The sequence below is a fragment of the Mycobacterium sp. shizuoka-1 genome (assembly GCF_002723835.1).
Taxonomy (GTDB): Bacteria; Actinomycetota; Actinomycetes; order Mycobacteriales; family Mycobacteriaceae; genus Mycobacterium.
The window spans coordinates 1-54,815 of sequence record NZ_BEWG01000062.1 but is presented as its reverse complement, the minus strand read 5'-3'; the positions used below and the strand labels follow the sequence as shown (position 1 = coordinate 54,815).

The following is a 54,815-nucleotide window of genomic DNA, read 5'->3' as shown; positions in this document are numbered from 1 at the left end:
GCTCGTCGATGACGCTGTTCGCCCGCGCCACCGACGACAACGCCGATTTCCTGGCGGTGCTCGACAGGTTCTACGACGGGAAGCAGGACCCGCGAACCGTCGAGCTGTTATAGCGGCCGCAACACCAGCCAGCCCTGAGGGGGGACCACCACGTCGGTGACGACCTCCTCCGGGGGAGCCCCCGTGCCGCCCACCAGCTGGACCCGCCGGCCGGCCAGCGTGGCCGCCGGCAGCGGCATCGGCGCATCGTCGATGTTGAGCGCGACGATCAACGCGTCGTCACCGCTTCGAGTCTCGTAGGCGTAGCCGCGGTTGTCGAGGTGCAGTGCAGTGGTTTTCGCGCGGTGCAGCCACGGATTGCGCCGACGCAGCCCGATCAGATACTGGTGCAGGTTCCAGGTGTCCCGGCCGGCGGCGTCCAGTTGTGGTGGTGGGGCGCCGAATTCGGGCCGGACGGCGTCGTCGCCGCCGGCCCGCTCTTCCTTGACCCCGCGATATCCCAGTTCGTCGCCGGCGTAGATGCTGGGCACGCCGCCGGTGGTGAACAGCAACACGAGCGCGTGTACCGCATGTTCGGGCCGCTCCAGCTGACTGGCGATGCGGGTGACGTCGTGATTGCCGATGAACGTCAGCGGGGCGAAGCTGGCCAGAAAGTCGTTGTGGCGCTGCAGCGCCCAGTCCAGTTCGTGGAAGTTGCCGTCGTTGAGGCTGCTCCAGATCGCCTTCCACAGCTCGTACTGGGTGACCGAGTCGACCCCGGAACCGTCGACGAACGCGGCGTAGTCGCCGTGGATGACCTCGGCCACGAACCAGGCGTCGGGGTGCGCCCGGCGCACCTCGGGCAGCACCTGGGCCCAGAACGACTCCGGCACCGCGTAGGCGGCGTCCAGCCGCCAGCCGTCGGCGCCGCGGCCCAGCCAGTGGTTCATCACGCCGGCGGTGTAGTCGACGACGGCCGGGCTGCGATGGTTGAGCGTGATCAGCTCGCCGTGGCCTTCGAAGGTGTGGAACCGGCCCGGGCGGCCGCGAAACCAGCCGATGGATTCCGCGTCGCCCTCGTCGACCGCGCGGCGGTACCGTTCGAAATCGGTTCCGACATGGTTGAACACGCCGTCGAGCAGCACCCGCAGGCCCCGTCGGTGGGCTTGTTCGACGAGGTGGTCGAAGTCGGCGTCGTCGCCGAGGCGCGGATCGATGCGGTAATGGTCGGTGGTGTCATAGCCGTGGGTGCGGGAGGCGAAGATCGGACCGAGCGCGATTCCCGACGTGCCGAGCTCCACCGCATGGTCCAGCCAGTCGACGATCCGGCGCAGCCGGTGCTCGTCGGTCCCTGGTGGCTGACCGGCCGGGAACGCGCCGACGAACCCCAGCGGGTAGACGTGCCACCAGATCGCGTGGCGCACCCAGTCGGTCATGGCGCGAACTTCGCGGCGTAGAGGGCCATCATCGCGTCACGGTACTCCGGCGCCGGGCCGTCGACCGTCAGCTGTGGGGCCACCGCGGCGATCGGCAGCGCCGCGACCGGCGGCAGCGGTGCCCCCCACTGCGTCAGCCACTGTGTCAACTGGGCACCGGAGGCGGCAAACACGATGCGGCCCAGGCCAACCCACGCGTGCGCGGCAGCGCACATCGGGCAGTGCTCGCCGGAGGTGTAGACAGTCGTGCGGGCGCGGGTGGCGGGGGAGAGGTTGCGCACCGCCCACTGGGCGATCGCCAGTTCGGGATGTGCGGTGGCGTCACCGCCGGCGACGTGGTTGTGGTCTTCGAAGAGTACCGTGCCGTCGGCGTCGACGAGGATCGACCCGAACGGCTCGTCACCGGCCGCCAGGGCGGTCCGGGCGAGTTCGACGCAGCGGCCGAGCCGCCGGATGTCCTCGTCGTCGAGTGCCACGCTGTCCCACTTTACGCAGCCGGTGGGGCGTGACGTCGCGTGCGCAACAGCCACGACGGGTTCAGCGGCGCGCCGCGACGGCCGCGAGCCAATGGGTAGCACGCCAGCCCGACGATCAGCGCGACCAGGTGTCCGACCGGGGTGAACCTGGGCGTGATCAGCACCGCGCCGGCGAAATAGCCGACGGCGACGACCAGGTAGACCCAGCGCCACGGCCGGGCGATGTGATAGGTCAACAGGCCGATGATCCCTACGACGAAGTAGCTGACCCCGATGTCGCGGGCGTTGAGATAGCGCGGGGAGACCACCGCCTCCTGGATCTGCCAGTACAGGAAGCCCTCGCTGAGGTAGGTCGCGACAACGTGGGCGATCAGCCCCGCGACGACGAAGCGCAGGTGACCCAGCCAGCGTTCGGCCGGCGCCAGGAACAGGCAGAACACCACCAGGTACGGCCACCAAGCGGCGCCGTCGAGCCACAACAGGCTGGTGATCAGCACCCGGACGGGGTCGGACGCGAGGTGGTGCAGATTGGTCGAATCCTTGCGCAGCAGCGTCATCAGGTGCCATCGCGGCAACAGGTGCTGGGCCAGGGTCGTCAGGAACAGCACCGCGAGCCAGGTGAACGTGACCGGGGCGGACCGGACGAAGTCGGCGATCGGTCGCGCCGAGCCGCGGTGGTGCCCGGTCACCGGCGCGAACTGCTCTGACCCGTCGTGCACGAGTCGAGATTACGGCCTCAGTGGCAGCAGTCCGGATCCGTTACCTCGAAGACCTCCAACCGGCACGCACACGACGCCAGGATCGGCACATCCGCGCGGGCCTTGGCCAATTCGAGCTGGCGGCCGATGATGACCGCCTCCTCGGTGCGCCCCAGCCGCTGCAGGCATTCGTGATAGCCGTGCAGACTCCAGACGTTGCCCGGGTGCTGGCAGGGCCGGCTCAGCGTCGGGTCCAGGCCGAGGTCGGCGGCATACACCGCGGCGGCGTCGGCGACCCGGTCCTGCTCCAGCAGCAGCGCACCGTAGGCGTGCCGGGTGGGCTGCATCCAGCCCCACGGCTCGTCATAGGGCAACTCGTCGTCCAATGCGATCGCACGCCGCAACGACTCGAACGCTTCCTCGAAATGACCCTCGCGATAAGCGATCTCACCGTCGAGCATTGCCGCGGCGACGGCCAGGATGTCACGGCTGGTGTTGTTGAACAGATAACGTGACTCCGGCACGCGGGCGTAAGCCTGGGTGAATGCCTCCCGTTCGGCGGCCGCCTGAGCCAGCTGCCCCTTGGCCGCATGCGCCACGCCACGCCCGTAATGGATCGTTGCCGTTGTGCTGCAATACAACTCGGGATCGTCGGGAAGGGGCTCGGCGATCAGGTCATCCCACCGGCCGAACCGGATCAGCACGTGCACGCGCAGCGGGACGAAGGCCTCCAGCCAGTCGGCCATCGGCGGCGAGGCGATCGACAGCAGCTCCGGGGTGAGCTGTCCGGCCAGTTCGTCGGCGGCTTGCAGCGCGATCTGCGACTGGCCGGCGAACATCGCCGAGTAGACGACGAAGTGCAGATCGTGCGCCCGGTACAGCGAGTAGAAATTCAGCGGTCCGGCATGTTCGACGAAACGTCGGTCGGCGGCCACCGCGGCCTGGTTGGCCAGCACCGAATCCCGGTAGTGCCCACACAGCACGTCGATGTGTGACGGCATGTGCTGCAGGTGGCCGGCATCCGGTACCAGGCCGCGCAGCAGATCGGCGGCCGGCAGCGCGTCCTCGGGATGGGCCGACATCTCCATGGCGTGGATGTAGAGGTGCAGCACGCCGGGATGGGCCCGGCCGGCGTCGGTACGCAACGCCGCGTCCATCAACGCCTTGGCCTCCACGACCCGCGAACCCGGCGCCGGCTCGCCGGTTGCGGTGTCCCACAACGCCCACGCCGTCAGGTTCACCAGCGCGTCGGCGGCCAGGGCCAGCACGTCGACGTCGTCGGGATAGATCCGCGCCAGCTCGGTCATGGCGTCGGCGTAGGCGTCGTGCCCGGCCGCCAGCGCCTCGGCGTCATCGGGGTCGTCGGTGGGGAAGCGGGTCGCCAGCGCGGCGATCAACCCCTGCTCGACGACACTGGCCCGGCTCTTGGCGGCCAGTTCCAGCTCCATTCGGGCCCGTGCCAGCGAGGCGGCCAGGTCGACGGGGTCGAAGGCGTCCCAGGCCTTGTTGTAGTTGGGCCCGATCGCGTACGCGATACCCCAGCGGGCGATGCCGAGGTCGGCATCGCACGCCAGCGCGCGCTCGAAGCAGGCGATCGCCTCCTCGTGGTTGAAGGCGTAGGCCCACACCAGCCCACGGTCGAACCAGACCTGCGCCTGTGGCGAGGTGGTGTCGACTGTCCGGTGGTAGGTCCCGAGGTCGTAGTACGGCTCGGTGTCGCCGATCAGAACCGCCATGGCGCTCACCTTAGGTCAGTGTGCCGGGTCCGGATACCGTTGCAACCGACCAGAACGAAAGGGTGCACACCGTGATTCGTTGCGTGCGTTTGTTCACCGGGGCCGACGACCAGTCCCACGTCCAGATCGGCCGCCTGGAGCTGACGCCGGGGCGCAACGGCGACCTGGTGTCGGCTGCGATTTCGTCGAGCCGGGTGACGGCCGAGGAGACCGCCGCCGGTGGCACGCTGGCCTGGCATACCGCGCCGGTGCGTCAGCTCGTCGTCACGCTGTCGGGCACCCTGGCGTTCCTCACCCGCGACGGCGAAGAGTTCACCCTGGCCCCCGGCGATGTGCTGCTGGCCGAGGACACCGTCGGCTCCGGCCACCAGTGGCATCTGGTGGACACCGACCCGTGGCGGCGGCTGTACATCGTGCTCGCCGACGACGCCGACGTTCCGTTCGTCGCCGACTAGTCCGGCCGCTACAGCTGAATCGGTTTGTGCACCCCGAGACCGAGCGCCGCGAGCACCGCCGCAAGCCAGTGGGGCAACTCCGCGGTGGGCGGCGCGTTCGGGGTGTCGATGATCTCGTACGAACCGAACTTTTCCGACTCGACCGGAGAGTCGAACTGCACGCCGGTCAGGGTGAACGTGGTGTCGTCGACGACCACGGTGAGCGTGCCCGTCACCCGATAGACGGGTTGCCGAGCGGTGATGGTCGTCGTATATCCGGGCGGCGTGGTCACCTCGATGTCTTCCTCGAACGTCTTCGTGGCGGTCCACGTGTGTCCGTACGCGGTCGAGATCTCCAGGTTGATCGTCTTTGTCAGATTGCTGAACGACCCCTTGGCGGTGATGTTGAGACTGTCCGTCTGACTGAGGACATCGATCAGCTTGAGGGTGCGCTTGATGGGGTTCAAGCCGCGGTTGATGATCGGGCTGGCAACGTTTTTCGGCGCGCTCAGGCCGATCGTCTGGGTTTCGGGCGTGAAGTCGCACCGCCCTTTGCCGCCGTCCTTGCACAGCGCCTCGATGATTCTGGCCTGCGTTGCGGCCTGGTCGGGGCCGATGATGGTGTTGCCGCCCGGTGCCTGCACCAAGACGACCGACTTGCCGTCAGCCGAGCAGCGGTCACCTCCACCCACTGCGCCGCAGGTCGACGATGCGCCGTTGAAGGCGCCGACAGTCAGGTCGGCGGTGAAAATGGTTCCGTTGGGTCCGGTGCTGAACACCGGCTCGACCGTGGTCGTGCGCAGGAAGTTGTAGATCACTTCGATCCGAGCGGTCCCACCCACGGGGATCACCGTGCCCGCTTTGGGGACGCCGTTCTCCGGGAGTTCGCTGGTGCCGTAGCCCACCAACGTCACCGGCTTACCGGTGAGGTTGTAGATGGTGTAGCCCTGCGTGGTGGTGCCCAGCAATCCGGCCACCACGCCGCGCAGTCGGTCACCAGCACGCGTCGGCGTAGCGTCCACTGCGTTGAACAGGGCCGCCAGATTGGTGGGGGCCGCGTTCACGAACCTGAGGTTCTTGCCGTCTGCCAAGCACCGCTGACCGCCGCCGGCACTCGCGCACGTGGACGCGGCCCCGTTGAACGGCCCCACGGTGAGATTGGCGGTGAAGATCGTGTTGCCCTCGTCCGTGGTGAACAGGGCCTGGACTCTGGTGGTCTTGAAGAAGTTGTAGACGACCTCAAATCGGATCGTCTGATTCGGCGCGATCACGGTGTCAGGCGCCGGTCCACCGTTCTCTGGACGTTCGGCGGTTCCGTACCCCACGAACGTGACGGACTGATCGCTCTCGTTGCGGAAGACGAACCCCTGGGTGGTGCTCCCCAGTGTGGGACCCCACGGCGTGTGGCGGGAGACTGCCAAGGCCACAGCGTCCAGCGGTCGCGGCAGCGTCGGCAGCCCCGGATTGCCGGCCAGTGCCAACAGTCGCGAGACCACGCTCGCGAGAGTGTCGACGGACCGTACCGACGACGCCGCCGACACCGCTTGGGAATTGCGTGTCGCGATCGGGGGTTCTGGCACCGGTGAACCCGCAACGTTGACTTCGACCGCCGAAGCTCGGGTGTCCGCCGAGGCCGGAACGAGGTCGGTCGCCGGTGTGAGACGTGGTGCTCGGCTGACCGCCGCCGCCGAGGGGACCGGACGGTTCACGCGCACGGGAGTGCTGGGGCGCTTCGTCGATGGCGCGGGGGCCGTTGCCGCGCTGTCGGTTACGCGCCGCTCAGCGCTTGTGGCGGCCGGCCCGGCGACGCCCGCAGTTCGGGCAGGACCAGCCTTCGCAGCGGAGTGTGACGGCGAAGCAGACCCGGACGTGCTCGCCTCATCCGGCTGGGCTGCCGCTTCCCACGGGCAGGCCGCGATCGCAAGGCCGAGCCCCGTCGCGAACACGGCCGATACGAGACGAGCTCTGACCGAGGGTGAGTCCACGATGCTGCCTTCCCGACGTAACACGACTTATCGGGGATAGCGTAAAGAGACCTGGCAACTTCCTGTGCGTCGATAGCGCAACCGTCAATAAGTGTTTACCGCGACGACACGGAGCAGTTGATTCGCGCTGGAAGACGAATGCCAGCAGTCTCAGCAAGCAACTCCGAGTTAGCCGCGAACAACCCGGCCCTAGTGGCCTGCGACGATGTCGGACTCGTCGACGGTGACTGGCTCCTTGGCGCCGGGCAACAGCGAGTAGCCGAGGCAGACCACCGCGAAGAACAGATAGCCAAGCGCCACTTGAGGATTGGCCGCCCAGGCGATCTCCGGCGCGTGGATCAATCCGATGAAGGACAGCACCGCGGCCACCACCGAGGCCAGCGCGGCGTAGCGGAACTTCTTCTCCAGGATGAACGTCACCATGGTGCCCAGCAGCAGCCCGACCAGGATGGCGCCCTCGCCCAGGGTCTGCAGCCCGTCGTAGACCACGCCGGCCCCGCCGAGCGCGTCCATGCCGACCTTGGCCGCCGAGGTGCCCGCCGCGTTGAGCGCGTTGTCGATCAGGCCGCTGGCCCACTGCGCCAGGTTGGGCAACAGGGCGGCGACGACGGCCACCGCATGCAACCGCGGCACGGCCTGGAAGGCCTGGGCGCCGATCAGCAGGCCGATGTAGAGCAGGATCGGCACGATCGCGGGCACCGGCAGCAACGCGGCCAGCACCCCGAACAGCCCGAGGAAACACAGCAAGCCGATGACCACGCCGCTGGCCAGCGAGTACCCGGCCCGGCCACCGGCGTCCTTCCAGCCCGGATGCCCGATGTAGACCGCGGGCGGGAAGGGCGAACCGAACGCCGAGCCGATCACCGCGCCGGCGCCGTCGGCCAGCAGCACGCTGCGCAGGTTGTAGTTGTCACCGGCCGCGGCGGCGCTTTCGACGTTGCTCATCGCTTCGGTGAAGTTGTAGACGCCCAACGGGATCGCGGTGCCGAGCAGGGGAGCCAGGTGCGCCAGCCCCGACATCAGCAAGTCGATGCGAAGGTCGGGGATGCCGATCGCGATGTCGGAGACGGCCTGGCTGACATCGGGAGCCGACATGAAGCCACCGATCCAGCCGATCGCGGTGCCCACCAGCAGCGCCACCAGACCCACCGGGATGTTGCCCGGCAGCTTCACGTCGGTGAAGAAGCCGATCAGGATGATCGCCAGCACCGGCAGGCCGATCCAGGCGGCCTCCCACATCTGCGCGGCGGGCCGCATCGAGATGAACGTGATCGAGATGCCGGCCAGCGTGCCCAGCATCGCCGCGCGCGGGGTGAGCTTGCGGATGTAGGGGCCAACGAAGCCACCGATGATGACGATGATGCCGATCATGAACGCCCATGCCAGACCGGACTTCCAGGCCTCGATGGGGTCCTTGGTGGCCAGATAAACCGGCAGCATGACGACGAAGACCACGATGAACATGTGCGGCACGCTCGGGCCGTACGGCAGCGCGGTGACGTCGGTGCGGTTCTCTTTGCGGGCCAGCCGGCGGGCCAGGAACGTGTAGTACAGGTTGCCCAGCACCAGGGCCACGCCGAGCGCGGGCAGCACGGTGCCCAGCACGTCGTCGGCGGGCAGCTTGACCACGCCGATCATCAGCGTGGTCAGGGTCAAGACGTTGACCAGGATGTTGAAGCCGAGCCCGAAGAACGCGTTGAGGTCACCGCGGGTCCACCACGGGATCTTGAGCTCGCTCGGTGTCGCCGGTGCGGGCTCGGTCACGTCAGTGCTCATCGGCAGGCCTCCTGGGGCGTCGGGACAGCATGGCGCGACCCGAGCCGACCACGGTGTGGCTGTCCGTCGCTAACTGGTCATTCTCGACGCTCGCGTTCCAACGCGGGGTCGGTTGTGTGTCAATCGTGTTAGCGCGGGGCGGGACCCCGGTTCGACACCGTGGCGGGCCCATGCTCTAGTGCTGGGGTGCTGGAATTCACCGTCGAGGATCTGTCCACCGAGGACATCGCCCGGCTGCGGGCGATCTACGAGCCGCTGGCCATCTCGGTGCGTGAACTGGTCGACGCGACGATCCGCACCGAGGTGGACGCCGAGACGGTCGCCGCGGTGAAAGCCGATATCGACGCCGCGACGGCGCGGCTGCGCAGCCGCCAGATCGAGGGCTCCTTCGGGGTTCGGCGGACCACCTCGGGCCAGAGCATCAGTTGGGGCAACGCCGTGATCGGCCTGCGCAACGCGAGCGCTCCACCGGTTCAGATCCATCGGGAGCCCGACGGCCGGCGGTGGGCCGACTTCCACCTCGGCGCGGCCTACGAAGGTCCGCCCGGCCACGTCCACGGCGGGGTGTCGGCGCTGGTGCTCGATCACGTGCTCGGCGAGGCCGCCAGCCCGGACGGCAAGCCGCGGTTCACCGGCAGCATCACCGTGCGCTACCTGCGGGCCACGCCGCTGGGCCCGCTGCACGCCGAGGCTCAGATCACCCGGGTCGACGGAGTGAAGACCTTTGTCGCCGGCCACATCTCCGATGCCGAGGGCATCACGGTGGAGGCCGAAGGCGTCTTCATCACCCCACGCTGGTTGCGCGACGAGGTCACTGTTTCCCCATCGCCAGCGTGAGCCGATCCGCCGGGGTGATCAGGTGGTCGTGGTTGTCCTCGCCGATGTCGATCTGCACCCAGTCGATCCGGCCGGTGAAGGCATTGTCGGTGGGCCCGTAGTCCGGCGAGGCCGGTGACCCGGTATCGCGCCCGACGTCGCAGGCCTCGTCGGCCGAGAAACCCATCGGAATGGTCATCTCCACCCGCCCGCTGCCGACCGGCCTACCGTCGTGGTAGAGCGTGACGGTGCCACCCTTGGCCAATCCTCCACCGTCATAGCCGAATTCCATCCGCACTTGATGCTTGCCGGCCGGCAGGGGTTCGTCGGCGCTGGCGAAGAAGTACTGGATGCCGAAGAAGTTGTAGCAGTACTTCAGCCGGCCGTCGTGCACGTAGAGTGCCCAGCCGCCCACCTGACCGCCCTGGGTGCAGATCACCCCGGCGGCCCCGCCGTCGGGGACCACGAGATCGGCGGTCACCGAATGGGACTTGTTCTTGATGTTGAGCACGCAGCTCTCGCTGACCCGCATACCGTCGAAGAGCAGCTGACTGGAGCCGCGGATCAGTTGGGGACGCCCGGCGATGTCGGGGTTGATCCGTTCGAAGGAGCGATCGTCCAGTGGCACCACGTTGTATTTCACCGCCTCGATCAACCACAGGCGTTGCAGCTCGGCGAGTTTCTCCGGGTTCTGCGCCGCGAGGTTGTGGGCCTGGGTCCAGTCGTCGGGTCCGTAGAGCTCCCAGATGTCGGCGTCGAAGGCCGGCGGGGTGTCGACCTTCCACGGCGTGCGGTGTTTGGTGCAGGCCGTCCAGCCCTTGTGGTAGATGCCCCGGTTGCCCATGATCTCGAAGTACTGCACCACGTGCGACTCGGGCGCCGCGCCGTCCCGCAGCGTGCCGATCATGCTGACGCCCTCCAGTGGCGCCTGCTGGATTCCGTTGACGCTCAACGGTGCCGGAATGCCGGCGGCCTCCAGGATGGTGGGGGCGACGTCGATGACGTGGTGGAACTGATTGCGGGTGCCGCCCGTCTCGACCAGCCCGGCCGGCCAGTGCACGATGGTGCCGTTGCGGGTGCCACCCCAGTGCGAGGCCACCTGCTTGGTCCACTGGTAGGGCGTGCAAAGCGCGTGCGCCCAGCCCACGGCGTAGTGGTTGTAGGCCTCCGGGGTGCCGAAGTCGTCGATCTTGGACAGCAGGAACTCTTCGGTCTCGATGCCGGCCATCCCGTTGAGCACGGCCATCTCGTTGAAGCACCCGACCGGGGTGCCCTCGGCCGAGGCACCGTTGTCGCCGATGATGTAGTACACCAGGGTGTCCTCGAGCACGCCGAGGTCGTCGAGGGCGTCGACCACCCGGCCGATCTCGTGGTCGGTCTGCTCCAGGAAACCCGCGTAGATCTCCATCTGGCGGGCCAGCACCGGCTTGAGTTCGTCGGACATCGCGTCCCAGGCCGGGATCTCGTCGTGGCGGGCGGTCAGTTCGGCGGTTTCGGGGATCACACCGAGCGCCTTCTGCTGGGCGAAGATCTTCTCGCGCAGCGCATCCCAGCCCTCGTCGAACCGTCCGCGGTACTTGGCCGACCACTGCGCGGGGACATGGTGCGGGGCATGGGTGGCGCCGGGAGCGAAATACATGAAGAACGGCTTGTCGGGCATCAGCGCCTTCTGCTGGCGCACCCAGGTGATCGCGTGGTCGGCGAGGTCCTCGGTGAGGGTGTAGCCCTCTTCGGGGGTGCGCGGCGGCTCGACCGGGGTGGTGCCCTCGTACAGGCCGGGGTAGTACTGGTTGGCCTCGCCGCCGACGAATCCGTAGAAGTACTCGAAGCCCGAGCCTGTCGGCCACTGATGGAACGGGCCGACCGGCGAAACCTCCCAGACCGGCACTTCGTGACACTTGCCGAATTGGGCCGTCGAATAGCCGTTGAGTTTCAGCGTTTCGGCCAGCGGGGCCTTGTCTTTGGGGCGGATGCTGCTGTTTCCGGGCGCGGAGGTGGCCATCTCGGTGATCGCGCCCATCCCGACCGAGTGGTGGTTGCGACCGGTCAGCAAGGCCTGGCGGGTGGGGGAGCACAGCGCGGTGGTGTGAAACCGGTTGAGCTTGAGTCCATTTCCGGCCAGCCGTTCGGCGACCGGGGTGTGGCACGGGCCGCCGAACACCGAGGAGGCGGCGAAACCGACGTCGTCGATGAGGACGATCAGCACATTGGGCGCCCCCGCGGGCGGCCGCAGCGTCGTGATGGGCGGGTAACTGGTGTCGGGATCCTTGGCGTCGTAGGTGGTCAGCCCCACGTGTCGCACGTCCGGGATCGGCAGGACGTCGCGCCGCACCGGCGCCGGCTCGGGTCCGGATTGTGCCATCGGTTCTCCTTGCCACGAGGAGACCACTTCCCGATCTCCGTAAGGCGCGCCAGCCTACGCCGCGTCCGGTCCGGCCAGGTGGGATCGACACGGTGATCGGGGCGGGCCGGGAGGTAGGTTCGGCGCCATGGAGAAGGTGATTGTCACGCTGCGTACCGCCGCCGCCGACGACGAGTGGGCCGACCAGCTGTGCGGGCCGGTCGCCCAGGAGCTGCTGGCCCTGGGCCTGCCCGGGTTGGCGGTCAACGTTCGCGACCGCGACGTGCGGGATTCGCTGATGACGCTGACCACCCTGGATCCGCCGGTGCAGGCCCTGGTCAGTGTGTGGACGCAGCAGTACTACGGCGACCAGATGCTGATGGCGCTGGAGTTGCTCGGCCATTACGCCGAGGAGATCGCCGCCTACCTGGTGACCGAGTCCGCGCCGCTGCCGCCGCTGTCGACACCGCCCGGGGAGCGGTCGCCGGGATTGGCGAACATGGCGCTGCTGCGGCGGCCGGCCGACATGGACGAGCCGACCTGGCTGGCCCGCTGGCACGGCAACCACACCCCGGTGGCGATCGCCACCCAGTCGACGTTCACCTATGTCCAGAACTACGTGGTGCGTGCGCTCACCGAGGACGCCCCGGTGCTCAACGCGATCGTCGAGGAGCATTTCCCGATCGAGGCGGTGAGCAGTCTGCACGCGTTCTTCGGCGCGGCCGACGACGCCGATCTGCAGAGCCGCATGGAGCAGATGGTTGCCAGCACATCGGCATTCGGGGCCAACGTCAACATCGACGCGGTGCCCACCAGCCGCTATGTCTTCCGTGATCCGTTCCGCGCCGAGCAGCCGTGACCACGCTGGCCGAGGCCGTCGCGCTGGCCCAGGCCGATCGCGGCCTGGCGGTCGTCGCGACGCTGCGCGCCGACGACACCATCCAGGCCTCGCTGATCAACGCCGGGATCGTGGCGCACCCGGCGACCGCCGAACCGGTGCTGGCGTTCGTCACCTACGGGCGGGTCAAGCTGGCGAATCTGCGTACGCGGCCGGCGGTGACGCTGACCTTCCGCGACGGCTGGCGGTGGGCGACGGTCGAGGGCCGCGCGGAGCTGGCCGGCCCCGATGACCGCCCGGCGTGGCTGAGTTCGGCCGATCAGTTGCGGCTGCTGCTGCGCGAGGTGTTCACCGCATGCGGTGGCACCCATGACAACTGGGCCGAATACGACGCGACGATGGTCGAGCAGGGGCGGGTCGTGGTTCTGGTGACGCCGACCCGGGTGTACAGCAACGGCTGAGTCGACGTTCGTCCCCAGTCTCGGATTCATCCACAGATCTGCTCGGGGAATCACTCCCTGTCGGAGTGTCGCACTAGTGTTCGAATCATGCTCCCGGTTGAGGTGGGTGAGTCGCTCGAGGCGATCGACGCGGCGCTGACCACGCTGGCCAAGGTGGACTTGGCCGGGCTGTCGGCCATGGAGTTGCTCGATCTGGCTGCCCGCTGCGAGAAAGCGACTCGCCGCCACGACGTTGTGCGCTACGACATGAGCCACGAGCTGCACCGCCGCGAGGTCGGCGAGCTGGGCGGCAAGCCGGCCAAGGTTCTGGCCGATTGGTTGCGGATCACCCCGGCCGAGGCGCGCCGCCGCGCGGCGGTCGCCGAGCCGCTGACCCCGCGCACATCGCTGACCGGTGAACCGATGGCACCGCGGGAGCCCGGAACCGCCGAGGCTTGGCGCGCCGGGGGTTTGGATGTCGAGCACGTCCGGATCATCCAGAAGTTCCTCGGTGAGTTGCCCTTCGACGTCCCACAAGGAGTACGTGCGGACGCCGAGGTGTTTCTCGCCGAACACGCCCTGCGGATGCGACCGGATCAGCTCAGCCGGGTAGCGCATCGATTGGCGTTGGAGATCAATCCCGATGGCGAGTTCTCCGACGAGGACCGGGCCCGTAAACGCACCGTTGTCGTGGGGCGCCAGCAATCCGACGGGATGAGCGAGATCCGGATCCGCGCCACCCCGGAGTTGCGGTCCTACGTCGAGGCGATCTTCGCCAAATACGCCGCGCCCGGCATGTGCAACCCCGCCGACCAAACCGCCGTCACCGACGGCCAACCCGCCGCGGAACAGGTGCAGGCCGACACCCGGACCATCGGACAACGCCAACACGACGCCCTGGCCGCCATGCTGCGCAGCAAGCTCGGCGACCCGCAACTGGGCCGGCACAACGGCCTACCCGTCACCGTGATCGTGTCCACCACCCTGCAAGAACTTCAGGCCAAGACCGGCCACGGCATCACCGGCGGCGGCACCATGATGCCCATCACCGACGTCATCCGCATGGCCCGGCACAGCTACCACTACCTCACCATCTTCGACGGCATCACCGGTCAAACCCTATGGCTGGGGCGAACCAAACGCATCGCCTCCGCCGATCAGCGAATTGTGTTGCACGCCAAAGACCGCGGCTGTACAAAGCCTCGCTGCACCGTCCCTGGCTACGCGGCCCAGGTCCATCACGCAGCCAGAGACTGGAAGCACGGCGGAAATACCAACATCGACGACCTGGGCTTCGCCTGCCCAGCCGACAACCAACTCGTCGAAACCGGCGGCTGGACCACCCGCAAACTCCCTAACGGCGAAACCGAATGGATACCGCCGCCACACCTGCCACTCATCGGCGGGGTGAATGATTTCCACCATCCCGAGCGCTTCCTCTCCAAGCGTGACGAAGGCGGCTGAGTCTCATCTGCCGGGCTGGGCCGCGCCGCCCGGCATGGGAGCCCTTTAGGCTCTGCCGCGTGACGCTCCTCATCGCCGACGAGAATCGGGTCCGCACGATCACCTTCAACCGCCCCGAGGCGCTCAACGCCTTCAACGAGGCGCTCTACGACGCCACCGCCGAGGCGTTGCTGGCCGCCGCCGACGACCCGGAGGTGGCCGTGGTCCTGATCACCGGCGCGGGCCGCGCGTTCAGCGCGGGCCAGGATCTCGGCGACATGCAGGCGCGGATCACCGATCCCGACTTCGTCTCGGGCACACACGGATTCCCCGGGCTCATCGACGCACTGACCCGATTTCCCAAGCCGCTGATCTGTGCGGTCAACGGCGTGGGACTCGGCATCGGCACGACGATCCTCGGCTACGCCGACCTGGTGTTCATGTCGTCGACGGCACGGCTGAAGTGCCCCTTCACCAGCCTGGGAGTGGCGCCGGAGGCGGCGTCGTCCTACCTGCTGCCGCAGTTGATCGGTCGCCAGAACGCCGCCTGGCTGCTGATGTCCTCGGAGTGGGTCGATGCCGCCGAGGCGCTGCGGATGGGGCTGGTCTGGCGGGTGAGCGAACCGGACGAGCTGCTGGCCGACGCCCGCAAGCACGCCGATGTGCTTGCCGCCCGGCCGATTCCGAGCCTGATCGCGGTCAAGCAGACGATGGTGGAGCCGACCCGCGCCGAGATCGCGGCGGCCGCAGCCCGTGAATACGCCTTCTTCGAGGAGCTGATGGGCGCGGCGGCCAACGCCGAGGCGCTGGCCGACTTCCACCGCGGCCGCTCGTAAGAGGTCAGTGCATTCGCGCCGGGGTGCGCCGGGCGCCGGCGTGCAGCTGGCAGAACACGTTGCCGGTGCACTGCCGGCACGGCGGATCGCCGGCCGTGGCGGCGAAATGCTGCTCGATGATCGCGCGCACGGTGCGCCGGCAGCGGCCGCAGTCGCCGCCCGCGCCGCAGGCCGCGGCGACCTGCTTGGAGGTGCACGCCCCACCCGCGACGGCCGCGCTGACCGTGGCACTGGTCGCCCCCGCGCACAGGCAGACGTACATCAGCGCTTCCCTCTCATCGCGGAACGGCGTCGCACACCGGACATGTTAGTGGAGACTAACCTTAGTTAGGCGTACCTACAACACTCCCGCCCGGGAAATCTCACGGGGCCGCCGCCGGCGGTGCACTAGGGTTGGTGGCACATCCGGGCCGCTCGCCAAGCCCAAAGACCGCCGATCTGGGGGAGACGTCATGCAAGGTGACCCGGAAGTTCTTCGCCTGCTCAACGAGCAGCTCACCAGCGAGCTCACCGCGATCAACCAGTACTTCCTGCACTCGAAGATGCAGGACAATTGGGGCTTCACCGAGCTGGCCAAGCACACCAGGGACGAGTCCTTCGACGAGATGCGGCACGCCGAGGCGATCACCGACCGCATCCTGATCCTCGACGGCTTGCCGAACTATCAGCGACTGGGCTCGCTTCGCGTCGGGCAGACCCTGCGCGAACAGTTCGAGAGCGATCTGGCCATCGAATACGAAGTGGTCGCCCGCCTCAAGCCGGCCATCATCCTGTGCCGCGAGAAGCAGGACTCCACCACCGCCAACCTTTTCGAGTCGATCGTGGCCGACGAGGAGTTGCACATCGACTACCTCGAAACCCAGCTCGAGCTGATGGACAAGTTGGGCGTGGAGCTGTACTCCGCGCAGTGCGTGTCGCGCCCACCGAGCTGACCGAACCCGCCCGGCGGGAAAACTAGAACGTGTTCCAGATTCACCTTCCACGGCGTACCATCGCGCCATGAGCCGAATCGGAAACTTCGCCGAAGACGACATCGCCGGCTGGATCGTCAAATCCCCCGACATCGGAACGGCGATGGCCGGCTTCAGTAGCGCGGTCTACAGCGACAAGAACCGCCTGCCGATGCGGGTGCGCGAACTCGCGCGCGCGGTGATTGCCCACGACAACGAATGCGTCTTGTGTCAGAACACCCGCGATGCCGACGGTCCGGCCGCCGGCGTGGACGAGGAACTCTACGAGCACGCACTGGAATGGCAGACCTGGCCGGGGTACAGCGAGCAGGAGCGCGTCGCCGCCGAGTTCGCCCACCGGTTCGGCACCGATCACGTCAACCTGAAGTACGACGAGGACTTCTGGGAGCGCGCCCACCAACACTTCTCCGACGAGCTGCTGGCCGACCTGACGCTGTCGTGCGCGATGTGGATCGGCATGGGCCGCATGCTGAGCACGCTGGATATCGGCCAGAGCTGCAAGCTCACCTTGCCCAGCCGCGCCTAGCGGCCATCGGGCGCAATCTGGCCGTGCGCTCGGCACAATGGCAGCCATGACCGCACCGCTGTTCGACGCCGACGACGTGGACACCGTGATCGGAACCGTCGTCAACCCCGCCGGGCTGACGCACGCCAAGACGGTGCCGCTCGGCCGCCTGGACGCATTCGCCGATCCAGGACTGGGCGCCAGCCCGGTCTGGCACGGGTTCGCCATCGACCGTGCCGGTATCGCCTTCACCCCGGGCATCAGCGTGGTCGGCGACGAGCGGGTGCGCATCGACCTGGACGCGGTACGGGCCATCGGCGACGGCTTGGCGTGGGCACCGGGCGGCTTCTTCGACCAGGACGGCAACCCGATCCCGTCCTGTGCGCGCGGGACCCTGGCCCGGATCGAATCCCGGCTGACGCAGGCCGGGCTGCACGCGCTGGTCGGCCACGAGATCGAGTTCCTGCTCGTCGATCCCGACGGCAATCGGCTGCCCGGCAATCTGTGGGCACAGTACGGCCTGGCCGGGGTGCTGGAACACGAGGGGTTCGTCCGTGACGTCACCGCCGCGGCGGGCGCCGCCGGGGTCGGCATCGAACAGTTCCACCCCGAGTACGGCGTCAACCAATTCGAGATCTCGCTGGCCCCGCGATCGCCGGTGGCCGCCGCCGACCAGCTGATCCTGGCCCGCATCATCATCAGCAGGGTGGCGCGCACATACGGCATGCGGGTGAGCCTGTCGCCGGTGCCGTTCGCCGGGAGCGTGGGTTCGGGCGCGCACCAACACTTTTCGCTGCTTCGGGGCGACTCGCCGCTGTTCTCCGGGGGCACCGGGGCCCAGGGGATGACCGAGGAAGGCCAGAGTGCCGTCGGCGGGATCATCTCGGGCCTGCCGCAGGCGCAGCTGATCTTCTGCGGCTCGATCGTGTCCGGGCTGCGGATGCAGCCCGGCAACTGGGCCGGCGCGTACGCCTGCTGGGGCACCGAGAACCGCGAGGCGGCCGTGCGTTTCGTGCGCGGCGGCCACGGCAACCCGTACGGGGCCAACGTCGAGGTCAAGGTCGTCGACCCGTCGGCCAACCCGTACTTCGCCACCGCCGCGATCCTGGGCCTGGCTCTCGACGGCATCGAGCACGACGCCGCGCTCCCGCCGGAAACCCCGGTCGACCCGGCCACCCTGTCCGAGGACGACCGCAGGGCCGCGGGCACGGTGGCGCTGAGCAGCGACCAGGCCGAGCAGATCGCCGCGCTGGACGGATCGGCTCGGCTGCGGGAGATCCTGGGCGACGCCGCCGTCGACGCGTTGGTCGCCGTTCGCCGCTATGAGCACGAAACGTATTCGCATCTGGACCCCGAGGCGCTCACCGAGAAGTTCCGGATGGCCTGGAGCCTGTAGGTGGCCGCGACGACCGCCCTGGCCGACCACATCGCCGCCGTGCGCCTGGTGGACAACCACGTGCATGGCTACTGGCTGGCCGCCGGCGACCGGCGGCGGTTCGAGAACGGCCTCAACGAGGCCAACATCGAGCCGCTGGCCGAGTTCGACTCCGGTTTCGACACCCAACTCGGCTTCGCCGTCCGCGCACACTGCGCGCCGCTGCTCGGGTTACCCGAACATGTTGACCCGCAGAGCTATTGGGAGCGGCGCCAGGCGTTCACCGAAGACCAACTGGCTCGGCTGTTCCTGCCGGCCGCCGGGGTCAGCGACTGGCTGGTCGACACCGGCCTGCCCGGCGCGATCGCCGGGCTGCCGGAGATGGCGGACACCTCCGGGGGATCGGTCGCCGAGATCGTCCGCCTCGAGCAGATCGCCGAGCAGGCCGCGGCGACCCCGGGTGACTATGCCGAGGCGTTTCGACACATCCTGCACACGCGTGCCGCAACGGCGGTGGCCACCAAGACGGTGCTCGCCTACCGCGGCGGGTTCGACGGCGACCTGTCCGAACCGGACGCCCGCGCCGTCGCCGACGCGGCCAACCGCTGGCGCGACACCGGGGGAGTGCGACTGACCGATCGGGTGCTGCTGCGCTTCGGCGTGCACGAGGCACTTCGGCTGGGCAAGCCCCTGCAGTTCCACGTCGGACTCGGGGACCGCGACTGCGATCTGCACCGCACCAACCCGATGCTGCTGCTGGATCTCCTGCGGCAGTCCGGCAGCACGCCGATCGTGCTCTTGCACTGTTACCCGTACGAGCGGGAGGCGGGCTATCTGGCCCAGGCCTTCAACAACGTCTATCTGGATGTCGGCCTGAGCATCAACCATCTCGGCGCCCGCGCCGAGGCGTTCATCGCGCGCACGCTCGAGCTGGCACCGTTTCGCAAGATCCTCTATTCGTCGGACGCGTTCGGCCCGGCCGAACTGCACTACCTCGGCTCGCGGCTCTGGCGCTCAGGGATGACCGCCGTGCTGGGCCGGTTCGTCGAGCGCGGCCAGTGGAGCACCGCAGATGCGGTCAGAGTCACCGACCTGATCGGCCACGACAATGCCGCACGCGTCTACCGGTTGCCGCGCTGAGTGACGAGGGTTCAGGCGGGCGCGAAGTGCGTCCAGGTGGAGATGCCGGCCGGACCCGTGCACTGCAGCGGCACCCCGGGAACCTTGGTCTGCCATTCGTTGCCGGCCCAGCGCTGCTGTGCGGTGGTCCCCGGGGTCGAGCAGGGCAATGCCACCTGTGCCTCGCCGACCAACGGGCCGGTGGGCATCCATACGCCACTGGCTGCGCAGATCAACGTTGCGTTCTGGGCGTCCATCCCGAAGACGAACGACGGGCTCGGAGTGCAGGGGGTGCCACTGACGACGTTGCGGGCCACGTTCGGCACACAACTCGGGGAGTGGCACGAGGTGGCCGACGACGGGCCGGCGAGCGGGACCGCGACACCGAGGAGCCCGCACGCGATGACGGGCACCATGACGATCTTGCGCATCCCTGCCTCCTGACGATCGGGCCAACCTCCCGGCCCGCTCAGCCTAGCGTCGGCACCGCGCCGCCGAGTCGGGTTTGCGCCGAGCGGCGAGCCGCCTCACCAGCAAATTCTCCGGGGGCACGCCCGGCAGACACATCCGCGTGTGTGCTGCCACCCGGCGGTCACCAAAGCGGCTGGTCGCACCGCCCCGCTCAGCCCCCGGCAGCCGTCGGCCCGGTCGGCCGGAAACTATCGATCCCGTCAGTCAACCTATTTGTTTAGCTAATTACTCGCCGAATCAAATAGTTAATTGACGTGTTTGTGGATAAATAATTATCGCTTGCGTCATCGACTCACAGCGTTCAATCAGGTTGCTGTGCATCAGTTTTGACCAGATACTCCCGCCAGTATCCAGGATGTGAACGCGCGAATGACGACACCGCACATTTTTTTGAGAAAACCTCCAATTTTCTCCTTACTCGCGAGTAGCTTCCGAATTCGGAGGGGGTTCTGGAGAAGATGAAGGAGCACGCTATGCATTTCGCCCTCAACCGGACTGTCACCGCGGGAGTTGCTCTCGCCGGGGCGAGCGCCATTGCGATGACGCCGATCCTGGCCTCGTCGCCCGGGGTCCAGCTACCGTCGCTGCGCAGCGCAGAGGTACAGATGGCCGCGTTCGTGAACCCGATCGAGGAGTGGGTGCAGGTCATCGGGACCAGTTTCACCAACCTCAGCGCCCTGGGCACGCAGGTCCAGATCGATCCGACGCCGATCCTGAGTCAGCTGGCCACGAACTTCTTCGCCAACGCGAATACGCTGGTCGACACGGCATCGCAGACGTTCGGACAGGCGGTCAGCACGTTCGCCTCGATGCCGCAGGCGTTCTTCAACGCCGCCAACCAACTCGCGGCCGGCCAGGTTGCCGACGCGGTGCAGACAATCTGGGGTGGGGTGCTGCTACCGCCGGTATTCCTGGCGATCATTCCGATCAACGCGGTGATCCCGATGGTGCAGACCGCCGCACAGAACGTCGCCAACGTGATCGGCGCCCTGGGCGGGGTGAACCTACTGTTGACCGGAATCGCGGTGATATCACCGATTTACGCCACCATCACCCAGTTCGGTGACAGCGCGCAAGCGGTCGTGGACGCCGTCCGGGCGGGCGATCTGGTGACGGCGACCAGCGCGCTCATCAACGCGCCCGCAATGCTGGCGAACGCGTTCCTCAACGGCAACGAGTCCACGCCCGGTCTGCTGACCCCGCTCGACGGCGTGGGCGGCGGCGGGCCCATCGCCGCGCTGTTGAAATTGCGCGACGCGGTGGCCGAGGCGCTCAAGCCGCCGGCAGCACCCGCGTCCGCGGCGGCCACGACGCTGACGGCCAAGGTGGCCGCATCCGCCGAGTCGACGACCACAGCCAAGACCGATGACCCCCCGGCACCCGAAAGCTCGCCTGCGGCAACGTCATCGGAAACCGCAACCGGCTCGGTCAAGGCGCACAGCCCGGTGCGGTCGGGCAGTAAAACCGCCAGCAGCGGCAAGAAAGCCGGCGGCGCATCGAGCGCACATTCCACCGGCAACGGCAAGGGCGGCTCGGCCCGGCACCGCGGCGCGGCCTAGTTCGGGGTGGTCCCGGTGGCCGTCATCTCGACGGTGGCGGTCACCGGCGGACCGATCAGATCAGCCCGGTGGCGTCGAACATCCACGAGGTGTCGGCCGTGGCCAGCTCCTCCATCCAGGTGGGCGGGGCGAAGCTGATCAGCCCGTTCATGTCCCAGTAGTCCTTCCACAGCGTGATCTTGCCGTCGGCGACCTTGTGGACCGTGACGAACCGCAGCACACCCTGCTCACCGCTGGCGAACGTCCACGTCTCGGAGTGCTCGTACATGGTGTCCACGCCGTTGCTGACCAGCACACCATCGTGATTCTCGTAGCCGGCCAGCGGTTCCAGTCCGACCTTGAGCCGCTTGACGATGTCCTCGGGCCCGCGCGCGGCCGCAATCGGGCCGACCGGCATGTCGACGTAGATGCAATCGTCGGACAGGAAGGTCTTCAGCGTCTCCCAGTCGCGGTTGGACAGCGCATTCCACATGCCCAGCACGGTCTGGGCAACCTCGGTGGGTACTGCCGAAGTGTCAATTGACATGGGCCAGCTCCGATTCCGTCGTCGTTCCGGGCGCCGGAGTCGGCCGGCCCACCCGCAGGAAACTTCCGGTGCGCTCGGCGCCGAGTACCGGCGTCGGCTCCCCGTCGCGGACCACCGCGCGACCGCCGATCAGCACCAGCTCGACGACGTCGTTGTTGCGGTTGACCATCCGGGGCAGTCCGGCGTACTGCTCGACCGGGGCCTCGGCGTAGTCGTCGAGGTGGCTGTCGAGCCGATTCGGGTTCAGCACGACCAGGTCGGCGCGGTCGCCCACCCGCAGGTGCCCGGCGTCGATCTGATACCAGTCGGCCAGCTCGCCGGTCATCCGGTGCACGGCCTGCTCGACCGACATGAACGGACGCCCGCTGCGTTGCGCGTCTCGCACGTGGCGCAACAGCCGTAACCCGTAGTTGTAGAACGCCATATTGCGCAGGTGCGCACCGGCATCCGAGAAGCCCATCTGGATGCCGGGGTCGCGGGCCAGCTTCTTGAGCACCTCGGGACGGTGATTGGAGATCGTGGTGCGCCAGCGCAGTTTGGTGCCGTGCTCGAGCACCAGGTCCAGGAATGCGTCCACCGGGTGCAGCCCGCCGCGGTCCACGCCGACCTGGCCGAAGGACTTGCCCACCACGGTCTCGTCCGGGCAGGCGACGATCTCGGCGTCGAAGAAGTCGCGGTGCCAGACCCGCACCCCGTACTTGCTGTCGTAGTCCTTGCGGAACTGGCGCCGGTATCCCTCGTCGGAGAGCAGGGCATTGCGTTCGACCTCGTCGCGCAGATGCAGCGCGGCGGCACCCGAACCGAACTCCTCGAACACCACCAGATCGATGCCGTCGGCGTACACCTCGAACGGAACCGGCAGATGCTGCCAGCGGAAGTCGCCGCCGAACCGGTTCACCACCCGGGCGAGCGGGCCCATGATCAGGATGGCGAACGGATTGGCCTTGACGTCGGCGGCCGACAGCAGGCTGGTCTTGAGCTTGTCGCGCAGCACCGGAAGCGACTGCGCCACTTGGGAGATCAGGTTCAGCGGGTTCTGGATGTCGGGCCCGGACTGCAGCACCCGGCCGCGCTTGCGCAGCAGCGACTTGAGCCGGCGCAGCTCGCGCGGCTTGGCATACGTCGACGGCAGCGTGCGCGACCGACAGGTCTCGCCGTCGATCTTGTCGAACAGCAGCTGCTGAGAGGACAGCCCGACGAATCCGGCGTCCAGTGCCTCGGCCAGCATCCGTTCCATCTCAGCCTGCTGACGGGCGTTGGGCCGCACATCCTTTCGGGTGGCCCGATCCAATCCCATGACGGCGGTCCGCATGTCGGAGTGACCGATGAAGGCCGCGATGTTCGGCCCGAGCGCCCGCGACTCCAGCGCCGCGACGTACTGCTCGGCGCAGTTCCAGGTCTTCGCCCCGTCGACGGCGGCGATCACGTGCTCACGCGGGATCGCCTCGACGCGCCCGAACAGGTCGCCGGCATCGCTGCCGCCGACATGGATGGTCGACAACGAGCAGGACCCCAGCAGGACGGTGGTGACCCCGTGGCGCACCGACTCCGGCAGTCCCGGGCCGCCGAGCACCTCGACGTCGTAGTGGGTGTGCACGTCGACCATGCCCGGCAGCACCCACTTGCCGCCGGCGTCGACGACGTCGGGGCAGCCGGTGACGTCGAGGGGCCGCAGGCTGACGGTGGCGATGCGGCCGTCGCGGATGCCGATGTCACGGATCCCGGACGGCGCACCCGTTCCGTCGAACCACCGGCCGTTGCGGATGATCGTGTCGTAGGTCACGAGCGTCAATAGAACCGTTTGCCCGAACCAGTGTCAACGATTTAGTGGACACTTTTGCGAATCTGTTTACGGCCGCGGGTTCACGCCTCGTGTCCGGGCTCCAGGTCCTTGACGTCGGTGAACGTGACCAGGTCGCCGAACCGCTCGGGGGCGGCACCGGCCACCGGCTGGGTCAGATGCCCGACGTGATCGCCCAGGTCGAAGCGGTCCATGACCCGGCCGGCGAACCAGGCGGCCGCGTCGGCGAGGATCGGCAGCCCGTCGGGGCCCTCCCACCACCGGCATCGCTCGAACTTGTCGATCCGGTCCCCGGTCTCGCTGCCGAACAGCCGCGCCAGCTCCCGATGCTCCGTGGACAGCAGGTGCACCGCCAGGTGGGTGGCGCCACCCGCCGCGACGCGATAGGTGTGATTGCGCTTGGACAGCCCCACCAGAAACCGCGGCGGGTTGATCGACACCTGGCTGCTGAACCCCACCAGGCAGCCCGCCCGCTGATCGCCCACCCGGGTGGTCACCACGAACATCGGATAGTCCAGCAGCGCCACCACCTGCTCGAACGCCTGCGACCCGGCGAGTACCTCGTGCTCAGCGTGCTCAGCCACCCATTCCACCTTCCTCGACGATCGTGCTCTCAGCGCAGGCATACCCATCGGGCGCATACTCGCGAAGGTGACTCCGTTACAGCGCTACATCGCCGAAGAGATCGCCACCGATCACGTCGACGGCCTGCTCAGCCGCCGAGAGGCGTTGCGGCGGCTGGCGCTGCTGGGCGTCGGCACGGCCGCGGCGAGCGCGTTGATCGCGGCATGCGCCGGCGACAAACCGGCGGCCGCGCCGTCCGCCTCGTCGCCGTCACCGGCCGCGCCGTCGACCACCTCGCCGCCGCCGGGACTGGCGGGCGCGCTGCCCACCACGCCGATCACCTGGCCGGGGTCCACCGGCGAGTTGCAGGGCAGCTGGGCACCGGCCGCCACGCCACGGGGCGCAGTGCTGGTGATCCACGAGAACAAGGGTCTGAACGACTGGGTGCGCTCGGTCGCCGGTCGCCTGGCCGGTATCGGGTACTCCGCGCTGGCCATCGACCTGCTCTCCGAGGAAGGCGGTACCGCGACGTTCACCGACCCGGCCGCCGCGACCGCGGCGCTGGGTGCCGTAGCGCCCGAGCGGTTCCTCGCCGATCTGCGTTCCGGTCTCGACGAGCTGGCCCGCCGCGCCCCGGGCCGCAAGCTCGCCGTCGTCGGCTTCTGCTTCGGCGGCGGGCTGGTGTGGCGTCTGCTGGCCGCCGGTGAACCACGCCTGGCCGCGGCGGTGCCGTTCTACGGCCCGCTACCGGACAACCCCGACTTCGCCGGCTCGCGCAACGCCGCGGTGCTCGGCCTCTACGGTGCGCTCGACCAACGGGTCACGTCCTCGGAACCGGCCGCCAAGGCGGCGCTCGATCAGGCCGGGCTGGTCAACGACCTGGTCGTCGAACCCGACGCCGATCACGCCTTCTTCAACGACACCGGACCGCGCTACAACCCCCTTGCCGCCGCCGACGCCTGGACCCGACTACAGGACTGGTTCGCTGCGCATCTCGATCAGGGGTAATCGAATTGTGGCTGTTCACCGCGTGTTCAGGACACCGAAGGGCGGTGGTGGCCGGGCGCACACCGCCACGCGTTCAGATACGGCCATGATGCGGGTCGCGCAGGTCGCGAACTTCTACGGCCCGCGCTCGGGGGGCCTGCGTACGGCGGTCGACCGGCTCGGCGCCGAATACTGCGCCGCCGGGCACGAGGTGTTTCTGATCGTGCCGGGATCCGGCGCGTCGCACACCGAGCTGCCCAGCGGGGTCGTCCGAATCACGGTGCCGGCCAGGCAGATTCCATTCACCGGGGGCTATCGTGCGGTGCTGCCCGCGCCGGTGACCGCGCTGTTGGAGCGGTTGGCACCCGATGCCATCGAGGTGTCCGACCGGTTCACCCTGCGGTCGCTGGGCCGGTGGGGTGCACAGCGGGGCGTGACGACCGTGATGATCTCCCATGAGCGGCTGGATCGGCTGACCGGGCAACTGCTGCCAAGGCGGCTGGCCCGCCGGCTCGCCGACGTGGCCAATCGCCGGACCGCGGCCAATTACGACACGGTGCTGTGCACCACCGCCTTCGCCCGTGAGGAGTTCGATCGCATCGGCGCCACCAACGTGATGACGGTGCCGCTGGGCGTGGACCTGGACATGTTTCATCCCCGTCGGTTCTGCCCACTGGCCCGCAGCCGCCGGGCCGCCCCCGATCAGCTGTTACTGGTGCACTGCGGGCGCCTGTCGGTCGAGAAACGGGCCGATCGCAGCATCGACGCCCTTGCCGCCCTTCGCCATTCGGGTGTCGACGCCCGGCTGGTGATCGTCGGCGACGGGCCGATGCGGGCCCGGCTGCAGCGCCAGGCCGCGCGGTTGCCGGTGGACTTCACCGGCTTCGTCGACTCGCGTGACGCCGTGGCCAGGTTGTTGGCCACCGCCGATGTCGCGTTGGCGCCCGGCCCGCACGAGACGTTCGGCCTGGCGGCGCTGGAAGCGCTGGCGTGCGGAACGCCGGCGGTGGTGTCCCGCACCTCGGCGCTGACCGAGATCCTCACCTCCGACAGCGGCGCATGTGCCGACAACGATCCGCGCGCGATCGCCGCCGCCGTCGCGGGCATCATCGACCGCCCCGAACACCATCGGCGATTCTGCGCACGACGGCGGGCGGAAACCTTCACCTGGCGCCGGTCGGCGAGCGGCATGCTGACCGCATTGAGCGGTTTGGCGCAGGGCCGGGACGGGAACGCCGCTTTTTGACGGTGCCGTATCGGCGGCCCCGACCGATGAAGGAGCCGAGGATGTCCTCGAACGTGTGGATTGTCATCGCCGTGCTCGCCGTGCTGCTTGTCGTCGGAGCACTGGTCTGGGTGGGACGCAATCGCCAGCTCAGCCGCCGGCGCGCGCAGGCCGACGAGATCCGTGACGAAGTCCGCCAGGAGCAGGCAAAGGTAGCGCGCCGCGAGGCCCTGGCCGATGAGACCGCCGCCAAAGCCCGTGCGGCACAGGCGGAAGCGGAAGCGAAGGCCGCCGAGGCGGCTCGGCTGGAAGAGAACGCCGCCAAGCACCGCGACCAGGCGGCCGCCCATCGCGAGGAACTCGACGAGCGGGCCTCGCATGCCGACGCCCTGGACCCTCGGGTCGACCAGGAGGCGGCGTCAGTCGCGCGAGGAGATCAGCCCGGGCGAGCCGAGGCTGACCGGTAGGTCGGCCCACCCGCGCAGCACCCGGGTGTCGCGACGGCTGCCGAGCCCGGCGAGTTGAGCCTCGGGGAAGTGCGTGAAGAACCGGCGCAGTCCTACTTCGCCCTCGGCGCGGGCCAGCGCGGCCCCGAGGCAGAAGTGCCGGCCCCCCGAAAAGGCCAGGTGCTTACCGGCGTTCGGGCGGCCTACGTCGAATCGGTGCGGGTCCTCGAACACGGCTGGGTCGCGGTTGGCGGCGGCGAGATAGATCGCCACCATCTGGCCCGCTCGCACAGTGGTGCCGGCTACCTCGGTGTCTCGCAACGCGATTCGCGCCGACAACTGGACCGGTGACTCCAGGCGCAGGATCTCTTCGACTGCGGTCGGCCACAGCGACGGATCCTCCCGCAGCCGCGCGAGCTGATCGGGGGAGTTGAGCAGCAATCGAATCCCGTTGCCCAGCAGGTTGACAGTGGTCTCGAACCCGGCGGCGAGGACCAGACCGGCGACGCCCTGCAACTCGGTCTCATCGAGGTGCTGCCCGTCGTCCGACGCCTCGATGAGCTGGCTCATCAGGTCGTCGCCGGGGTGTTCGCGCAGATGGCGCAGGTGCGCGGACAGCCACCGGTTGAACCCGGCCAGTCCCGTCTGCACCCGCTGGTACTGCGACCAGGTCAGCCCGATGTCCAGACTCGGCGCGGCGAGTTCACCGAATTCGAGGATCCGCGGCCGGTCGGCGTCGGGTACTCCGAGGATGTCGCCGATGATCGCGACGGGCAGCTGCGAGCAGTACCGCTCGACGATGTCGACCACGCGGGGACCGTCGGACAGCCCGTCGAGCAGGTCGGCGGCGGTGTCCTCGACCCGGTCCCGCAGTGCGGCCACCGCCCGCGAGGTGAACACCGACGAGACGGTCTTGCGGTAGCGGGTGTGTTCCGGGGGTTCCACGGCCAGCAGGGATGGCGGTCGCAGCGGGTGCAGCAGGTCGTCGCGGGTGCGTCGCTCCACCCAGCGCAGGGGCTTGGGCAGATTGCCGCCGAGAATGATCACCCGGAAATCCTCCGAGCGCAGCAGTTCGTGGGCCACCGCGTGGTCGAGAGTCAGGTAACCCAGCCGAGTGGGAAGCATCGGTCCCTGCGGACGCATCTCTTCGAAGAACGACACCGGGTCGGTGCGCACCGCCGGATCGAATGCCATCCGGGCCTGTGGGTCACCGCGACGGGCCGCCACGCTGGCCGCCGCCCGGATCACGCCGTGCATCACCAACCAGTGCGCCCGCTGCTTCATGTCCATCACGCTACGAGGGCGGCAGCGCCGGCGCCACACCCTCAGGTCGGCGTCCAGCTCACCGGCAGCCGTTTGATGCCGTGGATGAATGCCGAGAGCAGCATCGATGGCTCCTCGGTCACTTCGATGTCCGGGATCCGCCGGTGCAGTTCGTCGAAGACGACGGCGATCTCCCGGCGGGCCAGGTTGGCGCCCAGACAGAAGTGCGCGCCGCCGCCGCCGAAGCCGACGTGATGATTGGGGGTGCGGGTGACGTCGAAGAGCCACGGGTCGGCGAACTTGTCCTCGTCACGGTTGGCCGAGGCGTACCACATGGTGACCTTGTCACCCTCGGCCATCTTCACGCCCGACAGCTCGACGTCGCGGGTGACGGTGCGGCGCATGTAGATCACCGGCGACGCCCAGCGCACCACCTCCTCGACAGCGGTGTCTGCGACCGCGTCGAAGTCGTTCCACCAGATCCGGCGTTGCTCCGGATACCGGGTCAGGGCCAAGACGCCGTGGCTGATCGCGTTGCGCGTGGTCTCGTTGCCCGCGACGGCCAGCAGGATGAAGAACGAGGCGATCTCGGCCGACGTCAGCCGCTCGCCGTCGACCTCGGCGGCCACCAGCGCGGTGGTGAGGTCGTCGCGGGGATTGACCCGCCGGTCCTCGGCCATCGCAGTGGCATAGGCGCCGATGTCGAAGGCCACCTTGAGGAACTCGTCGAAATCGGTGGTCAGGTCGGGGTCACCGAACCCCAGAATGATGTTGGTCCAGTGAAAGATCCGCTCGTGGTCGTCCTCGGGGATGCCCATCATGTCGCAGATCACCTGCAGGGGCAGCGGCCCGGACAGCTCGGTCACCAGCTCGGCGTTGCCGTCGGGATGGTTGGTGATCATCGCCGATACCAGCCGCTGCGCGCGATCGCGCACCGATTCCTCGGTGCGGGCCACCACCTTCGGGGTGAAGGCGCTGCGCACGATGTTGCGCAGCCGGGCGTGCCGCGGGTCATCCAGCGCGATCATCGACCCGAAGTATTCGGCGACCTCCGGGATCTGGTCGCCGATGGTGATGTTCGGGTAGGAGCTGAAGATCTCGGGGTGACGGCTGGCGTAGAAGACGTCGTCGAGCTTGGTCAGCGCCCAGTGCCCCGGGCCGGGTTCGATACCCGCGAACTCGACCTCGTGGAAGAACGTGATCGGGGACTCGCGCCGCAGCGTGGCGAACGCGCCGTCGCGCAGTGAATCGTCCATGCCCCAGAACTCGAAGGTGCCCAGGTTGATGTCCTCGAGGGCCATCTCGGGAGGCGGCTGTCCATTGACGCGAGTGGCGATGCCCATGGGAGATGACAGTAGAGTCCGGCGCGCCCGGTCGTGATCGTTTCCGGATTCGGGCACCCGTGCTGCCACGATGACTCCCGCACCGTCCCAGCCGGTACGCTGTGGGTGGTCGACGAACGCGAGGGCACCGAGCCATGAACCTGCCACCGTTGGTATGTGGCTCGTGCGGAACCGAATTCGACGTCGCCGAGCTGGTGTGGCGCTGCCCCTGCGGCGGCGTGTTCGATGTCGGCGGGCAGTGGCTGCCGACCCCGGAAGCACCGCTGCCGCTGCGGGTCGGCGACACCGTCACGCTGGGCGAGGGGAATACCCCCATGGTGGTCTCCCAGACCCTGCCGTCGGCCCGGTTCAAGCTCGAATTCCTCAGCCCCACATTGTCTTTCAAGGATCGTGGCGCGGTGGTGCTGGCGACGCTGGCCGCCCGCCTGCGGGTGGACAAGGCGGTGGTCGACAGCAGCGGCAACGCCGGGACCGCCGCGGCGGCCTACCTCGCCAGGGCCGGCGTCACCTGCCAGGTGCTCGTGCCGGCGTCGACCTCACCGGAGAAGCTGGCCCAGATCCGCTCACACGGAGCCGAGTTGACCGTGGTGCCGGGCAGCCGGGCCGACACCGCCGCGGCCGCCGCGCGCATCGCCGAGCGCCCCGGGGTGTTCTATGCCAGTCACGTCTACCACCCGTACTTCCTGCACGGGGTCAAGATGTACGGCTACGAGATCTGGCGCCAGAACGGGCACCGACTGCCCGAGGCGGTACTGGTGCCCGTCGGCAACGGGACTCTGCTGCTGGGCTGTCATCTGGCGTTCAGCGAGCTGGTCGCCGCCGGGCTGGCCGACCGGATACCGGCTCTGCTGGGCGTGCAGGCGGCGGGCTGCGCTCCGCTGGCGGCGACCTGGCGGGGACGGGACTTTCCCCAGCGGCCGACCGTCGCCGAGGGCATCGCGATCACCGCGCCGCCGCGGGCCCGGCAGATCCTGGCCGCCGTGCGGGCGTCCGGCGGCACGATCGTCGCCGTCGACGACGACGCGGTCGTCGCCGCCCGCCGGGTGCTCGCCGAGCGCGAAGGGCTGTTCGTCGAGCCCACCGCGGCGGTCTGCTTCGCCGCCGCGGCCGGTGCGGCCGATCGCGGGGAACCGGAATGGGACCGGCTACGCGAATCCGTCGCCGCCGGTGACGTGGTGATCCCGCTGTGCGGAGCGGGTCTCAAGCATCCCGGGGATTGAACCGTGCTCCCGCGGGGAAGCAACAAGCATGGCTACCTACCGCGTGATCAACCCGCACGGCGACGTCGTCGACACCAAGGACATCGAGAGCGCGCAGGACGCCCATGCCTGGTTCGTCGACGCCCGGGCGGACAACTCCGAACTGGGCTGGCGGATGGAAGTGGAGCACGACGGCCAGTGGAGCTTCTTCGACGACACCGAAGGCAGCGCCGACTGACCCGGCGTCAGCCCAGATCCCAACCCATGTTGCGGGCGAACGTCACGGCGTCCTCGGAGATGGTGCCGAGCTTCTTCGACGTCTGGATGTAGCCACGCACCATCGGCATGAAATTCATCGGGTTGTAGGCGTCTTCCTCGTAGCTCCACAGTCCGTCGCCGGCGTACTTGAGCACCGAGATGTTGGGCTCCTCATGGATGCTGCCGTCGCCGGGATCGCGCATCCGGTTCTGGAACTCGCAGATCACCCAGCCCTTGTCCACATCGATGGAATGCCAGGTGGACGGGAACCACGGCATCTCGGTGCCCGGAAAGGTGTTCATGGTCTTGACGATCCACTCGCGGATCGCCTCACGACCGTGGAACGTGCCGTAGGAATGCTCGACGTAGGTGGCGTCTTCGGTGAACTGGTCGGCGAACCGTGACCAGTCCCAGCTGTCGGCGATGCCGACGACCACCTGCTTGTGTTCTTCGAACGCCGACTCAATTTCCTCGCGTGTCCATCGACCCATCCACCGGTTGTACCAAACGAATCGGCGGCCGCGGCGGGGATTCAGTCGTTCTCGACGACCTTCTTGATCCGTTCCAGGGTGGTCCGCATGTCGCGCTTGTTGCGCCGGACCCGCAGCTGCCCACCCAACAACTCGAACACCCGAACCCCGGGGAAATCGGCCATCCGGAAGGACTCTGTCACGTCGGTGCCGTCGCCGCGCGGATCGAGACGGTAGTGCCAGTTGTTGACCGCCCGATCGCCGGCCAGCACGGCGAAGCCGAATTCCCGTCCGGGCTCGCAGGCGGTGATGCGACACGTGGTCCAGTAGACCGGGCCGATCTCGTTGCGCCGCACGTGGCCGCGGAACTTTGCGCCCAGCGCCGGGCCGGTGGCCCCGCCGAGCCATTCGGATTCGAACACCTCCGGGGAGAACTCGCCGGTCCGGGTGATGTCGGTGATGACGTTCCAGATCTTGTCGGCCGGTGCGGCCATGTGCACAGTCACGGAGCCTTCCATGACGGGCATCGTAGATCCGGGCGCCCCCGGGCCCCACTAGGCGGATGTGACGTGCGGGATCTCCGGCTGCAGGAAGACGTCGTTGAACGTGACCGTGCGCAGGTTGCGCGACCGGACGATGTCGACCAGCGCCGGGTAGACGTGGGTGACGGGCAGGTGGTTGAGGTGGCCGATCACGATGTTCTGCGCGATGAAGTATTGGTCGGCCATCTTGACGATGAAGTCCTCGGCCACCGGTGTGGAGTCGGCGAGCGATCCCGCCCACATCGTGGGCACCCGGTAGCCGAGTTCGGCGGCGACGGCGTCGACGGTGTCGTTGTGGGCACCGTAGGGCGGGCGGAAGTAGGGGGTGGCGTCGGCGCCGAAGGTGGCGCGCAGGAATCGGTCGTTGCGCGCCAGCTGGTCGGCGACCTGGTCCTTGGTCAGCGTGGTCAGGTCCGGATGGGACCAGGTGTGGTTGCCGAGCTGGATCTGGCCGGAATCGACGAGCGGTCGCAGCAGGGCGGCGTTGTCACGCCAGGAGTCGTACACACCGTTGACGAAGAACGTCAGCCGGATGCCGGTGTCCTTGGCCAGCTGGGTGTAGAGCCGCACCACCTCGGAGTTCACCCCGTCGTCGACCGTGAGGGCCAGCAGGTCACCGTTACCGGGCAGCTTGGTCAGTTCACCGCCGCCCGGCAGCGGCATTCGTGCGGCAGGCGGCGGGGGAGGCAACAGCGGTGCCGCACCGATCGGTGGCGGGGGTGTCTTGACGCCGGACGGTGCCGGGGTCTGCGACATCGCGATCGCGCTCGACGTCCCGACCAGACTGGCCGAGGCGAGCAACCCGATGACGAACTGGCGCCGGGTTACCTCGGCCACGTGCCGGTCCCAGAAGTCACATCTGTAACACCAGTCACACGCTCAGGTTACGGTCCCCGGTCGCCGAAACGACGCACATCCGCGGCTGTGTCGTCACATTCGCGTCCGGTTACCGTGGCGGGATGGGCGATGTGAAGATCCGGTTCGGGGTCAGCCTGGGCAACAAAGTCGAGGACCTGCCCGCCTTCATCGACCGGCTGGAATCCGCCGGCGTCGACTCGCTGTGGTTCTCCGAGTTGGTCTACACCCCGGCCGTCGACCCGTTCGCCGGCATGGCCTACACGCTCGGCCGCACCCAACGCCTCAAGGTCGGCACCTCGGTGGCGGTGCTGCCCGGCCGCAACCCGGTACTGGTCGCCAAGACGCTGGCTTCACTGGCCGCGCTGGGCCCCAAGCGGGTGCTGCCCGCGTTCGGACTGCGCCCGGCCTCGAAGGCGGAGTGGGATCTGTTTCCCGTCCCCGACGGCCAGCGCGCGGCGGTGTTCGATGAGGCGCTGGAGGTGGTGCGGGCCCTGCTCACCGGCGACCAGGTGACCTTCGCCGGCCGCTACTTCGCGCTCACCGACGCGGCGCTGGGCATCCGTCCGCCGGTGCCCGTGGACATCTGGCTCGGTGGATCGGCGCCCGCAGCGTTTCGCCGGATCGGCCGGCTGGCCGACGGGTGGCTGGGCAGCTTTGTGACGCCGGACGAGGCCCGCGTCGCGCGGGAGAGCATCGAGCGGGCCGCCGGTGAAGCCGGCCGGTCGATCGAACCGGATCACTTCGGCCTGAGCCTGGGCGTCGCCGAGGGCGGCCTGCGCGACGACATCGCCGCCGCGATCCGCGCCCGCCGCCCCGACGCCGATCCCGCCGAGCTCGTCGCCGGGGACTGGTCGCAGCTGCACCGCCAGCACGACGGTCTGATCGCGGCGGGGTTGAGCAAGTTCGTCATCCGGCCGGTCGATGACACTCCGGCCGACGAGTTCATCGATCGTTTCACCGAGGAGCTGTTGCCCCGCCAGAACTGATCCGGCAAAGTCTCGGTGATGTCGAACCATTTCACCGGTCTGAGCCTCGGGCCGCCGCTCGGCGATCAGCGCCTGGACCTGTGCGACCTCTACGCTTTCCAGTCGCCCGCCGATCCCACCCGCACGGTGCTGATCCTCAACGCCAACCCGAACGCCGACGCGCTGCACCCCGACGCCATCTACCGGCTGGCGGTCGACAACAACGGCGATCTGCTCAACGACATCGCCTTCAGCTTCGTATTCTCCGAACCCGACGGGGGGCGCCAGACCGTCGACGTGTTCAAGGCTGTCGGCGACGATGCGGAGTCGCCACTTCCGTTGGGCGAGAAGATCTTCGACGCCGTCGAGGTGTCGTTCGACACCGAAGCAAAGGTGCACCGGTCCGGGGACTACACGTTTGCCGCGGGCGCGCGCAGCGACGCGTTCTTCTTCGACTTCGACGGCATCAAGAATCTCTTCGACACCAGCGGTAAGCGTAATTTCACCGACCTGCATCTTGGCGACACGTCGCCGTGGACCGGGGTGGATTCCAATCTGACCGCCAACGTGTTCTCGATCGCCATCGAGGTGCCGACCGCCGAACTCGGTGCCGGCGCCTTACGGATCTGGGGCCGCTGCAGTCTGCGCCGCGACGGCGAGCTGGTACACGTCGACCGCGCCGGCCACCCCTCGGTGAGCAGCTTCTTCAACACCGACGACACCAAAGAGGAGTACAACGCCAGCGTGCCGGTCCACGACCGGGAACGCTGGAGCGCCCAGTTCGTCCACCTGATGGGGCACACCGGCGGATACACCGAACAGGAGGCCGTCGAGGCGATCGAGCGCGAGGGCACTCTGCCCGACATGCTGACCTTCGACCCGGCCAAGCCGGCGAAGTATCCGAACGGGCGGGTGTTCACCGACGACGTGATCGACTACCGGCTGGCGTTCCTGACCAAGGGCGACTGCCCGCCCAGCGGGCTTGCTCCGCACACCGACACCCTCGACGTCTTTCCCTATCTGGGCAACCCACACCCCACGGGTTAGCCGCGCGGCGTCAGGCGCCGCAGTACGACCGGGTGGCGGCGTCCAGCGCCGTGCGGTAGAGATCATCGAACTGCCGTTCGCCGGCGACGACGCCCTTGGCCGCATCCAGCGCGGGACGGCAGCCGGGTGAGCTCAGCAGCGGCCACTGCGCGGCCATCTGCTCGACCATCTGACGGTTGAGCCCGTCGATGACCGTGCGCGAGGCGGACAGGTCCGGCGCCGTCGTCGGCGCGCTCGCCGGGTCGAACTTCCAGCCCGCGAACCTGGCGTACTCGATGGCCTCGGTGGCGTTGATCTGGTTGGTGAACGCCTCGGTGACATAACCCGTTGGCACACCACGCGTTTCGGCATCCGACGACACCGCGGCCAACACCTGCTTGACCCGGGCGGGGTCGGTGATCAGGCCACCGGTCAGCCACTTGTTGCCCGCCACCGGATCCGCGGTCTGTAAGCGCTGCGCCGCGGCATCGACGAGGGCATACAACGGTTCGGGCGAATCCGCGTGCGCCGGGGCGGCCGTCGCGACCGCCAGCATCGTCATCGTCGCTGCGGCGCCCCGCGCCAGGGCAGTGGTCATGGCGTCCATTCTCACCGATGCGGCCGGGCGAGGATCAGCCGACCGGGCCCGCGCCGAGCACCACGCCGGCGCTCTGCGGGTTTCCGGCTCGGTCCAGCCAGCTCAGCACGATGGTGTCGCCGGGGTGGTGGGCATCCATCACGTTGGAAAGGTCCGAAGCCGTGTTGATCGGCACCCCGTCCACCGCCACGATGACATCGCCGCTCATGATGCCGATACCCTGTGCGGGGGTGTCCGGAAGCACTTGGCGCACAACAGCTCCCGTGGGCCCGCCGGCTCTCGAATCGGCGATGCCGACACCGATGAACGCGGTGTCGCCGATGTGCACGCCCGGACCGCCGCCGGAGCGGATCGCGCCCGCGACGCCCAGCGCGCGGTCGATCGGGATGGCAAAGCCCTCCCCACCGCGGACATCGCCCATCCGGTAGGTCAGCGTCGCAGCCACCGTCACCCCGATCACCTGACCCGCGGCGTTGACCAAGGGGCCACCCGAATCGCCGGGCCGCACGTCGGCGGCGACCCGGATCAGGTCGGCGAGCTCACGGGAGCCGCCCCCGGACTCGTCGGAGGCTCGCACCGACGCGCCGAGCTGGGTGATGTTGCCCGGCGAGAAACTCGGCGCGCCACCGGCTCCGCCGGCATTTCCGATCGCCGCGACCGGGTCGCCGACCGCGATGCCCGACGAGGTCCCCAGGGCGGCCACCGGCAGGTCGCTGGCACCGCGCAGCCGGACCAGGGCGATGTCGTTGGTGCGGTCGTAGCCGATGACGTCGACGGGATAGGTGCGTCCGTTGGCCAGGCTGGTGGCGGTGATGCCGGTGGCACCTTCGATGACGTGGTTGTTGGTCAGCACCTCACCGCCCGGATCGAGCACGATCCCGGTGCCCGCGCCGACCGCGCCCTGATAGTTCAGGGTGGTGTTGATGTCGACCAGGCCGGGTGTGACCTGTCCGAGCACCGCGGATTGGTCCAGCGGGGCCAGTGGCGCCGGGCCGACGGGCGCCGGTGTCGCGTGGGCGGGTCCGGCGAGCAGACCCGGCACCAGTAGCAGGGCCGCCAGCACGGTCACCAGCCGGCGGCCGTGGCGAAGCGGAGGCTTTGCATCCATAGCTCAACTTTGCCTGAAAAGCGGCGCATATGGCACTCGGACGGCATTGTGTCCGCATCCGGGGTTGCTGAGCGAATCTCACTGTTTGGTGGATCACACATGTGGGCAGTCCTTTGCACAGCATCGCGCAGCCCGCCCGACCGCACCCCATACGGCCCACCCGGGATCAGAAGGGAAGTCAACGTGAGCACTCCGGACCATCACGATCAGACCGGGAAGCCGGTGCCGGACGAGAACGCGCGAGCCAAGGCCAAAGAGATGATGTCGGCCTACGAGGACCGGCCCACCGCGGTGTTGCCCGGGTCCGACAACACCGTCACCGGAACTGCCGTGAACGAATGGCTCGACGATCAAGGTCGCCCAATTTACGGCAACGAAGATAATGCCGAGAATTCGTCATGACCGCCGACACTTAGCCGCCTCACAGTTTGCTCGAGTGGGGAGTTACCGGCGAGTCGCGTAGGCTACTCGGGTTACGTCACCAGGGGAGTGTGACCGGTCTCGCGGGGGTGGACCGGAGTGCAGACGCCAGAACAGGACACCGATTTTGTTGGATACGCCCGCGAACCCAGACGACGCCGAGCGCATGGAACCGCGCTTCGACGACGTGCAGCACCATTACGACATTTCCGACGATTTCTACCGGCTCTTCCTGGATCGGACCCAGACCTACAGCTGCGCATACTTCGAGCGCGAGGACATGACGCTGGAAGAGGCGCAGATCGCCAAGATCGATCTCTCACTGGGCAAGTTGGGCCTCCAGCCAGGCATGACGTTGCTCGATGTCGGGTGCGGCTGGGGCGCCACGATGATGCGGGCGCTGGAGCGTTACGACGTCAACGTCGTCGGGCTGACCCTGAGCAAGAACCAGGCGCTGCACGTTCAACAACTCTTCGACGAGTCGGACAGTCCGCGGTCCCGGCGGGTGTTGCTCGAGGGCTGGGAGCAGTTCGACGAACAGGTGGACCGGATCGTCTCGATCGGCGCCTTCGAACACTTCGGAACCGACCGCTACGACGCCTTTTTCGAGATGGCCTACAACGCATTACCCGCTGACGGAGTGATGTTGCTGCACACCATCGTCAAACCGAGCGACGAGGAATTCCTCGCGCGGGAAATGCCGATCACCATGCGGCACTTGAAGTTCTTCAAATTCATCATGGACGAGATTTTCCCGGGCGGGCGGCTGCCCAAGGTCACCGTCGTCGAGGAGCACGCGGTGCGCGCCGGGTTCTCGGTCAACCGGATCCACCCGCTGCGGTTGCATTACGCCCGCACCCTCGACCAGTGGGCGACAGCGCTGGAGGCCAACGAGGAAGAGGCCGTGGCGCTGCAATCGCGCGAGGTCTACGACCGCTACATGAAGTATCTGACCGGCTGCGCAGAGCTGTTCCGCGACGGCTACACCGACATCTGCCAGTTCACCCTGGCCAAGGGCTGATTCGTCAGCCCTTCGCCTCACCACGCCGGGTGAACGGGCACACCATCGACGCATCCCCCGGCGTGCGCCGCGTCCTGATGTCGTTCTCGACGGTAGGGGCGGTCCCCATATGCCGTCGCGGGCCGAAGGCCCACTCCTGTTAGGGCCATTGGTCCCCTGCGCAGTGTTAGCATGCGCCCGTCATCAGGCCGTCGATGAGGAGATGCAATGGTCCGGGCAGTGGCAACCGCAGGCGCGGCGCTGGCCCTGATGGCATCGGGGCTGGCGGCGACCGCGACCGCGGGCGCCGATCCGGCCGCCGACGCGACGGTGTACATGTTCGGCAGCTGTTACGACCCCAGCCAGCCGCTGCAGGAGAAGCCGCAGCGGGTGGTCTACGGCTGCGACTCCACCAGCGTCATGGAGAACATGACCTGGAGTTCGTGGGGGGCCGACGGCGCCACCGGAACCGGCACCGACAGCGCCGTCCAGTGCCGGCCGAACTGCGCGCAGGGGCCGCACCTGGACAACCCGATCGTCGTGCACGCGTGGAATCCCGTCCCGGCCGGCAGCCAGGGGTGCCCGGACAACGTGGCGTTCTACACCGATTTCACCGTCGCCTACCCGGCCGGCGTTCCGCCATGGGTGGTGCCCGGCACCGACTGGGCGCCCGGCGTGCAATACACCTACGTCGACGGCATGCCGGCGGTGCACTTCTCCGACCAGCGACCCTACAGTTGCACACCGCTGTGACCTGATGCCCGCCGCGACCGGCCTTCGCTCCAGACCGGCAGTGCTGCTCATCGCGGCGGCGCTGCTCGTCAGCTTGGTCTTGGGTGTGAGTTTCGTTGCGGTGCACAGATTTCGGGAAATGCGCGGCGCCGCGGTCGATCCCGTCGCGGATCCGCTGACCGACGAGCAGACCCGGCTCCAGGTGCTCGGCCCGGCCCGCGACGTCGTCGGCGCCGGCCGGCTCACCGGGGTCAGCGCCGGCTATCTGCTGATGTCGTGCACGAACGCCGACGCACCGCCCTATCAGGGCGCGGTGTACCTCAATTTCGACGTGCCATCCGTGCTGGACACCCCGAAGTATTTCGCCGCGATCGCGGCCGCGATGACCGCGCGGGGCTGGACCGAGCAGATGCCGGCCAACCGGCACCCCGGCGGACGGACCCTCACCCGCGACGGGGTGACGATCATCTACTTCCGCACCGCCGACCACACCGACCGGGCGACGATGCAGATCTACGGCGAATGCCGCAACACCACTGACCACCGCACCGACACCACGGGGTGGGTGGACGTCACGGCTGCTCTACCGCGCTGAGCATTCCCGGCGCGGCCAGTCGGGGAAAGTGAGGACTTTGGTCCCCGGCGCGGCGGGCCTTCTAGCCGTGTCTGGTACGGCGGGTAACAGATAGGCTCGCCGGCATGACCTACGTGATCAGCAGTGCGTGTGTCGACGTCAAGCACAAGGCATGCATGAAGGAATGCCCGGTCGACTGCATCTACGAGGGCGACCGGACCATGTACATCAACCCCACCGAGTGCGTCGAGTGTGGAGCGTGCCGGATTCTGTGCGAGGTCGATGCCATCTACTTCGAGGGTGACCTGCCCGAGGAGGAGAAGAAGTTCCTCGCCGACAACGCGGCCTTCTTCACCGAGATCCTGCCGGGCCGGGACGCGCCGATCGGCAACCCGGGCGGGTCCTATGAATTCGGCCCCGTCGGTGTCGACACCCCGATGGTCGCCGCACTGCCGCACCAGCAGGACTGAGCGACGCGGACGGTGGCGCCCGGTCAGCTCGGACCGGGCGCCGCCGCGTCGGCGAATTCACAAAACGCGTCGTAGGCCCGCGCCCCGTACACCGTGGCGGGCCCGCCGTGCATCATGATCGCCACCCCGATGGCCTCGGCAGCCTCCTCTTTCGTGGCCCCGGCCCGAGCGGCACCGCGGGCATGGGAGGCGATGCAGCCGTCACAGCCGTGGACCACGCCGATGACCATCGCCATCAGCTCCTTGACCTTGGTCTGGAGCGCGCCCGCGCCCAGCGCGGCCCCACTCATGTCGTTGAACGCCCGATAGACGTCGGGGATCATCTGCCGCAGCGCACGATGCTGGGGGCGCAGATCGTCGAGAACCTGGTGGTAATGGCCGTGTTCCATGCCCCAGAACCTATACCCGGCGCCGTATCGCGGCGTGCTCTTTCGGCACGTCCCACGACCCGCCGCCCTCGTTACCGAATCGTCGCCGCAACGGGATGCCACGGCGCCCGTTCGCCGGTATAAGCCACGGCGGGTAGGCTCCACGGAGATCGAAGACGACCACGCTGTCCCGGTTCGCTTCCGGCGCTTCCAGCGAAGTACCGCACCAGGTGAAGTGACGTCTTGGCGCGTGCTGTGCGAGGCCAGCGAAGTCCGGACCGGAGAGGAGTGTTTGAAGTTGGACACCGTTCTGGGTCTGTCGATGACCCCGACCACTGTCGGACTCGTCCTGGTCGAAGGCGACGGCGCCGACGGCGCCACCAAGGGACACGACGCGTTCGAGGTGCGCCGCGGCGGATTCAGCCCGGTGACGACCTCGGAGTTCGTCGCCGAGGCGCTGTCGCGCACCCAGGCCATCGCCGGCGGCCGGCGACTGCAGTCCATCGGAGTCACCTGGAGTGACGACGCCTCTGTCGAGGCCTCGCTACTTCTCGATTCGCTGGCCGACTCCGGGTTCGACAACGTGATCCCGATCCGCCTGCCGGCGGCAACCGAAGCCTTTGCCCACGGCATCGGACAGGTGATCGGCTCCGCCGTCACCGCGGTGTGCGTGGTCGAGCCCGAGGCCGTCGTCACCCTGATCGTCGATGCTCACGAAGGCGCCGTGCAGACCGCGATCAGCTACGACCTGGAATCCGACCAGGACCTGATCGACTGGTTGTCCGACATCCTGGCCGGCAGCGAGTGGCAGCCCGACGGGCTGGTGCTGCTGGGCTCGGGGGACGGCCTGGACGCGATCGCGCGCCGGCTCGAGGAGATCGCGGGGATCCCCGCGTTCGCCCCGGCCGAGGCGGAGCTGGCGTTGGCCCGCGGCGCCGCCCTGGCTTCGGTGAACGGCATCGGCATGCTCGACGACCCGCTGTTCGCGCTGCCGGTCCTGCCGCCGCCTGCGGCGAATCGGAACTCCACGGCCCTGCGCGCTGCGACGGCGCTGCTGGCCGCGGGTGTCGTGGCATTCGTCGTCTCGGCGTCGGTGGCGGTGGGCCTGGAACTGCTGCCCGATCAGGGCGCGCGCCCGCAGCACCGTGACGTCGTGAACACCGCCGAGACGCCCGCCGCGCTGCCCGAAGTCGCCCCGGCGGCGCCGGCGCCCCGCGAACAACTCGCGGCCCCCGCGGAGCAGGCCGCTCCGCAGCCGGAGAACAAGCCGACCTTCGACCCTGTTCCGGTGGTGGCGATGACGATGAACGTCGCCCCGCCGCCCGAGGCGCCGCCCGCCGACGTGCCGCTCGACCCGGCGGGTGCGCCACTGCCCGCGAGCGCGCCGCCACCGGCATACGTCACACCGCCGCCCGTGGAACCCAAGCAGACGCTGCGCCAGCGGATCTGGGAGCGCCTGCACGGCGGATAGCCGCCAGTTTCGCTGGCTGCGCGTCCGAGCGACGTGGCCTCTGCGACACCCGCCGTTACGGCATGTCACCGCACTTTCGCCGGGGGTCACCGCACCGACCCTTTAGACTGGGCCTTTGCTGATCGCCCATAGGACGGGAGCCATGGCCAGAGCAGTTCGACAAGCAATAGCCGCCGCGGGCATCGCGGCGATGGCGATGGTCACCTCGGCGCCGAGCAGCACCGCCGCGGTCGCCCCCGCGTTTGACGGGGCCACGGTCGCCTCGGTCTCGCCGACCAACGGTCAGCTGGTGGGCGTGGCGATGCCGATCACCGTGACCTTCACCAAGCCGGTGGTCGACCGCCGGGCAGCGCAGCAATCGATCACGGTGGCCACACCGGCCGACGTCGCGGGTCGCTTCGAGTGGCTCGACGACACGAGAGTGCAGTTCGTGCCCAGCCAGTACTGGCCGGCGCACTCCGAGATCACCATGATGGCCGGCGGGATTCCGCGCACGTTCGGCACCGGCGCGATCGTGCTGGGCGTGGCCGACATCTCGGCGCACACGTTCACCGTCAGCATCGACGGCCAGGTGGTTCGCCAGATGCCGGCGTCGATGGGTAAACCGCGCCACCCGACCCCGGTCGGCAGCTTCACCGTTTTGGAGAAGCAGTCCTCGGTGGTGATGGACTCGCGCACCATCGGCATTCCGCTCAGCGATCCGGAGGGCTACAAGCTCACCGTGGCCGATGCGGTCCGGATCACCTGGGGCGGGGTGTACGTGCACTCCGCACCGTGGTCGGTCGGCTCACAGGGCTACTCCAACGTCAGCCACGGCTGCATCAACCTGAGCCCGGACAATGCGGCGTGGTACTTCGACCAGGTTCACATCGGCGACCCGGTCGTCATCAACGCCTAACCGCGCCAACCGTTTTCAGGAAGCTTTGGCGTCGCCGGCGGCGTGCAGGTTCTTCGCGGTCGGGGAGGCGGGGACCGTCGCCGGGTCGGGGTAGGTCCGCAACACCCGGTCGGCGGTGCCCGGGGTGGTGACCCCGAACCAGTAGTGCTCGTTGCGGAAGTGGTGCAGCCGGTGATCGCGCCAGATCACCCGGTAGACAGCGGTTTTCGGCTTGTAGTCGGTGTGCACCAGATAATGGCACCATTCGTAGAGCAGGCCGCAGGTCAGCATCACGACCAGGAACGTCAGGCCCATCCCGGTCCGGGGGAACAGCACCAGCGCGATCGCCACCGCGGCGCCGACCGCGCCGATCGCCGACTGCATCGGGATGAACACCAGGTTCACATCGCGCGGGGCGCCGTGGTGCTCGCGATGCTTGCGGGCCAGCAGCGGGTCGAGGGTGAACCTGCCGATGCGGCGTGGCCGCCAGTGCAGGACGAACACGTGAATGGTCCACTCCAGGAACGGAAATCCCGCGGCGATGGCCAACGGCACCAACGCATCGGCAGGACGCCAGTCGCCCACCGCGATCCGGGCGATCACGGCCGCGGCCAGTGCCACCGCGAACAGCCAGGGCGACGGGTGCCGCCAGAACTCGCGGCCGGCGTCGGCCAGGGTGACGCCGCGGCGGGTGTTGGTCGACGTGCTCATTGCTGACCCTCCAGTTCGTCCAGTGCCGTGACCAGCGCGGTGGTCGCGGGTTCCAGCAGTTCCCGGGCGGCGATCACCGCGGCGTCGGGTTCACCGGCGTCGATGGCCGCAGCCAGGGTGCGATAGGCCTGCGTCTGCCCGACTTCGGCGGCCATCAATGTGGCGAGCGCGGGCAGGGCGGGCTCGTAGGCCGCCCGTAAGGTGTTGAACATCAACCGGAATGCGATCGAGTCGGCCCCGTCGACGACGTGATCCCAGAAGGTCAGGGCGTGCCGCTGCTGCTCGACCGGGTCGGCCGCGCAGGACAGGGCGACAATCGATTCCTCCAACAACGCACTCAACCCGGCCGGCCTGCGCCGCGCGGCCAGCTCGGCCACCTTGGGCCCATTGTGCAGGCGGGCTTCGAGAATGCTGCGGGCGACCGAGACGTCGAGTTCGCCGTTGCGCAGCAGCAATTGGGGGAGTAGGTCGAGTCCGGCGTGGCGGCGGAAGTCGCGCACCGTGGTGGCGTCGCCCTGACGCACCTCGACCAGGCCGGCGGCCGCGACCCGCTTGAGCGCCTCGCGGACCGCAGGCCGGGACACCCCGAGCACCTCGGCCAGCCGGCGTTCGCTGGGCAGGGCTTCGCCTGGTTTCATGTCGCCGCTGAGGACCCCGGCGAGGATCTGCGCGAAGACGTCTTCGGGAACCGAACGCCGGGCCACCGGCTGCAATGCCATGCCGCCAGCATGCCGCAGCCAGAGGTAAGAGGTCAAGTGGTCAGACCAGGGCGACTACTTCGGGTGACGCGCGGTGAAGCGCACCGTGACCTCGTCGGCCACCTTCAGCGATCCCATGAACAGCGAATACGGCTTGACCCCGAAGTGCGTCTGCACCACCGGCACCGAGGCCGTCATGACCCAGACGCCGCCGGACTCCTCGACCGCCAAGTCGACGGTCTGCGGCCGGGAGGTGCCGTGAATCTCGACCGTGCCGTCCAGCCGGTAGCCGTCCGCGGTGGCGGTGATCTCCTCGGCCGCGAACGCGATCTGCGGATACTTCTTGGCGTCGAGCGCCTTGAGGGCGTTGGAGCGGACCACGCCTTTCTCCGGTCCCGACAACGGGGTCACGCCGCCCTCGCCGGAGAGCACCTGCAGCGAGTCGACGTCGACCACCAGCTCGGCGGTCACGGGCTGCTGTCCGCGCCAGCCCACCGTCGCCCGCCAGGACGCCATCGCGATCGTCAGCCGGTGGCCCATCTTGGCGGCAGGCCCGCCTACGCCGGTGAGAATCTGCAGTTCACCCTCGGCGGCGGTCAGGTTCCAGGCGGTATCCGTCACTCCCTGACTGTATCGGCCGGCGGCACGCCTAGTTGCCCACGCCGGCCCCGGTGTAGTCGACCTGCCAGTGCTTGATTCCGTTGAGCCAGCCCGAGCGCAACCGCTCCGGCTTGGACAGCGGGGTCAGATCCGGCATGTGGTCGGCGATCGCGTTGAACATGAGATCGATGGTCATCCTGGCCAGGTTGGCGCCGAGGCAATAGTGCGCGCCGGTACCACCGAAGCCGACATGCGGGTTGGGGTCGCGAAGGATGTTGAACGTGAACGGATCGTCGAACACCTCTTCGTCGAAATTGGCGGAGCGGTAAGACATCACCACCCGCTGCCCCTTCTTGATCTGCACGCCCGAGAGCTCGACATCTTCCAGCGCCGTTCGCTGGAACGACGTCACCGGCGTGGCCCACCGCACGATCTCGTCGACCGCGGTCACCGGGCGCTGGGCTTTGTACAGCTGCCACTGGTCCGGGAAATCGGCGAACGCCGTCATGCCGTGGGTGATCGAGTTGCGGGTGGTCTCGTTACCGGCCACAGCCAGCAGAATGACGAAGAAGCCGAACTCGTCGTCGGAGAGCTTGTGCCCGTCGACGTCGGCCTGGACCAGCTTGGTCACCAGATCGTCGCCGGGGTTGGCCGTGCGGTCGGCGGCCATCTGCATGCCGTACATGATCAGCTCCCCGGCGGCACCCTGCGGATCGTTGCGGTGGAACTCGGGATCCGCTTCGCCGACCATCTGGTTGGACCAGTCGAACAGCTTCTTGCGCTCGTCCTGCGGTACACCCATCAGGTCGGCGATGGCCTGCAGCGGCAGTTCGCAGGAGACCTGTTCGACGAAGTCGCCCGAACCCTGCGCGGCAGCGGACTTGGCGATCGCCTGGGCCCGCTCTCGCAGATTCTCGCGCAACGTCTCGACGGCCCGCGGCGTGAACGCCCGGGACACGATCTGGCGAAGGTGGGTGTGCCGCGGCGCGTCCATGTTCAGCAGGATGAACTGGCCGGTGTCCTTGTGCGACACCGCCGCGTTGTCCGGATAGCGCGGCAGGGCGGTGTTCTCCAGGCTGGAGAACACATCGCTGCGCCGGGAGATCTCCTTGACGTCCTTGTGCTTGCTGACGACCCAGTAGCCGTCGTCGTCGAAGCCGCCGACGCCCCTCGGTTGCTCGTTCCACCAGATCGGCGCCACCCGGCGCAACTCGGCGAGCTCCTCGACCGGCAGCCGCTCGTTGTTCAGGTCGGGATCGGTGAAGTCGAATCCGGGGGGCAGGTTCGGACTTGGCATAAAAGCGCACCTCCATACGACGTCTTCTAGTGCCCGGTGAACCATGCCTACACCACGCACGGAGACCTCGGTGGTGGCTTTGGAAAACTCACAACTGGAACGTGTTCTATTTCCGGGGTTGCGACGGGCGCAATGCCGCAGCGGTGGCCTCATCCGCGGGCAGGAACGCCTCGATACTGAGCTCCGAAGCGGTCAGGTCCAGTGCCGTCCCGAACGTCGTCACCATCGACAGGAACCGCAGCAGCACGCTGTCGTGCCGATACAGTTCCAGTGGGACGGCGACGCCGCCGAGATCGGTCGAGGGGTCCTCGCCGCCCGGATAGCCCTCGATCTCGGCCAACAGCTGCGCGCAACCCCCGGCGTCGGCCTCCCGGCGCAGCCGGGTCAACAGATGGTGCCGCCACTGCGCGAGGTTGCGGATCCGCGGGGCCAGGCCGTCGGGGTGCAGTGCGATGCGTAGCGCGTTGGGCGCCTCCAGCAGATGTGCCGCCACCCCCTCCAGCAGAACCGCGGTGCCCGGATTCACCTGCAGCACATCCCAGTTGCGATCGAGCACCAGGCAGGGATAGGGGTCGTAGGCGTCCAGCACCCGGTCGATGCCTGCGCGCACCGCCGCCATCGCCGGGTCGTCAACGGCTCGTTCGGCGTAGGCCGGCGCCAGTCCGGCTGCCAACAGCAGGTGGTTCTGCTCACGGGGGGGTACCGCGAGCGCCTGCGCCAGCCGCAGCACCATCGCCCTGCTCGGCTTCGAGCGCCCGCTCTCGACGAAGCTGACATGCCGCGACGAGACCTCGGCTTCGACGGCGAGCTCGAGCTGGCTGAGCCGACGCCTGCGCCGCCAGTCGCGCAGCAGGTCGCCGAATGCCGTGTCGCCCACCCTGCCAGCATTCCGCACGCCTGCGCCCAAAGCGATTACCTGGCAGGTAATTGCACCACTTACCTGCGGCGCGGACCGTGAACAGTATGACTCCGACGACTGCACACCCGGTTCCACGTTGGCTGCGCTTCGTGCTGAAGTCCGACCGCGCCGGCTCGGCGTGGTACGTCGGCACCGGATTCTTGTTCGCGCCACTGCTCGCGCTGGCGTCGCCGTGGCCCGCGCTGACCGCGGCGCTCTGGGTGGCGATCGGGCTGGCCGGCTTGTGGCTGGGCCTGCTCGGGGTGGCGATGGCCGCCGGCTTGGCGATGGTGCTGCGCTCGAATACCGAAATCCCGGAGGACTATTGGCGCTCGATCGTGAACTACTAGCGATTTCGGCGCGCACACGTTCGCTGGGCGGCGGTTTCCGCGCCGAAATCGCAACTCAGTCGAGGATGACGGCGTTCTCCGGGCAGGCGTCGGCGGCCTCGCGGGCGGTGGCCTCGAGCTCGGGGGGCACCTCGTCGAGGATCGCCTCGGCATAGCCGTCGTCGGTCATGGCGAAAACCTGCGGACAAAGGGTGGTGCACACGCCGTGTCCCCGGCAGCGTCCGTCGTCGATACCGGCTTTCATGACAGATCGAACTCCAGGTGCAACTCGGTGAGCCCGCGCAGGATGTAGGTGGGCACGTAGTGATAGGCGCGTGCGTCGGCGGGCCCGTGGTGCTCGGTGCTGATCCGGATGTCCGTGGTGCGATCGAGCAGTCGCTCGATGGCCACCCGGGCTTCGGCTCGGGCCAGGGGAGCACCCGGGCAGGTGTGGATGCCGCGGCCGAATGCGATGTGCTGGCGGGCATTCGACCGGGCCGGGTCGAAGGTGTTGGGATCGGTGAAGCGGCGCGGATCGCGGTTGGCCGCGGCGTTGACGACCATCAACGTCGCACCGGACGGCACGTCCACCCCACCGAGGGTCACCGGCCGCGTGGACAGCCGGAAGTCGCCCTTGACCGGGCTCTCGAAGCGCAGCGCCTCCTCGATGAAGTTGCCAACCCCGGCGCGGTCGGCACGCAACTGCTGCTGGATGGCGGGGTGGTCGCCCAGGATCTGCAGTGCGGCGCTGAGCAGCCGGACGGTGGTCTCCTGACCTGCGGTGTAGAGGTTGGCGGCCACCCGGGCCACGTCGCCGGGATCGGGCACCGACCCGTCGGGGAAGGTCGCCGCGGCCATTTCGGACAGGACGTCACCACGCGGAGCGGCGCGCCGATCGTCGATGTAGGCGATGAACTTGTCGTAGAGGTACTCCAGCGGCGACTTGGCCAGGCTCTCGCCCTTGACGCTGCCGATGCCGCCGCCGTGGTGCGCACCGCTGCGCATCTCGGCCAGGAACTCGTCGCGGTCGGCGTCGGGGACCCCGAGCAGGTCGGCGATGACCATCAACGTAAAAGGTTGGGCGAAACCGGAAATCAGCTCGCCACCCGAACCGACGAGGTAGTCGTCGAGGGCACGGTCGACCATCGCCCACATCGCGTCCTCGTTCTCCTTGAGCCGCTTGGGGGTGATGAGCCGCATCAGCAGCGCACGATGATCGGTGTGCACCGGCGGATCCAGCGCGGGCAGCTGGTCGTTGAACGGCAGCTCATCGCGGTGTGCGGCAATGAGTTCGGCGACATCGTCGCGGCCCTCGACAGGGACCGGGAACCCGGGGAACGGACCGGTCACCGCGATGCACGAGGAGAACCGGTCCGCGTCGCCGGCCACCTCGGTGGCCTCCTCCCAGCCGGTGACCATCCACACGCCGTGGTGCGGCTCCCGCGACACGGGGCAGCGTGCCTGCAGGGCTCCCAGGTAGGGGTACGGGTCGGCGACAAGACCGCGGTCGGTGAAGAAGTCCGGGCTATCGGTCACTGAGGGGTCCCTTCACGGTGAGCACGCCACTATACGATCGGCAAGGGCGATGCTAGTCGATCGTATGGTAGATTACTAGCCGATCGTAAAGCTGAAGCAAGGGAGTCGGCGGTGAGTGCAGTCGCGGTGGTCAGTACCGGCCCGGGCCCGGACACCCGCCAGCGGCTCGTCGACGCGGCGATCGCGCTGTTCATCCGGCACAGCTACGCCGGCACCTCGCTGCAGATGATCGCCGACGAACTCGGCTTCACCAAAGCGGCGATCTACCACCACTTTCGGACCCGCGAACAGCTGCTGACCGCGGTCCTCGAGCCGATCATCGACAAGCTGGCCGTGGTGGTGGACGACGCGGAACGCCAGCGTGGCGTGCACGCCCGCGCCGAACGCATGCTGAGCGGTTACGCCCGCCTTGCCGTGGAGAATCCGATGCTGGTGTCGGTGCTGGCGTCCGACCCCAGCGTGCACACGGTGCTGAAGAGCAACCGCGAGTGGACGCACATGATCGCCCGGCAGATGGCGCTGCTCGCCGACGTTCATCCCGGCCCGGACGGGTTCATCCGGGCCCAGTTCGTCTTCGCCGGGATCGCCGGGTCGGCCGACCCCAAGCGCGAGGCCGACGACGAGTGGCTGCACGCCCGCCTCGTCGAGACCGGCCGTCGCGCGCTGGGCTTGCGCGCCCCACGACGAAACTCGTAGAGCCGCAACATATTTGGTCCACCAGGCGGTGCATCCGCCGGAAAGGGGAAGCCTGTGCCCATCACGAAGACCGCGTTGGTGACCGGCGGCGGTTCGGGAATCGGTGCGGCGGTGGCCGATCGGCTGCGAGCCGACGGTTACCGGGTGGCCATCATCGATCTCAATCCCTGCGACGCCGAGTTCAGCTACGTCGCCGACGTCACCGACCGGGCCCAGATCGACGTCGCACTCGCCGCCATCCATGCCGCGTTGGGGCCGGTCACCATCCTGGTCAACGCCGCGGGCAAGGACAGCTTCCGCCGCTTCACCGACCTGACGTTCGAACAGTGGAAGACCATCATCGACATCAACCTGCACGGCGTCTTCCACACCATCCAGGCCGTGCTGCCCGACATGATCGAGGCGGGCTGGGGCCGCATCGTCAACATCTCCTCGTCGAGCACCCATTCCGGCGTCCCGTACATGTCGGCCTATGTCGCCGCCAAGTCCGGGGTCAATGGCCTGACGAAAAGCCTTGCCCTGGAATACGGTCCGGCCGGAATCACGGTCAACGCGGTACCGCCGGGCTTCATCGACACCCCAATGCTGCGTCAGGCCGAAGCTCGCGGCAACCTGGGCGACGTCGCGGCAAACATCGAACGCACCCCGGTGCGCCGGATCGGCCGGCCCGAGGACATCGCCGCGGCGTGCGCCTTCTTCATCTCGGAGGAGGCCGGCTACATCACCGGCCAGATCCTCGGCGTCAACGGCGGCCGCAACACCTGAGGGCTACCCCGGCTAGCCCGCCGGCTTGGTCGTGGTCGGGGTGACCGACGTCGTCACCGTCACCGTGGTGGTGCTGACCGTGGTGGTCGCGGTGCCCGACGTGGTTGCCGTCGACGACGTGGTCGCCTGCGAGAAGCTGGGTTCGCGGAACTCGATCCACGAGTCCTTGTAGATCACGTCGTCGCCCGAGGAGACCAGGATCTGGGTGGGCGAAACCGCATACGTCACACCGTCGTTGGAGGCCACCAGCGTGCCGTCCGAGCTGCGGGTGATCGGCAGGTGCAGGGGCGCGTTGTCGGACAGGCGCACGCCCCGGTACTCCAGGCCACCGTCGGCGTTCACGCAGATCACCACCAGCGACTTGGTGGTGCGGCCATAGGCCATCAACGTCTGGTTCTCGTCGCAGCGCGCCCCGGTGTCGACATAGCCGCGCGAGTCGGCCTGATATGACACCGGTGCACCCGAGGTCGTGGTCGTCGCGCTCGTCGTGGTCGTCGCGCTCGTCGATGACGTCGCTGTCGTCGACGTGGACGGGGCGGCCTGCGCGACGGGCAGCGTGTCCGACGAGCCCGACGTCACCGTCACCCCGACCACCAACCCGGCCGCGGCCAGCACCCCGCCGGCGGCCAGCCACGGCAACAATCTCGACGACGATGAGCGGTGATGCGGGTCCATCGGTTTCCTCCGGCTGCTGCGGCGTGACACGCCTAAGCGAACCACCTCCGGCGGCGATTTCGGTGCTGCCGCAGCGGCGTTTCCCCGAGTAATCGGCCGAGATACTGCTCACCCCGCGGGGTCGGCAGCCTTGTCAGCCGGTGTGATCGGGGTCGACTCCGGGGTGAGCACCGCCCACAACAGTCCCGCCGCGTGCCGGGCCGCATCGGTGGGAACGATGGGTGAGCCGGCGACCGGCTGCTCGGCCGGCGCCCCGCTGATGTGTTCCACCAGGGCCACCGCCAGCGCCCGCAGCTTCACGTTGGACTCGTGGCTGGCCCGGCGCAGGGTGGCCCACGCGGTGTCCGCGTCACAACCCAATCGCCCCATGATCGCGCCCTTGGCCTGCTCGATGGCCCCGCGGGACTGCAGCACCGCCAGCATGTCGGCGATCGCGGTGACGTCCTCGGCTCCTGCCGACACCATCGCCGAGCAGACCAGCTGCTCATAGCCGATCAGGGTGGTCACGGTGCCCGCGGTGGCCGGCCGGTCCAACGTGCACGACAACACCACAGTGCCTTCGGCCTTCCAGACCCCGGGCACCGCGACGCAGCCGCGAACCTCCCGCCAGGCCGCGCTGTGTTCGGGGGCCCGGGCCTCCATGGCCGGCAGGCTGAGCTGCGGCCAGCGCTCGTCGGCCCACAGGTCCAGGCTCAGCACCGGCATCTGGTGCACGAAGGCGTCGATGACCGGGCCGCCCAACCCGTCCAGCTGGGCCCCGACGATCTCGCCGCCGTAGCCCCGGTCGGCGAGGATCGTCATCTCGTCCTCGTCGAGGCGCCGATCGTGGACCGTGATCGCCAGCCCGACCGCGTCCGGCACGTCGAGGTGGACCCGCTCGAGGATCCGGGAGAACAGCTCACCCTGCTCGGACAGGTCGCGCGGGTGGAATTCGGGGACCGGCATGGTGCGCCTCAATCCCGGACCACGACGGTGGCCACCCGGTCGAGGCCGGAGATCCCCAGCAGCGTCCTGATGGGTCCTTCCGCGGCCACGATCATGGTCAGCGCCGTGGTGGCGGCCAGGGCGAACAGGGCGCGCACCGCCGCGCTGTCGCAATAGCTCACCCCGGCCAGGTCGACGGTCAGGGTGGCGGCGCCCTCCGCGGCCTTGGTCATGGCCTCCTGGAACCGGGTGACGTTGGCCAGGTCGATCTCACCGGCGGCGACCACGTGCGGCGACTCCGCATCGGCAACCACAGCGACCCGGAACTGGGCCTCCGCCATCAGCGCGACTCCTCGAGGTTCTCGACGGTGGTCCCACCCTCAGCGGCGGTCCCCGGCAACGCGGTCAGCACAACTGTATGCCCGACCGAGTCGGTCGGTGTCGTGATTATGTGGGCAGCGCAAATAGCGGCACGTGCCTTTGCCACGGAATACTCCCGTCGTCCTTGTCACCCCCGACGACGTAATCGCCGCAGCTTAGCAAGCTTCGGTGCGCAACGAGCCATCGGCGGCACCGCACTGCGCACCGAGGCCGCCCTGGCCACCGGCCGGGGCGGGTTTGCTGCCCGGCGGCGCGCGTTTGGAGTTTCACCGGAAGCACACCTGTCCCACCCGTTAGGCTCAGCGCAGGGCCGGCGGGGGCACAGGGCCCGGCGGTAGAGACCTAGAGGGTGGATAGATGCTCCGCGAATTCGTCATCGCAGCGGCCGTCGCAGGCAGCGCGCTGTCAGTGGCACCGACTGCCGTAGCCGACGAACCCCACGGGCCGTTCCCGGGCGACCCGCCGGGAATGAGCTACGACGCCTACCTGAACGCACCGTGCTACCGCTGGGACCGGTTCGTCTTCGGCCGCGGTCCCGGTGGCGAGCCGTTGGCCTGCCACTGGATTCCGGGCCAGTCACCGATCGGGATGGACCGCCCGCCCGAGGGGGTCGGCTTCTGGGTGCTCTCACCCAAGATCTACGGCGTGCAGGCCGTCGGCTCGCCGTGTCCGGGGTCGCAGGCCGCGGCGCAGTCGCCCGATGGGCTGCCGATGCTGTGCCTCGGCGCGCAGGGCTGGCAGCCGGGATCCATGCATTCCGGCGACTGGGGCAACGGGAACGACTTCTACCCGGCCAGCTGAGACAGAAAGAAGTNACTTTCGTGTCTGTCTCAGACCGACGCGTTGATCTCTTCGAGCCGGCTGGTGGACTCCAGGTACTCCTGGACCCAGCGCTCGATCACCGCGGACGTCTTCTCGACCTTGGCGAACTGGCCGACCACCTGGCCGACCGGGTTGAACGCCACGTCCACGGTCTCGTTGGGGTACTTGCTCGTCGCGGCGACCGCCATGCCGGAGACCATGTACTGCAACGGCATTCCGAGCGGCTCGGGGTTGCCTTCGGTCTGCCAGGCCTCGGTCCAGTCGTTCTTGAGCATCCGGCACGGCTTGCCGGTGAACGAACGGCTGCGCACGGTGTCGCGGCTGCTGGCCTTGATGTAGGCGGCCTGCTGCACCGGGGTGTTCTCGGCTTCTTCGACCATCAGCCACTGCGAACCCGACCAGGCGCCCTGGCAGCCCAGTGCCAGCGCGGCGGCGATCTGGTGACCGCTGCCGATACCGCCGGCGGCCAGCACCGGACGGGGCGCGACCTCCTTGACGACCTGCGGCCACAGCACGATCGAGCCGACCTCGCCGCAGTGGCCGCCACCCTCGCCGCCCTGGGCGATGATGATGTCGACGTCGGCCTCGGCGTGCTTACGGGCCTGTGCGGGGGAGCCGCACAGCGCGGCGACCTTGCGGCCGGCGTCGTGAATGTGCTTGATCATGTCGGCCGGCGGGGTGCCCAGCGCGTTGGCGATCAGCTTGACCTTGGGATGGGTGAGCGCGATCTCGACCTGCGGGGTGGCGGTGGCCTCGGTCCAGCCGAGCAGCTGCAGGGCGTTGGAGTCGGCGTCCTCGACCGGGACGCCATGGTCGGCCAGCAGCTTCTTGGCGAAGTCGAGGTGCTGCTGCGGCACCATCGACTGGAGCATCTTGGTCAGCTCCTCGGTGGACATGTTGGCGTCCATGCCCTCGTACTTGTTCGGGATGACGATGTCGACGCCGTAGGGATGGTCGCCGATGTTCTCGTCGATCCACTTGAGCTCGATCTCGAGCTGTTCGGGGGTGAAGCCGACCGCGCCGAGGACACCGAAGCCGCCGGCCTTGCTGACGGCGACGACGACGTCACGACAGTGGGTGAACGCGAAGATGGGGAACTCGATACCGAGCTCGTCGCAGAGGGCAGTGTGCATGGACCGGCTCCTTCAAGCGGGGGCGTAAGCAGACTGGAACGTGTTCTAGTTTAGTACGTCGCCGATGCGGCAGTTCCAGGTATCCACCATCAGCGGGTCGACGAATGGTTGTCGGCCCGATCCACCCCGCCAGAGCACCGGAAACTCCGCAGGCCGGTGGCGCCGGGGGAGTAGCGTTGGACGTGCTCACTGTGGAGCGCGCATCAAGGATGGGGGTCCGCGATGGCTATCTGGAGGCGTCCGATCACGAGCGCGCTGCTGGCCGCGATCGCCACCGCAGCACTGACCGCCACCGTCACCCCGGTCATCAGCCCGCCGGCCGCTGCCGCGCCGGACTGCACCAACGGTGTCGTGCCGCTCAATCCGTACGTGGTGAACTGTGGCCTGCCGCCCCGCAAGACCCAGGTGATCGGCGCGGCCCCGGATGCCGGCGCGCTGATCGCCTGCCGGCACAACCCGATCTGCCTGTCGTACTACGTGAACTACCCGGGCACCCTGATCGTCCCGGGCTATCGCCCCTGAGTCGTCGAGCCGACGCCAGTGCGTCCGCCGACCAGGAGCGAACCACCGGCCACCACCAACCCGATCACGGCCAGCGGAATCGACCACGACCGCCGCTGCGACACCGAGGACTGGCACTGAGCCACGAAGTCGGTGTGCGGGACGATCTGGTTCAGGATCGGCACATTGGCCACGACGTTCTTGTCGTTGGCCGCACGGGCCGACGACAGGTCGGCCGAGATGGCGTTGCCGCAGCCGATGCTGCCGCCGTTGCCGTCCGGCGTCGAGACCGGCACCAGCATCGCGATCACTCCGGCGACCAGCAACACCGCGCCTACCAGCAGGACCACCCGACGCACCGACATGTCCGCTCCTTACGCATCCGTCGAATCGGTGCGGGGACTACCCCGAGTGGGATTGGGCCAAACGCGGCCGCCTAGGTGTAACTCCCAGACAGGTTGTGAACGGCGTGGTGAGCGGAAGTAGGTGAGGACCTCCGGTATCGGTGTGGTTACCAAACACGC

Annotated in this window: 64 protein-coding genes (1 of these 64 running past the window's edge); 32 read left to right on the top strand and 32 right to left on the bottom strand. The window is 68.3% G+C overall.

Annotated features, from left to right (window positions below):
- Positions 1-113: the end of a DUF1810 domain-containing protein gene (locus MSZK_RS18830; protein ID WP_099250215.1), read on the top strand. 307 nt of this gene lie to the left of the window's left edge; the window shows 113 of its 420 coding nt (coding positions 308-420); the start codon falls outside the window, past its left edge; it ends in the stop codon at positions 111-113.
- Here the strand turns inward: MSZK_RS18830 and MSZK_RS18825 are convergent.
- Genes MSZK_RS18825 through MSZK_RS18810 form a run of 4 tightly spaced genes read right to left on the bottom strand, consistent with a single transcriptional unit; the run spans position 108 to position 4,325 of the window.
- Positions 108-1,415, bottom strand: coding sequence for an alpha-amylase family glycosyl hydrolase (locus tag MSZK_RS18825; RefSeq protein ID WP_099250214.1), 1,308 nt, complete (start codon positions 1,413-1,415; stop codon positions 108-110). The genes MSZK_RS18830 and MSZK_RS18825 overlap by 6 nt on opposite strands.
- Positions 1,412-1,891 (bottom strand): nucleoside deaminase, encoded by a 480-nt coding sequence (locus MSZK_RS18820; protein ID WP_099250213.1) that lies wholly within the window; start codon positions 1,889-1,891, stop codon positions 1,412-1,414. The genes MSZK_RS18825 and MSZK_RS18820 overlap by 4 nt, the downstream gene beginning before the upstream one ends.
- A gap of 11 nt (positions 1,892-1,902) precedes the next feature.
- The gene (locus MSZK_RS18815; protein WP_371411361.1) at positions 1,903-2,610 is read right to left on the bottom strand and encodes a rhomboid-like protein; all 708 of its coding nucleotides are present in this window, start codon (positions 2,608-2,610) and stop codon (positions 1,903-1,905) included.
- A gap of 17 nt (positions 2,611-2,627) precedes the next feature.
- Positions 2,628-4,325 (bottom strand): tetratricopeptide repeat protein, encoded by a 1,698-nt coding sequence (locus MSZK_RS18810; protein ID WP_099250212.1) that lies wholly within the window; start codon positions 4,323-4,325, stop codon positions 2,628-2,630.
- Between the two features lie 83 nt (positions 4,326-4,408).
- Here MSZK_RS18810 and MSZK_RS18805 point away from each other — a divergent pair, with 83 nt between their 5' ends.
- Positions 4,409-4,780: a hypothetical protein gene (locus MSZK_RS18805; RefSeq protein ID WP_371411360.1), complete on the top strand. Its 372-nt coding sequence runs from the start codon at positions 4,409-4,411 to the stop codon at positions 4,778-4,780.
- An 8-nt stretch (positions 4,781-4,788) separates the two neighbouring features.
- Here MSZK_RS18805 and MSZK_RS18800 read toward each other — a convergent pair whose 3' ends face one another.
- Entirely contained in the window at positions 4,789-6,255 is a 1,467-nt protein-coding gene (locus tag MSZK_RS18800) for a hypothetical protein (protein ID WP_142389959.1), read from the bottom strand.
- A 678-nt stretch (positions 6,256-6,933) separates the two neighbouring features.
- Positions 6,934-8,520, bottom strand: a complete 1,587-nt coding sequence (locus MSZK_RS18795; protein WP_099250210.1) for a regulator — start codon at positions 8,518-8,520, stop codon at positions 6,934-6,936.
- Positions 8,521-8,706: 186 nt separating this feature from the next.
- Here MSZK_RS18795 and MSZK_RS18790 point away from each other — a divergent pair, with 186 nt between their 5' ends.
- The gene (locus MSZK_RS18790) at positions 8,707-9,357 is read left to right on the top strand and encodes a PaaI family thioesterase (RefSeq protein WP_099250209.1); all 651 of its coding nucleotides are present in this window, start codon (positions 8,707-8,709) and stop codon (positions 9,355-9,357) included.
- On the opposite strand, the gene MSZK_RS18785 is transcribed toward MSZK_RS18790, so the two are convergent.
- Positions 9,332-11,698, bottom strand: a complete 2,367-nt coding sequence (locus MSZK_RS18785; protein WP_099250208.1) for an arylsulfatase — start codon at positions 11,696-11,698, stop codon at positions 9,332-9,334. The genes MSZK_RS18790 and MSZK_RS18785 overlap by 26 nt on opposite strands.
- A 127-nt stretch (positions 11,699-11,825) precedes the next feature.
- Here MSZK_RS18785 and MSZK_RS18780 point away from each other — a divergent pair, with 127 nt between their 5' ends.
- From MSZK_RS18780 to MSZK_RS18765, 4 genes are all read left to right on the top strand, one after another.
- Entirely contained in the window at positions 11,826-12,536 is a 711-nt protein-coding gene (locus MSZK_RS18780; RefSeq protein ID WP_099250207.1) for an EthD domain-containing protein, read from the top strand.
- On the top strand, positions 12,533-12,976 hold the full coding sequence (locus MSZK_RS18775) for a TIGR03618 family F420-dependent PPOX class oxidoreductase (RefSeq protein WP_099250206.1): 444 nt from the start codon (positions 12,533-12,535) through the stop codon (positions 12,974-12,976). Before MSZK_RS18780 ends, MSZK_RS18775 begins: the two co-directional genes overlap by 4 nt.
- An 87-nt stretch (positions 12,977-13,063) precedes the next feature.
- Positions 13,064-14,419: an HNH endonuclease signature motif containing protein gene (locus MSZK_RS18770; RefSeq protein WP_099250205.1), complete on the top strand. Its 1,356-nt coding sequence runs from the start codon at positions 13,064-13,066 to the stop codon at positions 14,417-14,419.
- A gap of 59 nt (positions 14,420-14,478) precedes the next feature.
- Positions 14,479-15,234 carry an enoyl-CoA hydratase/isomerase family protein gene (locus tag MSZK_RS18765; protein WP_099250204.1) on the top strand — a complete coding sequence of 252 codons (756 nt, stop codon included), beginning with the start codon at positions 14,479-14,481 and terminating at the stop codon, positions 15,232-15,234.
- 4 nt (positions 15,235-15,238) lie between these two features.
- Here MSZK_RS18765 and MSZK_RS18760 read toward each other — a convergent pair whose 3' ends face one another.
- Positions 15,239-15,496 (bottom strand): bacterioferritin-associated ferredoxin, encoded by a 258-nt coding sequence (locus tag MSZK_RS18760; RefSeq protein WP_099250203.1) that lies wholly within the window; start codon positions 15,494-15,496, stop codon positions 15,239-15,241.
- Between the two features lie 190 nt (positions 15,497-15,686).
- On the opposite strand from MSZK_RS18760, the gene bfr reads away from it, so the two are divergent.
- The 4 genes from bfr (at position 15,687) to MSZK_RS18740 (ending at position 19,225) form a co-directional block, all read left to right on the top strand.
- Positions 15,687-16,166: a bacterioferritin gene (gene bfr, locus MSZK_RS18755; RefSeq protein WP_099250202.1), complete on the top strand. Its 480-nt coding sequence runs from the start codon at positions 15,687-15,689 to the stop codon at positions 16,164-16,166.
- A gap of 67 nt (positions 16,167-16,233) precedes the next feature.
- Positions 16,234-16,731 carry a carboxymuconolactone decarboxylase family protein gene (locus MSZK_RS18750; protein WP_099250201.1) on the top strand — a complete coding sequence of 166 codons (498 nt, stop codon included), beginning with the start codon at positions 16,234-16,236 and terminating at the stop codon, positions 16,729-16,731.
- Positions 16,732-16,768: 37 nt separating this feature from the next.
- The gene (locus tag MSZK_RS18745; RefSeq protein WP_099250200.1) at positions 16,769-18,106 is read left to right on the top strand and encodes a glutamine synthetase family protein; all 1,338 of its coding nucleotides are present in this window, start codon (positions 16,769-16,771) and stop codon (positions 18,104-18,106) included.
- On the top strand, positions 18,107-19,225 hold the full coding sequence (locus MSZK_RS18740; RefSeq protein ID WP_099250199.1) for an amidohydrolase family protein: 1,119 nt from the start codon (positions 18,107-18,109) through the stop codon (positions 19,223-19,225).
- An 11-nt stretch (positions 19,226-19,236) separates the two neighbouring features.
- On the opposite strand, the gene MSZK_RS18735 is transcribed toward MSZK_RS18740, so the two are convergent.
- Positions 19,237-19,635, bottom strand: coding sequence for a hypothetical protein (locus MSZK_RS18735; RefSeq protein ID WP_099250198.1), 399 nt, complete (start codon positions 19,633-19,635; stop codon positions 19,237-19,239).
- A gap of 513 nt (positions 19,636-20,148) precedes the next feature.
- Here MSZK_RS18735 and MSZK_RS18730 point away from each other — a divergent pair.
- Positions 20,149-21,234, top strand: a complete 1,086-nt coding sequence (locus MSZK_RS18730; protein ID WP_142389958.1) for a hypothetical protein — start codon at positions 20,149-20,151, stop codon at positions 21,232-21,234.
- Positions 21,235-21,289: 55 nt separating this feature from the next.
- Here the strand turns inward: MSZK_RS18730 and MSZK_RS18725 are convergent, their stop codons facing one another.
- From MSZK_RS18725 to MSZK_RS18715, 3 genes are all read right to left on the bottom strand, one after another.
- Positions 21,290-21,760, bottom strand: coding sequence for a limonene-1,2-epoxide hydrolase family protein (locus tag MSZK_RS18725; protein WP_099250196.1), 471 nt, complete (start codon positions 21,758-21,760; stop codon positions 21,290-21,292).
- A complete protein-coding gene (locus MSZK_RS18720) occupies positions 21,750-23,543 on the bottom strand; it encodes an amidohydrolase family protein (protein ID WP_199203392.1) in 1,794 nt (597 codons plus the stop codon). Before MSZK_RS18720 ends, MSZK_RS18725 begins: the two co-directional genes overlap by 11 nt.
- Before the next feature lie 80 nt (positions 23,544-23,623).
- On the bottom strand, positions 23,624-24,067 hold the full coding sequence (locus tag MSZK_RS18715) for a flavin reductase family protein (protein WP_233211392.1): 444 nt from the start codon (positions 24,065-24,067) through the stop codon (positions 23,624-23,626).
- A 145-nt stretch (positions 24,068-24,212) separates the two neighbouring features.
- Between MSZK_RS18715 and MSZK_RS18710 the strand changes: the two genes are divergently transcribed.
- From MSZK_RS18710 to MSZK_RS18700, 3 genes are all read left to right on the top strand, one after another.
- A complete protein-coding gene (locus MSZK_RS18710; RefSeq protein WP_099250194.1) occupies positions 24,213-25,133 on the top strand; it encodes a dienelactone hydrolase family protein in 921 nt (306 codons plus the stop codon).
- A gap of 88 nt (positions 25,134-25,221) precedes the next feature.
- Positions 25,222-26,358, top strand: a complete 1,137-nt coding sequence (locus MSZK_RS18705; protein ID WP_099250244.1) for a glycosyltransferase — start codon at positions 25,222-25,224, stop codon at positions 26,356-26,358.
- Positions 26,359-26,399: 41 nt separating this feature from the next.
- Positions 26,400-26,804, top strand: a complete 405-nt coding sequence (locus MSZK_RS18700) for a hypothetical protein (RefSeq protein WP_099250193.1) — start codon at positions 26,400-26,402, stop codon at positions 26,802-26,804.
- On the opposite strand, the gene MSZK_RS18695 is transcribed toward MSZK_RS18700, so the two are convergent.
- On the bottom strand, positions 26,757-28,067 hold the full coding sequence (locus tag MSZK_RS18695; protein ID WP_099250243.1) for a cytochrome P450: 1,311 nt from the start codon (positions 28,065-28,067) through the stop codon (positions 26,757-26,759). The two genes, MSZK_RS18700 and MSZK_RS18695, sit on opposite strands and share 48 nt — an antisense overlap.
- A 41-nt stretch (positions 28,068-28,108) precedes the next feature.
- Positions 28,109-29,389, bottom strand: coding sequence for a cytochrome P450 (locus MSZK_RS18690; protein ID WP_099250192.1), 1,281 nt, complete (start codon positions 29,387-29,389; stop codon positions 28,109-28,111).
- A gap of 134 nt (positions 29,390-29,523) precedes the next feature.
- Here MSZK_RS18690 and MSZK_RS18685 point away from each other — a divergent pair, with 134 nt between their 5' ends.
- The gene (locus tag MSZK_RS18685; protein WP_099250191.1) at positions 29,524-30,609 is read left to right on the top strand and encodes a pyridoxal-phosphate dependent enzyme; all 1,086 of its coding nucleotides are present in this window, start codon (positions 29,524-29,526) and stop codon (positions 30,607-30,609) included.
- Between the two features lie 28 nt (positions 30,610-30,637).
- Entirely contained in the window at positions 30,638-30,826 is a 189-nt protein-coding gene (locus MSZK_RS18680; protein ID WP_099250190.1) for a hypothetical protein, read from the top strand.
- 7 nt (positions 30,827-30,833) lie between these two features.
- Here the strand turns inward: MSZK_RS18680 and MSZK_RS18675 are convergent, their stop codons facing one another.
- From MSZK_RS18675 to MSZK_RS18665, 3 genes are read right to left on the bottom strand one after another with little or no spacing between them, the layout of a single operon-like run.
- A complete protein-coding gene (locus MSZK_RS18675) occupies positions 30,834-31,337 on the bottom strand; it encodes a nuclear transport factor 2 family protein (RefSeq protein ID WP_099250189.1) in 504 nt (167 codons plus the stop codon).
- A 41-nt stretch (positions 31,338-31,378) separates the two neighbouring features.
- Positions 31,379-31,834, bottom strand: coding sequence for an SRPBCC family protein (locus tag MSZK_RS18670; protein ID WP_099250188.1), 456 nt, complete (start codon positions 31,832-31,834; stop codon positions 31,379-31,381).
- A 36-nt stretch (positions 31,835-31,870) separates the two neighbouring features.
- Entirely contained in the window at positions 31,871-32,695 is an 825-nt protein-coding gene (locus MSZK_RS18665; RefSeq protein WP_099250187.1) for a polysaccharide deacetylase family protein, read from the bottom strand.
- A 131-nt stretch (positions 32,696-32,826) separates the two neighbouring features.
- Between MSZK_RS18665 and MSZK_RS18660 the strand changes: the two genes are divergently transcribed.
- Complete coding sequence (locus MSZK_RS18660) at positions 32,827-33,702, top strand: TIGR03854 family LLM class F420-dependent oxidoreductase (protein WP_099250242.1); 876 nt, start codon at positions 32,827-32,829, stop codon at positions 33,700-33,702.
- 18 nt (positions 33,703-33,720) lie between these two features.
- A complete protein-coding gene (locus MSZK_RS18655; protein ID WP_099250186.1) occupies positions 33,721-34,728 on the top strand; it encodes a DUF4331 family protein in 1,008 nt (335 codons plus the stop codon).
- 10 nt (positions 34,729-34,738) lie between these two features.
- On the opposite strand, the gene MSZK_RS18650 is transcribed toward MSZK_RS18655, so the two are convergent.
- Both MSZK_RS18650 and MSZK_RS18645 read right to left on the bottom strand, forming a co-directional pair.
- Positions 34,739-35,305 carry a chorismate mutase gene (locus MSZK_RS18650; RefSeq protein ID WP_099250241.1) on the bottom strand — a complete coding sequence of 189 codons (567 nt, stop codon included), beginning with the start codon at positions 35,303-35,305 and terminating at the stop codon, positions 34,739-34,741.
- 34 nt (positions 35,306-35,339) lie between these two features.
- Positions 35,340-36,413 (bottom strand): S1C family serine protease, encoded by a 1,074-nt coding sequence (locus tag MSZK_RS18645; RefSeq protein WP_099250185.1) that lies wholly within the window; start codon positions 36,411-36,413, stop codon positions 35,340-35,342.
- A gap of 183 nt (positions 36,414-36,596) precedes the next feature.
- Here MSZK_RS18645 and MSZK_RS18640 point away from each other — a divergent pair, with 183 nt between their 5' ends.
- The 5 genes from MSZK_RS18640 (at position 36,597) to fdxA (ending at position 39,609) form a co-directional block, all read left to right on the top strand.
- Complete coding sequence (locus tag MSZK_RS18640; RefSeq protein WP_099250184.1) at positions 36,597-36,815, top strand: hypothetical protein; 219 nt, start codon at positions 36,597-36,599, stop codon at positions 36,813-36,815.
- Between the two features lie 184 nt (positions 36,816-36,999).
- On the top strand, positions 37,000-37,854 hold the full coding sequence (locus MSZK_RS18635; RefSeq protein WP_099250183.1) for a cyclopropane mycolic acid synthase family methyltransferase: 855 nt from the start codon (positions 37,000-37,002) through the stop codon (positions 37,852-37,854).
- A 207-nt stretch (positions 37,855-38,061) separates the two neighbouring features.
- Complete coding sequence (locus MSZK_RS18630) at positions 38,062-38,586, top strand: hypothetical protein (protein WP_099250182.1); 525 nt, start codon at positions 38,062-38,064, stop codon at positions 38,584-38,586.
- 4 nt (positions 38,587-38,590) lie between these two features.
- On the top strand, positions 38,591-39,160 hold the full coding sequence (locus tag MSZK_RS18625) for a hypothetical protein (RefSeq protein WP_099250181.1): 570 nt from the start codon (positions 38,591-38,593) through the stop codon (positions 39,158-39,160).
- Between the two features lie 104 nt (positions 39,161-39,264).
- Entirely contained in the window at positions 39,265-39,609 is a 345-nt protein-coding gene (fdxA, locus tag MSZK_RS18620) for a ferredoxin (protein ID WP_099250180.1), read from the top strand.
- A 23-nt stretch (positions 39,610-39,632) separates the two neighbouring features.
- On the opposite strand, the gene MSZK_RS18615 is transcribed toward fdxA, so the two are convergent.
- Entirely contained in the window at positions 39,633-39,998 is a 366-nt protein-coding gene (locus MSZK_RS18615) for a carboxymuconolactone decarboxylase family protein (protein ID WP_099250179.1), read from the bottom strand.
- Positions 39,999-40,299: 301 nt separating this feature from the next.
- Here MSZK_RS18615 and MSZK_RS18610 point away from each other — a divergent pair, with 301 nt between their 5' ends.
- On the top strand, positions 40,300-41,448 hold the full coding sequence (locus MSZK_RS18610) for a hypothetical protein (protein WP_158230603.1): 1,149 nt from the start codon (positions 40,300-40,302) through the stop codon (positions 41,446-41,448).
- A gap of 142 nt (positions 41,449-41,590) precedes the next feature.
- Positions 41,591-42,346: a L,D-transpeptidase gene (locus tag MSZK_RS18605; RefSeq protein ID WP_099250177.1), complete on the top strand. Its 756-nt coding sequence runs from the start codon at positions 41,591-41,593 to the stop codon at positions 42,344-42,346.
- Between the two features lie 15 nt (positions 42,347-42,361).
- Here the strand turns inward: MSZK_RS18605 and MSZK_RS18600 are convergent, their stop codons facing one another.
- The 5 genes from MSZK_RS18600 to MSZK_RS18580 all read right to left on the bottom strand — a co-directional run bounded on the left by MSZK_RS18600 (position 42,362) and on the right by MSZK_RS18580 (position 46,508).
- Entirely contained in the window at positions 42,362-43,036 is a 675-nt protein-coding gene (locus MSZK_RS18600) for a sterol desaturase family protein (RefSeq protein WP_099250176.1), read from the bottom strand.
- Positions 43,033-43,755 (bottom strand): FadR/GntR family transcriptional regulator, encoded by a 723-nt coding sequence (locus tag MSZK_RS18595; protein ID WP_099250175.1) that lies wholly within the window; start codon positions 43,753-43,755, stop codon positions 43,033-43,035. Before MSZK_RS18595 ends, MSZK_RS18600 begins: the two co-directional genes overlap by 4 nt.
- 54 nt (positions 43,756-43,809) lie before the next feature.
- Complete coding sequence (locus tag MSZK_RS18590; RefSeq protein WP_099250174.1) at positions 43,810-44,355, bottom strand: YceI family protein; 546 nt, start codon at positions 44,353-44,355, stop codon at positions 43,810-43,812.
- Between the two features lie 28 nt (positions 44,356-44,383).
- The gene (locus tag MSZK_RS18585; protein WP_099250173.1) at positions 44,384-45,631 is read right to left on the bottom strand and encodes a cytochrome P450; all 1,248 of its coding nucleotides are present in this window, start codon (positions 45,629-45,631) and stop codon (positions 44,384-44,386) included.
- Positions 45,632-45,737: 106 nt separating this feature from the next.
- Positions 45,738-46,508 carry a helix-turn-helix transcriptional regulator gene (locus MSZK_RS18580; protein WP_233211389.1) on the bottom strand — a complete coding sequence of 257 codons (771 nt, stop codon included), beginning with the start codon at positions 46,506-46,508 and terminating at the stop codon, positions 45,738-45,740.
- Between the two features lie 86 nt (positions 46,509-46,594).
- Here MSZK_RS18580 and MSZK_RS18575 point away from each other — a divergent pair, with 86 nt between their 5' ends.
- A complete protein-coding gene (locus tag MSZK_RS18575) occupies positions 46,595-46,879 on the top strand; it encodes a hypothetical protein (protein ID WP_099250239.1) in 285 nt (94 codons plus the stop codon).
- Between the two features lie 55 nt (positions 46,880-46,934).
- On the opposite strand, the gene MSZK_RS18570 is transcribed toward MSZK_RS18575, so the two are convergent.
- The gene (locus MSZK_RS18570) at positions 46,935-47,123 is read right to left on the bottom strand and encodes a ferredoxin (RefSeq protein ID WP_099250172.1); all 189 of its coding nucleotides are present in this window, start codon (positions 47,121-47,123) and stop codon (positions 46,935-46,937) included.
- Entirely contained in the window at positions 47,120-48,394 is a 1,275-nt protein-coding gene (locus MSZK_RS18565) for a cytochrome P450 (protein WP_099250171.1), read from the bottom strand. Before MSZK_RS18565 ends, MSZK_RS18570 begins: the two co-directional genes overlap by 4 nt.
- A gap of 111 nt (positions 48,395-48,505) precedes the next feature.
- On the opposite strand from MSZK_RS18565, the gene MSZK_RS18560 reads away from it, so the two are divergent.
- Together MSZK_RS18560 and MSZK_RS18555 are read left to right on the top strand one after the other, a co-directional pair.
- A complete protein-coding gene (locus MSZK_RS18560; RefSeq protein ID WP_099250170.1) occupies positions 48,506-49,090 on the top strand; it encodes a TetR/AcrR family transcriptional regulator in 585 nt (194 codons plus the stop codon).
- 54 nt (positions 49,091-49,144) lie between these two features.
- Positions 49,145-49,855, top strand: coding sequence for an SDR family NAD(P)-dependent oxidoreductase (locus MSZK_RS18555; RefSeq protein ID WP_199203391.1), 711 nt, complete (start codon positions 49,145-49,147; stop codon positions 49,853-49,855).
- Between the two features lie 12 nt (positions 49,856-49,867).
- Here MSZK_RS18555 and MSZK_RS18550 read toward each other — a convergent pair whose 3' ends face one another.
- Positions 49,868-50,308, bottom strand: a complete 441-nt coding sequence (locus MSZK_RS18550) for a hypothetical protein (RefSeq protein WP_099250169.1) — start codon at positions 50,306-50,308, stop codon at positions 49,868-49,870.
- Between the two features lie 16 nt (positions 50,309-50,324).
- Between MSZK_RS18550 and MSZK_RS18545 the strand changes: the two genes are divergently transcribed.
- Entirely contained in the window at positions 50,325-50,519 is a 195-nt protein-coding gene (locus tag MSZK_RS18545) for a hypothetical protein (protein ID WP_099250168.1), read from the top strand.
- Positions 50,520-50,638: 119 nt separating this feature from the next.
- On the opposite strand, the gene MSZK_RS18540 is transcribed toward MSZK_RS18545, so the two are convergent.
- Positions 50,639-51,475 carry an ANTAR domain-containing protein gene (locus MSZK_RS18540; RefSeq protein WP_099250167.1) on the bottom strand — a complete coding sequence of 279 codons (837 nt, stop codon included), beginning with the start codon at positions 51,473-51,475 and terminating at the stop codon, positions 50,639-50,641.
- A gap of 8 nt (positions 51,476-51,483) precedes the next feature.
- Positions 51,484-51,795, bottom strand: a complete 312-nt coding sequence (locus MSZK_RS18535; RefSeq protein WP_099250166.1) for an STAS domain-containing protein — start codon at positions 51,793-51,795, stop codon at positions 51,484-51,486.
- 397 nt (positions 51,796-52,192) lie between these two features.
- Between MSZK_RS18535 and MSZK_RS18530 the strand changes: the two genes are divergently transcribed.
- Complete coding sequence (locus tag MSZK_RS18530; protein WP_099250165.1) at positions 52,193-52,636, top strand: hypothetical protein; 444 nt, start codon at positions 52,193-52,195, stop codon at positions 52,634-52,636.
- 29 nt (positions 52,637-52,665) lie between these two features.
- On the opposite strand, the gene MSZK_RS18525 is transcribed toward MSZK_RS18530, so the two are convergent.
- On the bottom strand, positions 52,666-53,790 hold the full coding sequence (locus MSZK_RS18525; protein ID WP_099250164.1) for a nitronate monooxygenase: 1,125 nt from the start codon (positions 53,788-53,790) through the stop codon (positions 52,666-52,668).
- Positions 53,791-54,012: 222 nt separating this feature from the next.
- On the opposite strand from MSZK_RS18525, the gene MSZK_RS18520 reads away from it, so the two are divergent.
- Positions 54,013-54,312: a hypothetical protein gene (locus tag MSZK_RS18520; protein WP_199203390.1), complete on the top strand. Its 300-nt coding sequence runs from the start codon at positions 54,013-54,015 to the stop codon at positions 54,310-54,312.
- On the opposite strand, the gene MSZK_RS18515 is transcribed toward MSZK_RS18520, so the two are convergent.
- The gene (locus tag MSZK_RS18515) at positions 54,300-54,656 is read right to left on the bottom strand and encodes an aminopeptidase (RefSeq protein ID WP_099250163.1); all 357 of its coding nucleotides are present in this window, start codon (positions 54,654-54,656) and stop codon (positions 54,300-54,302) included. The two genes, MSZK_RS18520 and MSZK_RS18515, sit on opposite strands and share 13 nt — an antisense overlap.
- Between the last annotated feature and the right edge of the window lie 159 nt (positions 54,657-54,815).

Coding starts and splice junctions, on each gene's coding strand:
- MSZK_RS18605 (WP_099250177.1), top strand. CDS start 41,591: ATGGCCAGAGCAGTTCGACAAGCAATAGCCGCCGCGGGCATCGCGGCG.
- MSZK_RS18810 (WP_099250212.1), bottom strand. CDS start 4,325: ATGGCGGTTCTGATCGGCGACACCGAGCCGTACTACGACCTCGGGACC.
- MSZK_RS18730 (WP_142389958.1), top strand. CDS start 20,149: ATGCATTTCGCCCTCAACCGGACTGTCACCGCGGGAGTTGCTCTCGCC.
- MSZK_RS18825 (WP_099250214.1), bottom strand. CDS start 1,415: ATGACCGACTGGGTGCGCCACGCGATCTGGTGGCACGTCTACCCGCTG.
- MSZK_RS18700 (WP_099250193.1), top strand. CDS start 26,400: ATGTCCTCGAACGTGTGGATTGTCATCGCCGTGCTCGCCGTGCTGCTT.
- MSZK_RS18750 (WP_099250201.1), top strand. CDS start 16,234: ATGAGCCGAATCGGAAACTTCGCCGAAGACGACATCGCCGGCTGGATC.
- MSZK_RS18680 (WP_099250190.1), top strand. CDS start 30,638: ATGGCTACCTACCGCGTGATCAACCCGCACGGCGACGTCGTCGACACC.
- MSZK_RS18540 (WP_099250167.1), bottom strand. CDS start 51,475: ATGCCGGTCCCCGAATTCCACCCGCGCGACCTGTCCGAGCAGGGTGAG.
- MSZK_RS18515 (WP_099250163.1), bottom strand. CDS start 54,656: ATGTCGGTGCGTCGGGTGGTCCTGCTGGTAGGCGCGGTGTTGCTGGTC.
- MSZK_RS18705 (WP_099250244.1), top strand. CDS start 25,222: ATGCGGGTCGCGCAGGTCGCGAACTTCTACGGCCCGCGCTCGGGGGGC.
- MSZK_RS18690 (WP_099250192.1), bottom strand. CDS start 29,389: ATGGGCATCGCCACTCGCGTCAATGGACAGCCGCCTCCCGAGATGGCC.
- MSZK_RS18725 (WP_099250196.1), bottom strand. CDS start 21,760: ATGTCAATTGACACTTCGGCAGTACCCACCGAGGTTGCCCAGACCGTG.
- MSZK_RS18615 (WP_099250179.1), bottom strand. CDS start 39,998: ATGGAACACGGCCATTACCACCAGGTTCTCGACGATCTGCGCCCCCAG.
- MSZK_RS18650 (WP_099250241.1), bottom strand. CDS start 35,305: ATGACCACTGCCCTGGCGCGGGGCGCCGCAGCGACGATGACGATGCTG.
- MSZK_RS18760 (WP_099250203.1), bottom strand. CDS start 15,496: ATGTACGTCTGCCTGTGCGCGGGGGCGACCAGTGCCACGGTCAGCGCG.
- MSZK_RS18780 (WP_099250207.1), top strand. CDS start 11,826: ATGGAGAAGGTGATTGTCACGCTGCGTACCGCCGCCGCCGACGACGAG.
- fdxA (WP_099250180.1), top strand. CDS start 39,265: ATGACCTACGTGATCAGCAGTGCGTGTGTCGACGTCAAGCACAAGGCA.
- MSZK_RS18745 (WP_099250200.1), top strand. CDS start 16,769: ATGGCAGCCATGACCGCACCGCTGTTCGACGCCGACGACGTGGACACC.
- MSZK_RS18630 (WP_099250182.1), top strand. CDS start 38,062: ATGGTCCGGGCAGTGGCAACCGCAGGCGCGGCGCTGGCCCTGATGGCA.
- MSZK_RS18535 (WP_099250166.1), bottom strand. CDS start 51,795: ATGGCGGAGGCCCAGTTCCGGGTCGCTGTGGTTGCCGATGCGGAGTCG.
- bfr (WP_099250202.1), top strand. CDS start 15,687: ATGCAAGGTGACCCGGAAGTTCTTCGCCTGCTCAACGAGCAGCTCACC.
- MSZK_RS18520 (WP_199203390.1), top strand. CDS start 54,013: ATGGCTATCTGGAGGCGTCCGATCACGAGCGCGCTGCTGGCCGCGATC.
- MSZK_RS18595 (WP_099250175.1), bottom strand. CDS start 43,755: ATGGCATTGCAGCCGGTGGCCCGGCGTTCGGTTCCCGAAGACGTCTTC.
- MSZK_RS18645 (WP_099250185.1), bottom strand. CDS start 36,413: ATGGATGCAAAGCCTCCGCTTCGCCACGGCCGCCGGCTGGTGACCGTG.
- MSZK_RS18525 (WP_099250164.1), bottom strand. CDS start 53,790: ATGCACACTGCCCTCTGCGACGAGCTCGGTATCGAGTTCCCCATCTTC.
- MSZK_RS18685 (WP_099250191.1), top strand. CDS start 29,524: ATGAACCTGCCACCGTTGGTATGTGGCTCGTGCGGAACCGAATTCGAC.
- MSZK_RS18695 (WP_099250243.1), bottom strand. CDS start 28,067: ATGAAGCAGCGGGCGCACTGGTTGGTGATGCACGGCGTGATCCGGGCG.
- MSZK_RS18600 (WP_099250176.1), bottom strand. CDS start 43,036: ATGAGCACGTCGACCAACACCCGCCGCGGCGTCACCCTGGCCGACGCC.
- MSZK_RS18585 (WP_099250173.1), bottom strand. CDS start 45,631: ATGCCAAGTCCGAACCTGCCCCCCGGATTCGACTTCACCGATCCCGAC.
- MSZK_RS18670 (WP_099250188.1), bottom strand. CDS start 31,834: ATGGAAGGCTCCGTGACTGTGCACATGGCCGCACCGGCCGACAAGATC.
- MSZK_RS18715 (WP_233211392.1), bottom strand. CDS start 24,067: ATGTTCGTGGTGACCACCCGGGTGGGCGATCAGCGGGCGGGCTGCCTG.
- MSZK_RS18735 (WP_099250198.1), bottom strand. CDS start 19,635: ATGCGCAAGATCGTCATGGTGCCCGTCATCGCGTGCGGGCTCCTCGGT.
- MSZK_RS18530 (WP_099250165.1), top strand. CDS start 52,193: ATGCTCCGCGAATTCGTCATCGCAGCGGCCGTCGCAGGCAGCGCGCTG.
- MSZK_RS18675 (WP_099250189.1), bottom strand. CDS start 31,337: ATGGGTCGATGGACACGCGAGGAAATTGAGTCGGCGTTCGAAGAACAC.
- MSZK_RS18570 (WP_099250172.1), bottom strand. CDS start 47,123: ATGAAAGCCGGTATCGACGACGGACGCTGCCGGGGACACGGCGTGTGC.
- MSZK_RS18575 (WP_099250239.1), top strand. CDS start 46,595: ATGACTCCGACGACTGCACACCCGGTTCCACGTTGGCTGCGCTTCGTG.
- MSZK_RS18635 (WP_099250183.1), top strand. CDS start 37,000: ATGGAACCGCGCTTCGACGACGTGCAGCACCATTACGACATTTCCGAC.
- MSZK_RS18770 (WP_099250205.1), top strand. CDS start 13,064: ATGCTCCCGGTTGAGGTGGGTGAGTCGCTCGAGGCGATCGACGCGGCG.
- MSZK_RS18610 (WP_158230603.1), top strand. CDS start 40,300: ATGACCCCGACCACTGTCGGACTCGTCCTGGTCGAAGGCGACGGCGCC.
- MSZK_RS18785 (WP_099250208.1), bottom strand. CDS start 11,698: ATGGCACAATCCGGACCCGAGCCGGCGCCGGTGCGGCGCGACGTCCTG.
- MSZK_RS18655 (WP_099250186.1), top strand. CDS start 33,721: ATGTCGAACCATTTCACCGGTCTGAGCCTCGGGCCGCCGCTCGGCGAT.
- MSZK_RS18795 (WP_099250210.1), bottom strand. CDS start 8,520: ATGAGCACTGACGTGACCGAGCCCGCACCGGCGACACCGAGCGAGCTC.
- MSZK_RS18625 (WP_099250181.1), top strand. CDS start 38,591: ATGCCCGCCGCGACCGGCCTTCGCTCCAGACCGGCAGTGCTGCTCATC.